Origin of the sequence: Micromonospora sp. ATCC 39149, from assembly GCF_000158815.1 — a bacterium.
Classification (GTDB): domain Bacteria; phylum Actinomycetota; class Actinomycetes; order Mycobacteriales; family Micromonosporaceae; genus Micromonospora.
Map to the genome: position 1 here is coordinate 3406972 of NZ_GG657738.1, position 56504 is coordinate 3463475.

Below are 56504 nucleotides of genomic sequence, written 5' to 3' on the forward strand. Positions count from 1 at the left end.
GACCGATAAAGGCGACATATCGCCATCCACCGGCGCGGCAGAGCCACCTCCCGCCCCCACCCTTGCGCGCCATCCCGAGCCCGCCACGAGCTCTTCGTACAAGACGGCGGCGTCATCGCCGGCCCCCGTGAGGGACCATTCGTACCAAGATCTGAAGGCGTCACGGGGGCCGGCTGGAGATGCCCGGCCCGTCGTGCTCGGCGCGGTGGCCGTTGCCGCCACCGTCGCGGCCTCGATCGTCCCGTTCGACCGCCCCGGCCTCGGTTGGCTGCTCGCCACACTCGTCGCCACTGCCGCCCTGGTGACGGCGGCCCGCTCCACTGCCGCCCTGGCGACGGCGTCCCCCTCCCCTGCCGTCCCGGCCACCCCGGTCCCTGCCCCTGCCACGCCCCCGGCCGTCGAGGCCACAGCGGGGCCAGCTCGTCCCGACGCCACAGGGCCGGCCCGTCCCGACGCCACGGGGGCGCCGGGGCGGGCCGCCCGGGTGCTCTGGGCCGCCGCGACCATCGCCCTCGTCTCGGTCGGGTACGTCCGGGCCGCCGGCTGGCTCTTCACTCTCTGCCTGCTGGCCGCCGTGGTCACCGGAGCGCTCGCGATGGTGGGTGCCCGGACGCCGCTCGGCATGCTGGCCGCCGTCCTGCTCACCCCGATCGCCCCGTTCCGGGCGCTGCCCTGGGCGGTGCGGGGAGCCCGCCGCCTCGGCCCGGCCCCTTCGACGCTGCGGCGCGCGCTCGCCACCGTCGCCGCCTCGGTGGGGCTGCTGCTCGTCTTCGGCCTGCTCCTCTCCTCCGCCGACGCGGTCTTCGCCGACCTGCTCGCCGGCCTGCTGCCGACGGTGTCCCCCGGCGGCGGGGTCGGCTGGCTGTTCCGCCTCGCCCTGATCGGTGGCGGGCTGCTCGGCGCGGCGTACCTGGTGGTCGCACCGGCCGACCCGGACAGGCTGCGGACCGCCCCGGCCAGGCCCGTCCGCCGGCTGGAGTGGGCCGTGCCGCTGGCCCTGCTCGACGTGCTCTTCGCCGCCTTCGTGCTGGTGCAACTCACCGTGCTGTTCGGCGGCTCCGCCCACGTGCTGCGTACCGCCGGCCTCAGCTATGCCCAGTACGCCCGTGGTGGGTTCTGGCAGTTGCTCGCGGTCTCCGCGCTGACCCTGCTGGTGATCGCCGGTGCGATCCGCTGGGCACCCCGCGCCACCCGTGCCGACCGGGTCCTGATCCGCGTCCTGCTCGGCACGCTCACCGCGCTCAGCCTGGTCGTCGTCGCCTCGGCGCTTTACCGTATGCAGGTCTACGCCGACGCGTACGGGGCGACCCGGCTGCGCCTGGTGGTGGCCACCGTCGAACTGTGGCTCGGGGCCCTGTTCGTGCTGGTCGGGGTGGCCGTGGTGCTGCTACGGGCGGGCCGGTTGCCCGCGTTGGTGGTGGGTACGGCGGTGCTCGCCCTGCTCGGGTTGGCCGCCGTGAACCCGGACCGGCTGGTCGCCGAACACAACGTCGACCGGTACCGGCAGACCGGCAGGATCGACGTGTCGTACCTGTCTGGGCTGTCGGCCGACGCGGCGCCTGCGCTGGCCCGACTGCCCGAGCAGCTTCGCTCCTGCGCGCTGCGGGACATCGCCGCCAGTCTGCCGGCCGACGACGTCCGGACCGCCAACCTGGGCCGGGCGACCGCCCGCGACCTGCTCGTGCCGGCGCTGCTCGACGCACCGCCCCCCGTGGGCTGCTGGAACAGGTGACCCGCAGCGGCGCAGGGGTCGCGCCGCCTACCGGTCTTGACAATCCCGCTGATCGGGCGAGACTGCCGGGGTGGCCGCACCCGACGATTCCGTACCGGCACCCCGGCCACCGGTCCGGAACGAGACGCCGGACTGGACGGCCGGCGAAACCGCGGCTGCGGGAACGGGCGGCGCACCGACCGCGCACGGCCGGACCCGGATCGTGCTGGCCGAGGTGTCCCGCCGGGAGCCCGACGCCGACCGGGCCCGCGCCGAACTGGCCCAGCAGACCCGCGTCGGCGAGGCGCTGGTCCGGGGCCTGGTCCGGGCCCAGCTCGCGCTGGCGCTGCGCCTGAGCCTCGTGGTGCTGATCGGGCTGGGCGGCCTGCCCTGGCTGTTCGCCATCGCGCCCTCGGTCGGCCGGGTCACCGTGTTCGGGGTGAACCTGCCCTGGCTGCTGCTGGGGCTGGTCTCCTTCCCGTTCCTGATCGCGGTCGGGTGGGCGTACGTGCGGCTGGCCGAGCGCAACGAGCAGGACTTCACCGACCTGGTCCAGCGGCCGGAGCGCTGAGATGGGCAACGAATACGTCGTCCCCGCGCTCGTCGCGGTCACCCTGGTCACCGTCGGGATCGGCTTCTACGGGCTGCGGCTGGCGAGGACCACCTCCGACTTCCTGGTCGCCTCCCGCTCGGTCAGCCCGACCTGGAACGCCGCCGCGATCGGCGGGGAGTACCTGTCGGCCGCGAGCTTCCTGGGCGTCGCCGGGATGATCCTCAAGTACGGCGTGGACGTGCTCTGGTACCCGGTGGGCTTCGCCGCCGGCTACCTGGCCCTGCTGCTGTTCGTGGCCGCGCCGCTGCGCCGCTCCGGGGCGTTCACCCTGCCGGACTTCTGCGAGCTGCGGCTCGGCTCGCGCCGGCTGCGTACCCTCGCCACCGGGTTCGTGATCTTCATCGGCTGGCTGTACCTGGTGCCGCAGCTCCAGGGGGCGGGGCTGACCCTGGCCACGCTGACCGGGGCGGCGTACCCGGTCGGCGCGATCGTGGTAGCGGTGGTGGTCACCGCCAACGTGGCGCTGGGCGGAATGCGGGCGATCACCTTCGTCCAGGCGTTCCAGTACTGGCTGAAGCTGACCGCGCTCGCCGTACCCGCGATCTTCCTGGTGTTGCAGTGGCAGGCCGACGCCCGCCCGGCGGTGACCCCGCCCGACGGGCCGGCGTTCCGGACCGCGACCACCGTCGTGGTCGAGCACCGCGCGACCCTCACCATGCCCGACGGCGACATCCGGGAGGTACGCCCCGGCGACCGGCTCGACTTCGCCGCCGGCGACCCGGTGCCGCAGGTCTCCGGCACGGCCACCGACGCGGCCGACTGGCTGCTGCCCAGCGCGGCCGGGGACGACGACCGGGGACTGTTCGCCACGTACTCGCTGATCCTGGCCACCTTCCTGGGCACCATGGGTCTGCCGCACGTGCTGGTGCGGTTCTACACCAATCCCGACGGCGCGGCGGCCCGGCGCACCACGCTGGTGGTGCTGGCCCTGGTCGGCGCGTTCTACCTGCTGCCCACCCTGTACGGGGTGCTGGGCCGGATCTACACCCCGCAGCTACTGATCACCGGGCAGACCGACGCGGTGGTGGTGCTGCTGCCCGGGGCGGCGCTGGGCGACTCCACGACCGGCCGGCTGCTCGCCGCGCTGGTCGCCGCAGGGGCGTTCGCCGCGTTCCTGTCGACCTCGTCCGGGCTGCTCACCAGCGTGGCCGGGGTGATCTCCACGGACGTGCTGGGGCGCGGCTCGGTGCGCGGCTTCCGGCTGGCCACGATCATCGCCGGCGGGGTGCCGGCGGTGCTCGCGCTGAACGTCTCGGGGATGGACGTCTCCCAGGTGGTCGGGCTGGCCTTCGCGGTCGCCGCGTCCAGCTTCTGCCCGCTGCTGGTCCTCGGCATCTGGTGGCGGAGGCTGACCGACGTGGGCGCTGCCGCCGGGGTGCTGGCCGGCGGCGGGGCGGCGATCGGCGCGGTGCTGGTCACGGTGCTCGGTCCGCCGCTGTCCGGCTGGCCGGCCACGCTCACCGCGCAGCCGGCCGCATGGACGGTCCCGCTCGCGTTCACGGTGATGATCGCGGTATCGGTGGCGTCCCGGCGGCGGCTGCCGCCCGACGTGGCCGGCACCATGCTGCGCCTGCACTTCCCCGAAGCGCTCCTTGCTGAAGGAAGGGCCCCTTCTTAACGCCTACGGTAGAGAAGGGTGCCCTTCTCACCCCCCGGACCGCCCCAGCGGGCCGACTGGGGGAGGCGGGCGGGGAGCGAGGCGGCCGGGGAGGCGGGCGAGCCGTCCCCTCCTCGGGGAGGAGACGGAGGTCTGCCCTGGCGGAAGCGGGCGATGACCACGTTGGATACGGTCGATACATGACTGATGAGCACCCCGCACTCGTGCTGCGTGGCCTCGCCAAGCAGTTCGACGGCAAGGTGGCGGTGGCCGGCGTAGACCTCGACGTGCCAGCCGGCTCGTTCTACGGGCTACTCGGCCCCAACGGGGCCGGCAAGACCACCACCCTGTCCATGGCGGTCGGGCTGCTGCGCCCCGACGCGGGCGGTGCCCGGGTGCTCGGGCACGACGTGTGGGCCGACCCCGTCCGCGCGAAGCAGCTTCTCGGCGTGATGCCGGACGGCGTACGGCTGTTCGACCGGCTCAGCGGGGCGGAGCTGCTGGCGTACCACGGTCTGTTGCGCGGCATGGACCCGGCGGTGGTCGACCAGCGGGCGGCGGAACTGCTCGACGTGCTCGCCCTCGGTGACGCCGGCCGGACCCTGGTGGTGGACTACTCCGCCGGCATGAAGAAGAAGATCGGCCTGGCCTGCGCGCTGCTGCACGGGCCCCGGCTGCTGGTGCTCGACGAGCCCTTCGAGGCGGTCGATCCGGTGTCGGCGGCCCTCATCCGGGACATCCTGCACCGTTACGTCGTCGGCGGCGGGACGGTCATCTTCTCCAGCCACGTCATGGAGGTCGTCCAGCGGCTCTGCTCGCACGTCGCGATCCTCGCCCAGGGGACGATCAAGCGGGTCGGCACCCTAGACGAGGTGCGCGGGGACCGCTCGTTGGAGGACGTGTTCGTCGAGGTGGTTGGCGGGCGCACCGCGACCGGCGAGGAGCTGGCGTGGCTCTCCCGGTGACCAGCTCGGGCGGGCGGGAAGGCGGCGGCACGGCCGGCCAGGTGACCAGCCCCGACGGGCCGGCGGTCGAGCGGGTCCGCCCGGTTTCGGCCCGACACTTCGTCCGGCTCAAGCTGCGGGTGATGGGCAACAGCTTCCGGGGCCAGGGCTGGCGGGTCGCCATGTTCGCGGGCAGCGTGATCGCCGGGCTCTGGTTCGCCGGCACCGGATTCTTCCTGCTGGCCGCACCCGGGCTGGCCGACGAGCCGACGTACGCGCTGATGACCGCCGCGTTCGGCGGCGGTCTGCTGGTGCTCGGCTGGCTACTGCTGCCGCTGGTCTTCTTCGGCGTGGACGAGACACTCGACCCGGCCCGGTTCGCCCTGCTGCCGCTGTCCCGCCGCACCCTGGTCACCGGCCTGTTCGCCGCCGCGCTGGTCAGCGTCCCGGCGGTGGCCGCGCTGATCGCGGCCGGCGGGCTGGTGCTCGCCTCGGGCCTGCTCGGCGGCGCGGCGGCGGCGCTCGTCGCGGCCGTCGGGGTGGTCGCCGGGCTGCTGCTCTGCGTCGCGGCCAGCCGGGCGATGACCAGCGCCTTCGCCACCATGTTGCGGTCCCGTCGGGTACGCGACCTGGCGGCCGTGCTGCTGGCGGTGCTGGCCGCGCTGCTCGGCCCGTTGCAGATCGTGGCGCTGGCTGCCGTTCGGCAGGCCGACTGGGACCGACTGACCGGGGTGGCGCGGATTGTCGGCTGGACCCCGTTCGGCGCGCCGTGGACCGTCGGTGTCGACGTGGCCGAGGGGCGGGCCTGGGCCGTGCCGGTGAAGCTGCTGGTCACCGCGCTGACGATCGGCGCGCTGCTGTGGTGGTGGTCCCGATCGCTGGAGTCGGCCATGGTCGGCGCGGCCGGCGGCGGCCCGGCCAAGGCCCGCAGTGGCCCGACGAGGGCCGGCACCGGCCCGGCCGGGGCCCGCAGTGGGGCGGTCGGGCAGCTCTTCCCCTGGGCGGTCGGCTGGGCGCGGCGGGACCGGTTCGGCGCGCTGGTGGCCCGGGAGTGTCGCTACTGGTGGCGGGACGCCCGACGGCGGGCCAACCTGATCACCATCGCGGTGGTCGGCATCTTCGTGCCGGTGATGGTCAACTTCGGCGGGGCGAGCTTCTCGACCGGAGACGGGACGGAACTCGCCGCCCCCAACTCCTCCCCGATGCTGGTCAGCCTCTCGATGGTCGTCGTCGGGGCACTCGCCTCGGTGACCCTGGCCAACCAGTTCGGCTTCGACGGCAGCGCGTACGCGGCCAACGTGGTCGCCGGGGTGTCCGGCCGGCTGGAGCTGCTGGCCCGGATGGCCGCGTTCTCGGTGTACGTGCTGCCGATGCTCGGCGTCGTCGCGGTCCTGCTGGGGATGGTGCTGGGCCGGCCGACGTGGCTGGGCGTGATGGCGGGCAGCCTGGTCGCCTCGTACGGGGCGGGGCTGGCGATCAGCGCTTTCGTCTCGGTGCTGGGGGCGTACTCGCTGCCGGAGACGAGCAACCCGTTCGCGATGAACAGCGGGGCGGGGGTCGCGAAGAGCTTCCTCGCCCTGCTGTCGATGCTCGGCGCGGCGGCGGCGAGCGTGCCGATGGTGGTCGCGGCGGCGCTGCTCGGCGACGCCTGGCTCTGGCTGGCCCCGCCGCTGGGCCTCGCGTACGGGCTGGGCGCGGCGCTGCTCGGCGCGTACCTCGCCGGGGACGTGCTGGACCGGCGGACCCCCGAGCTGTTGACGGCCATTACCCCGCGCCGCTGAGCCACGGCACTGCGCGGGGCGTGCCTGCGCGGAGCGTGCCTGACCGGCGCTGCTCAGCGGCGACGCAGGAAGGCGTAGAACAGGCTGCTGTTGCCGACGGAGCTGGCGTTGACCAGGTCCCACCCGTAGTGGGAAAGGTACTCGACGGCCTCCATGAGCTGGGTGACGCCGCTGCTCGTGAGACGCGGGCGGGCGGCGACCGCGAGGTGCCGGTGCGGGTAGCCCCGAAAGTCCACCTCGTTGCGGAGTACGGCGTCGGCGGCCACGACACGGGCCTGAGCGAGCTGCTGCGGCGTCACGGGACTCATACCCGAAACGATAGGAGCGCCCCGCACGCCCCGCCGCCACGCCCGCCTCAGGGGTGCAGTGGACGGCGCCGGGGGACCACCCTCCGCCGGTCGATCCGCCAGCCGGTCGCCGCACGCCGCACCACGTCCTCGTAGACCACGGTGCCCAGGGAGCCGTCGGCCTGCACGCCGAGCCCCTTCGAGCGGGCCCGGACGGTGCCGTCCGGGTCCTCGACGACCACGACATTCGTGACGTGGTGGCCGAGCGGGTTTCCGTCGCCCAGGGCGCGCGCCGCCTCGGTGATCGCCTCGTGCCCCCGCAGGACACCGAACCCGTACGCGGTGACGTCGTAGGCGACGTCGTCGGTGAACAGCTCTGACAGTCGGTCGAAGGCACCGTCGTCCATCAGGTGCCCGTGCAGGGCGACGAGTTCGTGGATCGCGACACGGTCGTCGGCGGAAAGCGGCATCTCGTTCCGTCCTGTTCGAAGCGGCTTGTCATCGGCCGTTGGTGGCTCGCGTTCGGCCTGGTCAGCGGTACGCGTTCGGCTGGTCAGCGGCCCGCGCTCGGCCTGGTCAGCGGCCCGCGCTCGGCACAGCGGGCTTGAAGGACCACCTGCGGGACGCGCTCCACGCGTTCAACGAGCGGGGGGTTCGACGCGTTGTCCCCCGCGTCATGGCGACGCACTAGCTGCTCGTGCTCGGGCTGGCGGGTGGCGGGTGGCGGCACAATGGGCGGATGCCTGTCGTCGAGTCGGTGATCATCGTGCCGGTGCCGCCCGAGTTGGCCTTCGCGGTGTCGCAGACCGTCGCGCCGGTGCGGTATCGCTGGGACCCGTTCGTCCGCGAGCAACACTTCGCCGACGGGGCCACGCGCCCCGGCAAGGGTGTACGCACGGTCACCCGTTCCCGACACGGCCTGACCATGGTCAGCGAGTACGTCTCCTTCGCGCCACCGAGCCACGTCGGGATGAAGATGGTTCGGGGCCCGTGGTTCTTCGAGATGTTCGCGGGCGGGTGGCGGTTCGCGCCCGGCCCGCAGCCGGGCACGTCGGTCGCCACCTGGCGGTACCACTTCCGGTGCCGGCCGGCCTTTCTGCGCCCCGTCGCGCACCGGATCGGAGGCTGGCTGCTCGGGCGGGACATCAGCCGCCGGATCGCCGGGTACGCCGCCGGCTGCACCGACCCAGAGGTGCTGGCCGCCGCCCGCCGCTCCCTGCGCTCCGACGAGTGATCCCGCCCCCGGGTCGAACGCGGAGCCTGTTCCCGGTCGGGCGATGATCGACCCGCCCGGCCAGGCGTGGAGCGACACGTCCTGCCGGTCGGCCCGACCCGTACCCGTCGACCGGATCCGGGCCGGTGTCGAGGGCCGACCGACAGCCCGTGGACGGCGGGACGGGCAGAATGTTTCACGTGAATCAAGAGCCGGGTGCCAAGATCCACCACGTCGACCCGTTCGCCGTACCGGCCGGGCAGAAGTCCCCGGCGCGGCGGCTGCGCGGCCGCCTCGCCGCACCGGTCACCCTGTGGACCGCGCCGGGCCCCGCCGGCCTGACCGTCTCCTCCACGCTGGTCGCCGAGGGTGAACCGGACCGGCTACTGGGCCTGATCGACGCGGAGTCGGATCTGTGGGCGGCGGTCGGGGCGGCGGGGCGGTTCGCCGTCACGCCGCTGGGCCCACCGCACCGGCAGCTCGCCGACCGGTTCGCCGGCCTGTTCCCGTCGCCGGGCGGGCTCTTCGCCACCGACGCCTGGACCGAAACCGAGTACGGGCCGGTTCCCGCCGACGCCGCCGGCTGGGCCGGGTGCCGGCTCGACACCGCCCGCGAGTACGGCTGGGCGCTGCTCGTCGAGGCCACCATCGAGTGCATCAGCCTGAGGGAGGAGAGCGTCCCGCTGCTGCACTACCGAGGCCGGTACCACGAACTGAGCTGACAGCCGGCGACCGGTGGCGGCGACCGGTGCGGCTACCGCCCTGCCGGCTCGCCCCAACGGGGCGACCGGGCGGGCAAGCGGCGACCGGGCGGGGCGGCGACCGGGCGGGGCGGGCCAGCGGCGACGAGTCACTACCGGTGAACGGAGTGACCTAGGTCACTCAGCGCAGACAGGCGACCGCTCGGCGCAGGTGGGGACCGTGGTCGACCCACGTTCTTCCCGGGCAGGGGGCGCGGTTTCTACCGTGCGCGAAACTCCTACGCCTGTGAAGGTGGTGATCCACAGATGTCCACGGACACACCCCCGTCGGACGCACCGACCGAACCGGAGACGCCGGCTCCGGCCGCGTCCACGGCAGACCGGTACCTCGCCGTGCAGCGGTCGGACGAGTTCGCCGGGTTGCGTCGCGCACTGCGCGGCTTCATCTTCCCGATGACCGTCGCGTTCTTCCTCTGGTACGCGCTCTACGTGATCCTCTCCGCGTACGCGCGGGACTTCATGGGCACGAGGCTGTTCGGCAGCAACATCAACGTCGCCCTGATCTTCGGCCTGCTCCAGTTCGTCTCGACGTTCCTGATCGCCTGGCTCTACTCCCGGTTCGCCGACCGCAGGATCGACCCGATCGCCGACCGGATCCGCGCCGAGATGGGGGAGGTGACCCATGTACACGGTCCTCGCGGCTGAGGCAGGCGGCGGCACCGCCCGCAACCTCACCATCACGCTGTTCCTGGCGTTCGTGGCGGTGACCCTGGCCATCACCATCTGGGCGAGCCGGCAGACCAAGACCGCCACCGACTACTACGCGGGCGGGCGGTCCTTCTCCGGCTTCCAGAACGGCATGGCGATCGGCGGCGACTACATGTCGGCCGCGTCGTTCCTCGGCATCGCCGGCATCATCGCCCTCTACGGCTACGACGGCTTCCTCTACTCGATCGGATTCCTGGTCGCCTGGCTGGTGGCGCTGCTGCTCGTCGCCGAACTGCTGCGCAACTCGGGCCGGTACACGATGGCGGACGTGCTGGCCTTCCGGATGCGCCAGCGGCCGGTCCGCACGGCGGCGGCGGTCTCCACCATCACCGTGTCGATCTTCTACCTGCTGGCCCAGATGGTCGGCGCGGGCGCGCTGGTGGCGCTGCTACTGGGCATCAAGCCGGGCACCACGTTCCTCGGCATGGACGCCGACACCGCGAAGGTCGCCACGATCATCATGGTCGGCGCCCTGATGATCGTCTACGTCACCGTGGGCGGCATGAAGGGCACCACGTACGTCCAGATCGTCAAGGCGTTCCTGCTGATGTCCGGCGCGTTGGTGATGACCCTGCTGGTGCTGGCGAAGTACAAGTTCAACCTGTCGTCGCTGCTCGGCGACGCCGCCGCCAGCTCGGGCAAGGGCAGCGCCTTCCTCGAACCCGGCCTGCGCTACGGCGTCGAGGTGGCCGGGAACGCGACGCAGACGTTCTACAACAAGGTCGACCTGCTCTCGCTCGGCATCGCGCTGGTGCTCGGCACGGCGGGCCTGCCGCACATCCTGATCCGCTTCTACACCGTGCCGACCGCCAAGGCGGCCCGTAAGAGCGTGCTCTGGGCGATCGGCATCATCGGCTCGTTCTATCTGCTCACCCTGGCCCTCGGCTTCGGCGCGGCGGCCCTGGTGGGCGGCCCGGCGATCACCGCGCAGGACAAGGCCGGCAACACCGCCGCGCCGCAGCTCGCCGAGGCCCTGGGCATCGAATTCCTCGGCGGCGACCTCGGCGGCGCGACCATGCTGGCGATCATCGCGGCGGTGGCCTTCGCCACCATCCTGGCGGTGGTCGCCGGGCTCACCCTGGCCTCGTCGTCCAGCCTGGCACACGACTTCTACGCCAACGTCATCAAGAACGGGCAGGCGTCGGAGCGCCAGGAGGTCCGGGTGGCCCGCATCTCGGCGCTGGTCATCGGCGCGGTCTCGATCGCCCTGTCGATCTACGCGCAGAGCCTGAACGTGGCATTCCTGGTCGCGCTCGCATTCGCGGTGGCCGCCTCGGGCAACCTGCCGGCGATCCTGTACAGCCTGTTCTGGAAGCGGTTCAACACCTCCGGCGCGGTCTGGTCGATCTACGGCGGCCTGCTCTCCGCAGTGCTGCTGGTGTTCTTCTCGCCGGTCGTCTCCGGGGCACCGACGTCGATGTTCCCGGACCACGACTGGCAATGGTTCCCGCTCTCCAACCCGGGCATCCTCTCCATCCCGTTCGGGTTCCTGTGCGGGTGGATCGGCACGATGATCTCCAAGGAGAGCGACGAGGAGAAGTACGCCGAACTGGAGGTGCGCTCCCTCACGGGCGCCGGCGCGCACTGACCTGGTCCCGCTCGGCCCCGCACCGGCCGAGCTGTTAAGAAGGGCCCCCTGTACAACGTTTCGCGTTAACAGGGGGCCCTTCCTTACCTCTCGTGCCTGTATAGGCTGGTCGGCATGAAGGTCGCCCCGCGCTTCGGTCCCGGTCACCGTGTCCTCGTCACCGGCGGCGCCGGCTTCGTGCCGTCGCACCTGGTCGACTCCCTCGTCGCCCGTGGCTGCGCGGTGGTGGCGCTGGACAATTTCGTCACCGGGTCCAAGGACAACATCGCCCACCTGCACGACAAGCGCAACTTCACGCTGGTCGAGGCGGACATCTCCGACGGCCTGCCGACCCACCACCCGGCGCTGGCCGAGCGGTTCGACGCGATCCTGCACATGGCCTCCCCGGCCAGCCCCACCGACTTCGCCACCCTGCCGGTGGAGATCCTCCGGGTCGGGTCGGTGGCCACCCTGCACCTGCTCGACCGCGCGGTCGCCGACGGCGCCCGGTTCCTGATGGCCTCCACGTCCGAGGCGTACGGGGACCCGAAGGAGCACCCACAGCGCGAGACGTACTGGGGCAACGTCAACCCGATCGGCGTACGCAGCGTCTACGACGAGGCGAAGCGGTTCTCCGAGGCGGCCACGATGGCGTACCACCGGTACCGGGGGCTGGACGCCGCGATCGTGCGGATCTTCAACACGTACGGCCCGCGGATGCGGCCGGACGACGGCCGGGCCATCCCGACGTTCATCTCCCAGGCGTTGCGCGGCGAGCCCATCACCGTGCACGGCACCGGCAACCAGACCCGGTCGATCTGCTACGTCGAGGACCTGGTTCGCGGCATCCTGCTGCTGCTCGACTCGACGGAGACCGGCCCGGTGAACTGCGGCACGGAGCACGAGTTGACGATGCGGCAACTGGCCGAGTTGATCGTGTCACTCTCCGGTAGCGACTCCGAGGTGACGTACGTCACCCGGGCAGCCGATGACCCCGAGATGCGCCGGCCCGACCTCACCCTCGCCCGTGAACTGCTCGGATACGAGCCTTCGGTGGCGCCCGAAGACGGCCTCCGACGCACGATCGAGCACTTCCGCGAGCGGCTAGGGTAACCGCTCGGCGCGGCGCGGCCCGCCGGCCGACCTGCGGTTGAGGGCGACTCTCGACGGGGCTACGTACCCTCGGGTACATGTCAGCGACCGCTTCCGCCGGCGTCCCGCTCCCCTACCTGCGTCGCAGCGCCGGGCGTGCCCCCGTGCCCGGCCCCGGCCAGAGCGGCTCGGGGCGCGCCCGCGTACCCGGGGCCCAGTGGTACCCCGCACACGACGACCGCCCCCCGGGCCGCGGTTTCGGCGGATCGGACGGCCCCAGCGGCCCGGGTGGGCCCGGCGGGCCGGGCGCTCCCCGGCGGGCCGGCGGGCGCGGGCCGCGCCCGAGGTGGGGCCGGATCGGCCTGGTGGCCGGCGTGGCGGTGCTCGTCCTCGCGCTGCTCGGTGGGGCCGGGGCGTGGTTCTACACCCGCAACCTCAACCAGGACCTGGCCCGCACCGACCCGTTCTCGGAGCTGACCGGTGGCCGGCCGGCGAAGGCGGTGGAGGGGGCGCTGAACATCCTGCTGGTCGGCAGCGACTCGCGGGACCCGGACGCCCCGGTGGACCAGCAGAGCCAGTGGCGGGCCGACACGATCATCGTCATGCACATCCCGGCCGACCACAAGTCCGCCTACCTCGTCTCCATCCCCCGCGACCTGTACGTGCCGATCCCGCAGAACGCCCAGGCCGACTGCGGATCGGGCCAGCGGGCGAAGATCAACGCCGCGTTCGCGTTCGGCGGCCTGCCGCTCGCGGTGAAGACGGTGGAGTGCTTCACCGACGTACGCATCGACAACGTGATGGCGATCGACTTCGCCGGGTTCAAGCAGGTCACCGACGCGCTCGGCGGGGTGGACCTGAAGGTGGAGCGGTCGATCACCTCGATCCACAAGCCGTTCCGCAAGTTCACCAAGGGCACCATGCACATGAACGGCACCGAGGCGCTGGACTGGATCCGGCAGCGCAAGCAGTTCCCGGACGGCGACTTCGCGCGCATGCGCCACCAGCAGGAGTTCCTCAAGGCACTGATGGACAAGGCGGCCAGCACGGGCACGCTGACCAACCCGAAGAAGCTCAACGCGTTCCTCCAGTCGGTGACGGACGCGGTCACCGTGGACCAGAGCTTCTCGCTGGTCGACATGGCGCTACAGTTCCGCAGCCTGCGCGGGGAGAACCTGATCTTCGTCACCAGCCCGAACTCGGGCAGCGACACGATCAACGGCGAGTCGGTGGTGGTTTCGGACCGGGAGAAGGCCCTGGCCATGTACCAGGCCATGTCGGCGGACACGATGGCCGCGTGGGTGAAGGCCAACCCGCCGGCGGGAACCTCCGGGTAGTAACGGAGGGCCATTCGAGCGGTCGTTACTTCGACATACGTCAGCGTCGGTCGACGGTCGGACCCCGTTCCACCGGGTGCCCTTCCGCCGACTGGCTGCTTTCGGCTGGCCGTTCGGGCCAATTCCGCAGGCAACCATCAGGATAACTGCGAATAGCCGTACGACGAACTCGCCTTAACGGGAAGCGGTACGTACAGTGGTCCCGCCCCCCGATCACGCGAGCTGGAGCACGCATGCCGGTTCATACCAGCCGTCGCCCTCCGTCGCAGGAGCCCGTCGGCGCGGTCGCACGGGTTCCGTCGGCCATCCCGGCGCAGCCCCGCAGCGGCGGTCGACCCCCCGTCGATCCCCCCGCCCGCAAGCGGAAGCGCCGCAAGGACCCGCTGTGGGCCCGCCTCACCATCGTTTTCGGCGCGATGCTGATGATGACCAGCGGGGTCGCCATCGTGGGCAGCAAGGCACTCATCAGCCAGGCCACCGGCAGCATCGCCCAGCGCAACCTGCTCGGCGACGCCGGCAAGTCCGACGCCGAGGGCGGCGCGAGCCTGGACGGCCCCATCGACATGCTGCTGCTGGGCGTGGACGCCCGCGAGCGCTGGGCCGCCGACGACGTCCGGGCGGACACCATCATCGTGCTGCACATCCCCGCCTCGCACGACCAGGCGTACCTGATCTCCATCCCGCGCGACACCGAGGCGCAGATCCCGGCGTTCAAGAAGAGCGGCTACGGCGGCGGGTCCGACAAGATCAACGCGGCGTTCCAGGCGGGTGCCCGCAACGGCGGCGGCTGGGAGGGCGGCGCGCAGTTGATGGCGCAGACGATCAAGAGGATGACGGGGATCAGCTTCGACGGCGCGGCCATCATCAACTTCGGCGGGTTCAAGGGCGTCATCGACGCCCTCGGCACCGTACGGATCTGCGTGAGCCACCAGGTCAAGTCGCACCACATGTCGTACGTCGACGGCAAACCGATGTGGAACGCCGACGCGAAGAAGACCGGCAAGCCGATGACCCCGGTGGTGCACAAGAAGGGCTGCCGGGAGATGAAGGGCTGGGCCGCCCTCGACTACGCCCGGCAGCGCTACGGCCTGCCGAACAGCGACTACGATCGGCAGCAAAACCAGCAGCAGCTCATCAAGGCGATGGCGAAGAAGGCGACCGAGAACGGCACGCTGACCAACCCGGTGAAGCTCAACGGGCTGATCAAGGCGGCCGGCAAGGCGTTCGTGCTGGACACCGGCGGGGTGCCGATCGTCGACTTCATCTACACGATGCGCGGGGTCACCGGGAACGACCTGACCATGCTGCGGACCAACGGCGGCACGTTCCACGCGAACGCCGAGGGAACCAAGGAGTCGCTGAGCCCCCAGACCATGGAGATGTTCCAGGCGATCAAGAACGACAAGCTCGCCGAGTTCGTGTACGCCAACCCGAGCGTCCTGTCGACCCGCAAGTAGCCGGCCGACCTGGCCCCTGACCTGGGCAAAGCCGCCCCGCGACCCCACCGCCCCCCGTAGCCTGTTGTGAGTAGATCTCACTACGGCAGCGGGGGGCGTCACGGCCAGGTCAGGGGGAACCGGACAGGGGCGGCGCCAGCCGGCCCGTCGGCGCGTACCCCGATGGAGCCGGATCCTGCTCGGGGTCGGCCTGGCCCTGGCGCTGCTGGCCGCTGGCGCGGTGGTCGGGCTCAAGGCGCTCGGCCACCGCTACGAGCGCACGGTGGCCCGGGAGCAACTGCTCGACGCGGACGCCCGGCGCGACCGGACGAATCTCGACGGCGAGCTCAACTACCTCCTCGTCGGCTCGGACCGGCGACCCGGCGCGGCCGGCGACGACCAGCGCTCGGACGCCATCCTGGTGGTGCACGTGCCGGCCGACACGAAACGGGCATACGTGGTTTCGTTCCCCCGCGACCTGCTGGTCAACATCCCGCCCGGGCCGAACGGCTACGGCGGCGGCAGCGACAAGATCAACGCGGCGTACGAGCACGGTGGCGGCGGCGAGTCCGGCGTCCAGCTCCTCTCGGCCACCCTCACCCGGCTCACCGACCTGCGCTTCGACGGGGCCGCCCTGATCGACTTCGCCGGGCTGCGGCAGGTGATCGACCTGCTCGGCGGGGTCCGCATGTGCGTCGACACCAAGGTGCGCTCGATCCACACCGGGACGCTGTTCAGCCCCGGCTGCCAGGAGATGGACGGCGCGCGGGTGCTGGACTACGTTCGCCAGCGCTACGACCTGCCCGGCGGCGACTACGACCGGCAGCGCCACCAGCAGCAGCTCCTGCGAGCGATGCTGGACCGGGCCGGCGAGACGAACCTGCGCCGCGACCCGGTGCGGCTCGACCGGCTCATCCGGGCGGTCGGCGCGTCGCTGACCGTCGACACCAACGGGGTGCCCCTGGAGGAGCTGCTGCTCACCCTCCGGGACCTCCCCCCGGACGCGCTGACGGGCGTACAGGTCCCCTCCCGCCCGCAGACCATCGACGGCATCTCGTACGTCGTGCTGGACGGCGGGGGGACCGCTCTCTTCGCGGCGGTCCGGAGCGCCCGGATGCCCGCCTGGGCCCAGGCCAACCCGCGCTGGGTCACTCGTCTGTGACCTGCCGATTCCACCCGATCAGCCCTGATCCGCACGCCCCCGACCGGCCGGGCGGGCGAGGCTCTAGGCTTGGTGACCGTGTTCGGACCCCAGGTTCCCACCGTGCCCGTGACCAAGATCACCGACGACATCTACCTGCTCGACGTCCGCGAGGACGACGAGTGGGCCGCCGGGCACGCCCCCGGCGCCCACCACCTGCCGATGATGGAGCTGCCCGCCCGGATGGCCGAGGTGCCCACCGACCGGGACGTCGCGGTCATCTGCCGCTCCGGCGGACGCTCCGCGCAGGTGGTGGCGTACCTGCTGAACAACGGGTGGGACCAGGTGCGCAACGCCGACGGCGGGATGCGCCAGTGGGCGGCCGTCGGGCGCCCCGTCGTGGACGGGGACGGCAGGCCGGGCCAGGTCATCTGAGAGCGACGGGCATGGGTGATCCCCTGGTCTTCGCGCACCGCGGCTCCTCGGCCGACCTGCCGGAGCACACCCTCGCCGCGTACCTGCGGGCCCTCGACGAGGGTGCCGACGGGCTGGAGTGCGACGTCCGGCTGACCCGGGACGGGCACCTGGTCTGCGTCCACGACCGGCGGCTGGACCGGACCAGCAACGGCACCGGCCTGGTCAGCGTCCGCACGCTTGCGGAGCTGGAGGCGCTGGACTTCGGTTCCTGGCACCCGGGCTGCGTGCCGCCCGGCGCCGACGAGCCGCCCGACGAGTCGCACACCCGGCTGCTCACCCTGGAGCGGCTACTCGACGCCGTACTGGCCGCCGGCCGCCCGGTGCGGCTGCTGATCGAGACGAAGCACCCCTCGCGGTACGGCGGGCACGTGGAGCGCCGCCTGGTGGCCCTGCTGCGCCGCTACGGCCTGGCCGAGCCGCGCGCGGACACCCCGGTCCGGGTCACCGTGATGTCCTTCTCGCCGCTGGCCGTGCGCCGCGTCCGCGACCTCGCCCCCGGCCTGCCCACGGTGCTCCTTCTGGAGGTGCTGCCGCGCTGGCTGCGGCTCGGCCGGCTACCGTTCGGCACCCGCATCGCCGGGCCGGGAGTCGAGCTGGTCCGGGCCCGCCCGCGCCTGGTGCCCGCGCTGCGGGCCGCCGGCCACCAGGTGTACGTCTGGACCGTCAACGAGCCCGCCGAGCTGGACCTGGTGCTCGACGCCGGGGTGGACGGAATCATCACCGACCGGCCGGCGCGCGCGCTGGCCCGGCTGGGCCGATGAACGCGCCGAGCGGAACTGTCCGTCGGCGCGGCGATGTGCTCCTGCTGTGGGGCCCGTGAGCCGGCGGGGCGGCGTCGTCCGCTGGCTGGTCCGGCCGGGGCGACTGTCGATCCGGCCGCCCGGCCGGGCGGGTTCACCGGGTGACGCGCCCGGCCCGGGCCGGGAGGCCGACCGTGCGGGGCCGCCGGGCGGCGTGGGTGCCGCGGCCGACCGCGCGGGGGTGTCGGGGAGCGGGTCGGCGCGGCAGACTCGGGGCATGCCGGAGCGCACCGACCTCGCCGCCCTGATAACCGGCCATGGCAGGGTTATCGAGATGATCAACTCTGGTGAAGCCGGTCTGCCCGTACTCGCCCGGCTGCTCCAGGTGGTCGAGTCCGCCATCGGGGCGACCAGCACCGCGTTCGTGGAGTTCGCGCCCACCGGCGGCCGGGTGATCGCCGCGACCGGGGACGCCGATTGGACCATCGGCCGGCCCGTGTCGCCCACCGACCCGGCCACCGTCTGCCTGCTCTCCGGCCCGAAGATCCGCGACATCCGGGTGGACCGCATCCCGGGCCCGATCGGCGCCGAGCTGGTCGACCGGGGGCTGGGCCGGATGGTGGCCGCCCGGGCCGAGATCGGCGGGCTGACCGTCGGCAGCCTGCACGCGTTCTACCCGGACGACGACTCGAGGGCCGGCGGGCAGCACGAGGTGGTGGCGTACATCGCCTCCTGCATCGCCCACATGTACAGCGACCAGCGCGGCCTGCCGGTGCACGGCGACGGCCCGGTGGTCGCGGCGCTGGCCGACGGGCTCGCCGTGGTCGACCGGGACGGGCACGTCCGGCTCTGGAACCCGGCCGCCGCCGAGGTGACCGGCCGGTCGGTCACGGAGGCGCTGAACCGTCCACTGCCGTTCCCGCTCCCCCCGTCCGGGCAGGTTCTCGACCACCGGCTGCCCGACGGCCGCTGGCTGAAGATCACCTCGGGGGAGCTGCCCGGCCCGGGGGCGCTGCGCGTCGTCACCTTCCGGGACATCACCGTGCATCAGCTGCGCGACCAGGACCGCGACCTCTTCGTCGCGGTGACCAGCCACGAGCTGCGTACCCCGGTCACCGTCATCAAGGGGTACGTGGACACCCTCACCGAGCACTGGGACTCCCTGACCGACGCCGACCGGCGGCAGGCCGCCCGCGTCATCGGGCAGCGGGCCAACGAACTGGCCCGGCTGGTCGACCGGCTGCTCACCTCGGCCACCGAGGGCCGGCCCGGTGAGCCGCCCGTCCCGTTCGACCTCGGCGACGCACTCCGGTCGGCCGTCGCCGACCTGCCCACCGACCTGCGCCGCCGGGTCGTCCTCAACGTGCCAGCCGGCCTGCCCAGGGCGATCGGCAGCCGGCAGTCGCTGACGACGGTGCTCACCGAGCTGGGGACCAACGCCGACAAGTACTCCCCGCCCGACGCGCCGATCGAGATCACCGCCGACGGCGACAAGCGGACCGTGTCGTTCCGGGTCAGCGACCGGGGCATCGGCATCCGGCCGGAGCATGTCGAGCGGGCGTTCGACCGGTTCTGGCAGGGCGAGACCGGCGACCGACGGGGGTACCCGGGCGCGGGGCTCGGCCTCTATCTCGTCCGCCGGATCGTTGAACAGCAGAATGGATGGGTATCCCTCCGGCCGAGGGAAGGTGGCGGTACCGTCGCAGAGGTCCGGCTGCCACGCGGGTGAGCAGGGCCGCCGGGGCGGCGGGGGACCAGCAGGGCCGGGCGCAGCGAGGCGAGAGGGAGCGGCGGTGGCGAAAGGGCCGGTCGAGCGATCGTGGTGCGTGGTGGTGCCGCACGACCCCACCGGCGCGCGCCTGGCCCGGCATCGGCTGGCCGACGAGCTCGCCGGCGTCGTGCCGCCGACGTTCCTGACCGACCTGGTGGCCGTCCTGGCCGAGTTGGTCGGCAACGCCGTCCCGGCACGCCGACGCGCTCCCCGGCGGGGTCGTCCGGGTGGCCTGGCGGCTGCGCCAGACCCCCGACGGGCAGTTCGTCCGTCTCCGGGTCACCGACGGCGGGGCCGCCGTGGGGCCGATGGTCCGGGCCGCCAGCCCCGACGCGGTCGACGGCCGTGGCCTGCACATCGTCTCCGGCCTGGCCAGCCGATGGGGCGTCGACCGGGACGGCCTCGGGCAGAGCGTGTGGGCCGAGTTCGACCCCGCCGCCACGCCCCACACCGATTTCGTCGTCGCCGGCTGAACCGCGCCGGGTTCCGAGGTCGCCCCCGTCGCGCTGGGCCGAGCCGGGTTCCGAGGCTGCCACCGTCGCCGGCTGGGCCGCGCCGGGCTCCGAGGCGGCCGTCGGGCCGGTCTGGGCCGTCCGTGCGGGGCGGGTCCTCCCCACCCGGTCCGGCTGCGGGCTCTAGGCTGTCTCGCCGTGAGCAAGCGTAGAAAGATCCAGCGGGCCGCCGACGTCACCCCCAAGCGGGAGAAGGTGCGGGACGTCTTCGTGCCCCGACCGTTCGAGGGGCTGACCGACGAGCCGGAATGGATCGCCCTGCGCGAGCTGGTCCCGGCCGCGTCCGCGCCGCTGCGGCTCGTCCCCGAACTCGTCGAGGAGCACGGCGACCGCCCGGTCACCCTGGCCACCGTGCTGCCGATGGCGGCCCCGGTGATGACCAAGGCGGACGGTCGGGTCCTCGTCGGGCTCCAGCGCCACCAGCAGTCCGGTGACGTCTCCCGGGACCTGGCCGAGGCGCTGCTGTGCGCGCTGCGTACCGAGCCGGGCAAGACGGTCACGGTGCCGCCGCTGCCCGGCCCCGGCCCCCGGCTCCAGGACATCCTGGTCGACGGGCCGCTGGAGATCAGCATGCACGAGGGCTTCGAGTTCTGGCTCGACCCGGGGGCGGCCGACGACCCGACCGTCCAGGCGTCGCTGGAGCGGGCCAACGCGGCGATCTACCCGACCGTGCGGCTGGCTGCGGCGCAGGCCGCGTACTGGTGCCAGGTGCCGGAGAAGGCACACGTCCGCTGGGTGCTCCCGGAGGACGAGGACGCCGCGCTGGACGCGCTGGCCCGGCTGAGCGCCGCCGGCACGCTGCCCCTCGATGGGAGCACGAAGTTCGCCGGCATGTTCCGCGCGCACGGCCGCCTCGTGCCGGTCTGGGACCTGCCCGAGGACGTCCCGGCGGCCGAGTGGGAGGAGCCGGTGCGGGAGTTCGCCGAGCGCTACGCCGAGGCCCTGGCCCTGGCGGAGAAGGAGCCGCTGGACGCGGCGGGCCGCCGCGCCCGGCACGGCCTGCTCGGCCGGCAGCTCACCCTGCGCTGAGCCGCGCCGCTGCCGGCAGCTGTGCTGTCTCGGTAGCTGGCTGTTAGGAAGGGCCCCCTGTACAACGTCATGCGTTAACAAGGGGCCCTTCCTTACCCCCGGACCAGGGGGCAGGACATGCACCTCGGGCCGCCCCGGCCGGAGCCCAGCTCGGACCCGGCGATCGGGATCACCTCGATGCCGGCCCGTTCGAGCTGGGCGTTGGTCCCGGTGTTGCGTTCGTAGCCGACGCAGAGCCGGGGGGCAATCGCGAGGGTGTTGTTGCCGTCGTCCCACTGCTCCCGCTCGGCGGTGACCGGGTCGAGGCCGGTGTCGATCACCCGGAGCTGGTCGATGTCCATCGCGTCGGCGGCGGCCCGCAGGAACGGCGCGGGGCCGTCCACCTGCGGCTCGCCGTCCGGACCGGCGACCACGGTGTACGCGACGAGGGTGCTCGCCACGTTCGCGTACATCAGCACGGCGTCGACGTCGACCATCGTGCAGATGGTGTCCAGGTGCATCGTGGCGCGTTCCTGGGCGATCGGGACCACCAGGATGGTGTGCGCCAGCCCGGCGGCGAAGACCTGCCGGGCAAGCCGTTCCGCGCCGGCCGGGGTGGTCCGCTCGCCCACCCCGACCGCGAGCACGCCCGGGGCCAGCAGCAACACGTCGCCGCCCTCCAGGTGCTCCAAGCCGGGGTGGTAGACGAACTCCGTGCCGACGAAGCGCGGGTGGTGCCGGTAGATCGCGTCGGTGATGCTCGTCTCTCTTCGGCGGGCGGGCATGGCCAGGCTGGTCACCCCGACCCGGTCACGGACCCACAGTGACGAGTCGCGGGTGAACAGCAGGTTGGGCAGGGGATCGATGACGAAGTCGTGCCGGTCCATCAGGGCGTAGACGAGCCCGCCCGGCCGTTCCCTGCTGAGCCGCAGTTCCTCGTGGGCGAGCCCGGCGATGAGCACGTCGGCGAGGGCGGCGGGGTCGAGGTAGGCGAGGTGGTCAGCCACCCGGCGGCGCAGGGTGTCGCCGAGCCGGGGCGAGCCGAGCACCTGTTCGGTCATCTCGGTGCGTGCCTCGGCGACGGCGAGGGTCTCGGCGAGGAGGGTGGCGAGGTAGAGCACTTCCACCCCTCGGGCGCGCAGCTCGGCGGCGAACGCGTCGTGCTCCTCCTGTGCCCGTCCGACCCATGGGATAGCGTCGAACAGCAACGAGTCGTTGTTCCGGGGAGTCAGTCGGGCCAGTTCTGGGCCCGGCCGGTGCAGCAGCACGGTGCCGAGGCGGCCGACTTCACTGTCCACGTAGTGGGTCACTCGGCCAAGGGTAGGGCAGGGTTTGGCGGCATCCGGTAAAACGTCTGTGGATGAATATGGCATTCATCCACACTCACTCCGGCGCTCCGACTTGCCGGGTACCCGGTATGGCAACGTAGGGTAGTGAGGACATAACTTCGAGGGACCTTTTGCCGGAGGTCGCGATGACTGTCTTTCCCGCACGTCGAGCCGCACCCACCGCACGGGCACTGCCGCCCGTTGCGGTGCCACACCCCAGGGCGGAAGCCTCCGGGGTGCTCGACCCGGTCCGCCCGAGCCCCCTGGAGTGGGCTCGGCGCCGACGCGCCGAGCGGGGGGCCCGCCGGTTGGAGGCGGCCGGGGCTCGCGCCCTGGGCCGGCTCGACCATCTGGGGCCGGCGTGGCACGTCATCGAGTGGCCCCGCACGGACACCACGGACCTCCTGCTCGACCCGTCCCAGGACGACCGGGCCGGGTTCCTCGCGATCGGGCCGGGCGGCCTGTTCGCGGTGACCATCGCCGACCACGGACGCGCCCGGGTGCTGGTGGCGGGGGACGTGGTGCAGATCAACGGCAAGCGGCCGCCGTACGTGGCCGAGGCACGCCGGGACGCCAAGCGGGCAAGCAAGGTGCTCTCCCAGGCGGTGGGGCTGCCCATCCCGGTAACGCCGGTGCTGACCTTCGTCGGGTCCGGCGTCATCAGCGTGTACGGCCTGCCGAAGGACTGCCTCATGGCCACCCACCGCGAGCTGGACCGCCTGCTCGTGGCCGGGGGCAACCGGATCACCCCGGCCACCGCCGAGAAGCTCGCCCGCGTGGCGCAGCACCCGGGGACCTGGATGAACGGCACGTACCGTCCAGCAGGCGACTACCGGTGGTACGACGACGGCCGAACGGCGGCTGACAAGCCGGCCAACCGCCGGTAACGTCTCCGGCGACGCCACGCGGTCCGGTCCACACCCGGAGCAACCACCGGCTGGCCATCACCGGCCGCCCGGGTCAGGGCAACTGATCACCGGCGGCCCGAGCGCGGTCGGCGGGACCACAACGACCGGTTAGCGTGGACAGACCGTCGATGTACATTGGAGGCGCGGTGGCCCACGTCGAACTCTCGCTCACAGAAGTGTTCGCGCCCACCGCCCGCACACGACCGGAGCAGGAGTCCGACAACTTCGGGCAGTGGTCCGCGACCGTGGCCCGGGCCGACGAGCCCTGCCTCCTGATCGACGTCGACACCCGGGTCGTCGCGGTGTCGGCGGCCGGCTGCGAGCTGCTCTGCCTGGGCTGCCCGGAGGACGTGATCGGCCTGCCGCTGCTGGACGGCTGCCTGCGGCTGCTCGACTTCACCGCGCACCGGGGCGAGCTGACCGAGCAGGAGACCGACAAGATTCCGCCGCTGCTCGCCCTGCACTCCGGGCGCCTCGCCCGGGGGCTGCTGCGGGTGCAGGCCGCAGCGGGCCGGACGGACCCGACCGTCGACGCCATCTCGACGCCGGTGCTGACCGACGGCGAAGTCGCCGGCTCCCTCACCTTCTTCTCCGAGGTCTGAATCCCGGCTTCCCCGAGGTCTGCGTCCGGCACTCCGCGCCTACCTGGGCGGATGGGCTGCCCGCCGCACCACCGGAGAGCTGTGACAGGCACCCGCCAGGGCTTAGGGTGCCCTCATGGTCGATGTCGCTCTGTTGCCGGGGGAGTACGCGGTGTGCCGGCTGGCCGCCGGCTCCTCCCTCGGGCCCGCTTTGTGGGGCGAACTGGGCGACGCCGAGGTCGTCAGCGTGAGCTGGGCCGCCGACGGGGTCTCCGTGATCTGCCCGGCCCCCCGCGCCCCCGCCGAGGTGGAGACCGACTGGCGGTGCCTGCGGATCGTCGGCCCGCTCGGCCAAGCGGTGACCGGCACCCTCGCCGCGCTGGTCGGCCCGTTGACCGAGGCGCGGGTCGACCCGGTCGCGTTCTCCACGTACGACGCCGACCACGTGCTGGTGCCAACGGTGCGGCTGTGCGAGGCGACCGCCGCGCTGCGCCGGGCGGGTCACCGCATACTCGACTGACGGCCCGCCCGGTCGGCCTTCACGCTCGCGCCGCCGGCTCCTACGATGGGCTCAGCCATCCCGGCCGCAACGACGTTCTCCGATGCAAGGATCGGTTCGTGCCGCCATCCGCACCGCACCGACCGGTGTCCCGCGCGACCGCGCGGCTCGCCGTGGCATGCCTCGCCGTCACGCTCGCCGGCTGCGGCGCGCCGCCGGAGCTCCGTCGGCCCGCCTCCCCGCCGAGCGCCACCGCGGGCGGCACCCCCGGCCCGACCCCGCCCGCGTCCGCCCCGCCGGCCCCGACCACCCCGCCGGTGGTCACCCCGCCGACCACCTCGGGCTCCGACCTGGTCGCCACCCCCTGCCGCAATGGTCCCTCCGCAAACCGGGTCGTCGCGCTGCTGCGCGGCCCGTCCGGGGTGCTGTCCCGCTCGGTCGCGGTACGGGTGGGCGACGGCCCGCTCTGCGCCGGGGGCTGGCAGTACACGGTGCTGCGGGTGACCGGGCACGAGGAGTTGCAGGTGGTCACCCGGGGCCGGCCGAACGACCTGGAGCTGGTCACCGCCGGCACCGACGTCTGCACCATCGAGGTACGGGTGGCCGGGCCGCCCGGCATCCGGGCCCTCGCCTGCGACGCCGTCCAGGGTGGCGTACCGATTGCGTAGGCTGGGCGGCATGCCGGGAACACCGCCGACCCGTTTCGTCTACCTCGGCCCCGAGGGCACCTTCGCCGAGCAGGCGCTGCGCACCGTGCCGGCCGCCGAGCGCGGCACCCGCACGCCCGCCCGCAGCGTCGGCGAGGCGCTGGAGAGCGTCCGCGCCGGGGAGGCCGACGCGGCCCTGGTGCCGCTGGAGAACTCGATCGGCGGCGCGGTTGGCGTGACCCTGGACGAGCTGGCCGAGGGCGAGCCCCTGGTGATCACCCGGGAGGTGATCCTGCCGGTGGAGTTCGTGCTCGGCGCCCGCCCGGGAACGTCGCCGGAGGCGATCCGCTCGGTGGCCGCGCACCCCCAGGCGTCCACCCAGTGCCGGGGCTGGCTGCGCGCGCACCTGCCGGACGCGGTCGTGGTCGACGTGCTGTCCAACGGGGCCGCCGCGGCGGGCGCGGCCACGGGCGAGTACGACGCGGCGATCTGCGCCCCGATCGGGGCCGCCCGGCACCGGCTGGCGGTGCTCGCCGACAAGATCGCCGACCATCCCGACGCGGTGACCCGGTTCGTGATGCTTTCCCGCCCGGGCCCGCCCTCGCCCCCTACCGGGGACGACGTGACGTCGCTGGCCGTGTACATCGCCCACGACCGGGTGGGCGCACTGCTGTCGGTGCTGATGGAGCTTGGCCGTACGCGGGTGAACCTTGACCTCGGGATTCGAGTCCCGCTCGTACGGCGAAGGCGCTGGGCCCGGTACGTTCTTCTTTCCTCGACTGCCACGGACAACGATGGTCAGAATCAGCGCTCGGGAGGCGTTTGCAGGGCTGCTCGAGTTCTGCGCGGAAGTTCCCTTCCTCGGCTCGTACCCCCGGCAAAAAAGGGCGCAGCCGGCAGGCGACCGACCGGTGCCCGCGCCGGCCGGCCTGTCGGACGCCGACTACGCCGACGCGGCGGCCTGGCTAAAACAGAAAAGCGCTCCGGCGAGCTGCGCTGGGCCGGGCGCCCTCGCGTCGGGGCGCCCAGCCCGGGTCAGCCTGCCGGCCGATGGCGACGGGTCAGCTCAGCAGGTTGCCGAGCAGGCCGCCCTGCTGCTCCTGGGCGCCGCTGCCCATGACCGGCGGCTCCTCGGAGGGCTGCACCACCACGAAGCCCTGCCCGGCGAAGCTCATCGTGAACGCCTCGCCGGTGCTGCGTCCCAGCAGCGTGCCCAGGCCGAACTGCTCGGCCCGGTGGTAACCGGTCTGGAGGTTGGCCGACCAGCAGACGGCGGCCTGCGGGTCGACGTAGGTCGGGGCGTCGACGTTGAGCACCACCGGGGTGCCCTTCGTGGTGATCGCGATCCGGCCATGGCCGGTGAAGACGCAGTTGAACAGGCCGGACGAGGACGCCATTCCGGCACCGCCGACCATGCGGATGTCGTACTGGAGGGTGGAGTCGAAGGCCAGCACGCTCGATCCGTTGATCGACAGCGCGTCGCCCGGCTCCAGGTCGATGATGTGCACGTCCTTGGCCAGCTCGGCCAGGAAGACGTCGCCCCGGCCGCTGAGCTTCATCAGCGGGACGCCCTCACCGGTGAGCTTCTGCTTGAGGAACTTGCCCAGGCCCCCGGAGCCGAGCGCCTGGAACTGCACCTGCCCCTGGTAGGCGACCATTGACCCGACACGGGCCATCGCCTCGCCGTTCAGCTCGATCTTCAGCATCTTGGAGTTCTGCAGCCGCATGCCGGGCTGGGCGGACTCCTTCTCCAGGTTCTCGGCGGAGAACAGCGCGCTGCGCATGGAAGTGCCTCCTGACTCGGGGTGTTTGCCCGGAGGGTAGGTGACCAGCGCAACCAGTGGCATCGCACCGGGCAGGGCCGAACCGGGCGGACGGTAACCAGGCCGCGCGCCCGGTCAGCCCCAGCCGAGGTCGTGCAGCCGCTCGTCGTCGATGCCGAAGTGGTGGGCGATCTCGTGCACCACGGTCACCGCCACCTCGTCGACGACGTCCTCCTCGGTGTCGCAGATCCGCAGGATGGGGTGGCGGTAGATCAAGATGCGGTCCGGCAGGACGCCGGCGTAGTCCCAGCCCCGCTCGGTGAGTGCGTGCCCCTCGTAGAGGCCGAGCAGATCCTCGCCGGGGGGCGGATGGTCCTCGACGAGGATCACCACGTTGCTCATCAGCCGCAGCAGCTCCTCGGGAACCTCGTCGAGGGCCTCCCCGACCAGTTCCTCGAAGCGCTCCCGGCTCATCTCCACCGCCACGCCCTCATTGTCCCGCAGGACGCGTCAGGCGCGGGGGCGCGGAATGCTCAGGAGGCGAGCCTGGCGGTGAGACTGATCTGCGCGCCCGGGGAGAGCAGGCGCGAGATCGGGCAGTTCTCCTTCGCAGTCTCGGCCAGCTTGGCGAACTGGGCCTCGTCGAGACCCGGGGCCTGACCGACCGTCTCCAGGTCGATCCGGGTCACGGTCATCCCCGCGTCGGTCTTGTCGAAGTGCACCTTCGCCGTGGTCTCCACGGAGGTGCCGGTCGCGCCGGCGTCGGCGAGCTGCTTGGAGAACGCCATCGAGAAGCAGGCCGCGTGGGCCGCCCCGATGAGCTCCTCGGGGTTGGTGCCCTCCCCCTCCTCGAATCGCGACTTGAAGGAGTAGTTCCCCTGGAGGCCGCCCTTGCCGGTGCGGACCGTGCCGGAACCCTCGGCGAGATCGCCCTGCCAACGTGCGGAAGCGGTACGGATAGGCATGAGTCGACGCTAGCACTTCAGCAGGAGATCCGTTTTAGGGTTCCGTGAGGGCTTGCCGGGCGTAGCGCGGAGCCTGTTCCGTCCACGCGGGTCGCGTTCCCGAACGAGCGGTGCCGGCTGTGTCATGATTCGGCTCAGGCCCGCGAAACGGCGGAGAGGTGGCCGATGTCCGAGGATCTCCCCATCCCCCGGCAGGACAGCCGGTCCGACGACGCCGCCGTCCTGGAGTGGGGTGGGCCCGAGCCCACGCCGCCGGGGCGGGTCGGCCGCCCGCTGTCCCGGCGCGGGTGGGACCGTGGGCTCCCGCTGGTGGCAGCCGGTCTCGGGGCGGCGGCCGCGTTCGCCTCGCTGATCGGGGAGTGGCTGGTGATGATCGTGCCGACCGGGGGGCCCGGGGGCGGCACGCTGCGGGTGCCCGGCGGGGTGTCCGACGTCGGCGGCTTCGGGCTGGGCTATCTGGTCGGCCTGTTCGCCCTGGTCGCGGCCGTAGCCCTGGCCCTGCGGGGCAGCGCCGCCGTGCGGCACGACGCCCGGGTGGCCGGCCTCGCCCTGTCGACGGCCCTGGTCGGCGTCCTGGTCGCCACGTCGTTCTCGCTGGACGACTCGGGCCAGCGGACGCTCCTGTACTCCTCGGAGGACGGCTTCCAGATCGAGTACGGCCGGGGGCTCTGGGCAGCCTTCGTGGCCTGCGCGCTGCTGGCGGCGGCGCTGCACCTCGCGGGCCGGGCCGACGCCGGGCAGCCGGGCGTGGCCGTGCCCCGGCGGGAGGACCCGCCCAGCCGGGAGACCGGTCTGCCGCCCGCGCCGGCCGACCTCACGGTGCAGCCGACCGCGCCCTTCGCCCGCCCGGAGTAAGTGAAGGGCCCCCTGTTAACGCCTGCGGTAGAGAAGGGCCCCCCTTCTCACCCCTGGCCGCGGGCCACGCAAACCTGGGCCGCCGGTTCACGCAACCGGGGCGTGGTGTGGAGTTGCCGCCCGATTCGTCGGGAAGTCATGGTCGCGCCCTGTTCCCCGAGGTACGGTTGCTGCCCGCCGTCACTGCTGGTCGAGGCATCGATGACCCAACGACAGGGCTGGCGCGACGGCGGCGGCCGAAGGAGGAGCGATGACCCGCCCGGGGCTGCCCAAGCTGATCGCCACCGACCTCGACGGGACACTGGTCCGCAGCGACGAGACGGTTTCCGCGTTCACCCACGAGGTGCTCGACCGGGTGCGGGCCGCCGGCATCCCGGTGGTCGGCGCGACGGGCCGGGGCCCGCGGCTCACCGAGCTGACCCGCAACGACATTCGCGCCGCCGACTTCCTGGTGCTCGCCGGCGGGGGCTGGGTGGTCGACCAGAGCGACCCGGCCGGCCCGGTGGTGCTGCGCGAGGAGCGGCTTCCCCGCCAGGTGCTGGCCCGGCTGCTCGCCGACCTGGAGGCCGAGGTCGGGCCGCTCACCGTGATGGTCGAGGCGTCCGACGAGCCCGGCGCCCCGCTCTGGGGCGACTACCACCCGAGCTGGCCCTACCCGGACCTGTTCGAGCCGCGCTCCCGCGACGAATGCCTCGCCGGCGACGTGATCAAGGCGTTCGCCCGGACCGGCGGCCACCACATCGACACGCTGTTGGAGACCGCCCGCCGGATCGTCGGCCCGGAGGTCGCCACGCTCACCCAGTCCGGGCTGGGCTTCATCGAGATCTGCCCGCCCGGGGTCGACAAGGCGTCCGGGCTGGCCGTGGTGGCGCAGCGGCTCGGGGTGGATCCGGCCGAGGTGCTGGTCTTCGGCGACATGCCCAACGACCTGCCGATGTTCGAGTGGGCCGGGTGGGCCCGGGTGGCCGTGTCCAACGCCCACCCGGCCGTCCGGGCCGCCGCCGACGAGGTGACGCTGCGCAACGACGACGACGGGGTGGCGATCTACCTGGACCGACTACTCTCCCGGTGATGGGAGAGACACCTCGGCTGGTCGCCACGGACATCGACGGAACCCTGCTCACCGACGAGCGGACGCTCAGCCCCCGCACCCGGGACGCCCTCGCCCGGATGTCCGCGCGGGGCACGCCGGTCGTGCTGGTCACCGGCCGCCCGATCCGCTGGCTCCAACTGGTGTACCAGCAGCTCGCCGAGCCGCTGCCGGCGATCTGCGCCAACGGTGCGGTGGTGTACGACCCGGTGACCGACGAGGTGCTCCGAGCCGATCCGCTCGCGCCGAAGCTGCTCGCCGAGGTGGCCCGCCGGCTGCGCGCCGAGGTGCCCGGGGTCAGCTTCGCGGTGGAGATCGTGGACAGCCGTGAGATGCGGCACGAAACCGACTACCCGCTGCGCTGGGACGCCGACGCCGAGGCGATCCGGGCGATCACCTCGCCCGAGGAGCTGCACTCGGTGCCGGCGGTGAAGCTGCTGGCCCGCGCCGGGGAGCAGGATCCGGACGTGTTCCTGGAGGTGGTCGCCGGGGCGCTGCGCGGGCTGGCCGAGGCGACCCACTCGTCGTACACGGGGCTGGTGGAGATCTCGGCGGCCGGGGTGACCAAGGCGGCGGGCCTGGCCTGGTACTGCGCCCGGCTCGGGATCGACGAGCGGGACGTGCTGGCCTTCGGGGACATGCCCAACGACGTGCCGATGCTGACCTGGGCCGGCCGGGGGGTGGCGGTGGCCAACGCGCACCCCGCCGTCCTGGCGATCGCCGACGAGGTGACGGCGGCGAACTCCGAGGACGGCGTGGCCGCGTACCTGGAGAAGGTCTTCGGGGTGGGGTGAGCGCGCGCCGGGCCGTTCCACGGCCCGGCGCGCGACGGTCAGAGGTACTGCCCGGTGCTGTGCCCCTCGCCGCCCTGCGGTTGGCCGATGCCCGGTATCCCCTGCATCATGCCGGCGGGGCCGCTGGGCAGCGCCTGCCGGCCGGAACGCATCTGCTCCAGCTGCACCCGGGCGGCCATCTGCTGGGCCACCAGGGCCGCCTGGATGCCGTGGAACAGCCCCTCCAGCCAGCCGACGAGCTGGGCGTGGGCGATCCGCAGCTCGCCCTCACTGGGCGCCTTGTCCTCGGTGAAGGGCAGCGAGATCCGCTCCAGCTCCTCGCGGAGCTCGGGGGCCAGCCCCTCCTTCAGCTCGACGATCGACCGTTCGTGGATCTCCCGCATCCGGTGTCGGCTCGCGTCGTCGAGCGGGGCGGCCTTGACCTCCTCCAGCAGCTGCTTGATCATGCTGCCGATCCGCATCACCTTGGCGGGTTGCTCGACCAGGCGGGTCGGGTCCTCGCCCGCGGCCTCGTCGGTCTGCACGGTGCCGACCGGGCGGCCGTCCGGGCCGACCACCACCACGGTGCCGGATCGCCCGGTGCCGTCCTGGCCGGGATCGTCGTTCTGTCCAGCGGAGTGCGCTTCGGTCATGCGTTCCATCTTCACCCAGGCGGTGGGCCGCACGCTCGCCGGGACCCGCACCGGCCGGCCCGTTTTCCGCGCTACCGTCGCCGGCATGCCCGCCGATCCCCGTACCGTGCTGGACCGCCCCGCTCCCGCCCCGGACGCCACCGTCGCGTACGGCGGGCACCCGGACCAGGTCGCCGACCTCCGCCGCCCGGCGGGGGACGGCCCGGCGCGCCCGCTGGTCGTGGTGGTGCACGGCGGCTTCTGGCGGGCCGAGTACGACCGCACCCACACCGGGCCGCTCGCGGCGGCGCTGGCCGCGCTCGGTCACCCGGTGGCCCAGCTTGAGTACCGGCGCACGGGGCAGCCGGGCGGCGGCTGGCCGGGCACCCTCACGGACGTGCTGGCGGGGGTGGCGGCGCTGCCCGGGCTGGCCGGGCCGGTGCTGGGCGACCGGCTGCGCCCCGGGCCGCCGCTGCTGGTCGGCCACTCGGCCGGCGGCCACCTCGCCCTGTACGCCGCCGCGACCGCGCCGGAGACGGTGGCCGGGGTGCTGGCGCTGGCCCCCGTCGCGGACCTGGCCGAGGCGTACCGGCTCAACCTGGACGGCGGGGCGGTGGCCGCGCTGCTCGACGGCGGGCCGGCGGAGCACCCACAGCGGTACGCCGCCGCCGATCCTCGCCTGCTGGTGCCCATCTCGACACGGACGGTGATCCTGCACGGCCTGCTGGACCGGCAGGTGCCGGTGGGGTTGAGCCGGTCCTACACCGCCGCCGCGCGGGCGGCGGGCAGCCCCGTCCGGCTGGTGGAACTTGCCGAATGCGAACATTTCGGGCTCATCGACCCGGAGTCCGCCGCCTGGCCGGAGGTGGCCCGTGGGCTGCGAACCTTGCACTTTGATCACTGATCATTGACGCAGCGTCGCCGAGCGGGTAGAACGCCCAGGGGACGGTATCGGCCCAGCTCAGCTCCCGGAAGGAACTCGGTGTCCCAGATGAACCGCAGGCGGGCACTTCAACTCTTGGCCGCCCTCGGTACCACGGGCCTGACCGCCGCCTGCGCCTCGGACGGCGACGAAGGGCCGGCGACCCCCACCGGCGACCCGATCAAGATCGGTCTCATCGCGCCGCAGACCGGTGGCTTCAAGTCCATCGGCGACGAGATCGTCAACGGCTTCCAGCTCTACCTCACCCTCCACGGTCAGCAGTTCAGCGGGCATCCGGTCACGGTGCTGACCGCCGACGAGGGCGAGACCGCCAACACCGGCAAGGCGGCCGTCGACAGCCTGCTCAAGCAGGGGGCGCTGGCGCTCACCGGCGTGGTCAACTCGGCCGTCATGGTGGGCATCCGGGACAACGTGGAGAAGGCCCGGGTGCCGCTGATCGGCTCCAACGCCTCACCGAAGAGCCTGCAGAGCGTCGTCTACATCTGGCGCACCTCGTACGTGCTGGACGAGCCGGGCCGGGCGATCGGTCCGTACATGGCGCAGCGGCTGCCCATCGGCAGCCGGGTCGCCATCATCGCCCCGGACAACCTCGGCTCACGGGACGTGATCCAGGGCCTCCAGGCCCAGTTCAGCACGGCCGGGTCGAACGACCCCCGGATCGCCGACCCGGTGATCTGGACCGACACCACCAGCACGCCGGGCAGCACCGCGTACGTCGCCGACATCCGCACCGCACTGGCCCGCCAGCCGGACGCGATCTTTTGCCACTTCGCCGGGACGGCGGCGGTGCAGTTCATCAAACAGCTGCACCGCGAGGGGTGGACGGGCCCGATCTACGCCCCCGGCTTCCTCACCGAGGGCACGGTGCTCGACGAGTTGCGGGAGGTGGAGGCACGCAACATCGTGACCGCGCTGAACTACTCCGCCGACCTGAACAACACCGCCAACCGCACCTTCGCCTCGGCGTACCGCAAGACGCACGGCGCGTCCCCGACCACCTACGCGATGGCCTCGTACGACGCGGCGCAGGTGCTGGACAAGGCGATCCGGCTGGCCGGGACGAACCCGAACTCGCAGCAGATCAACCTGGCGCTGGGCAAGATCGGCCAGATCGACAGCCCACGCGGGGCCTGGCAGTTCAACCAGCCGCGCACTCCGCAGCAGAAGTGGTACCTGCGCAAGGTCCAGCGCGACGGCCGGGTGCTCTCCAACGTCCTGAGCAACGAGCTCGCCACGCTCGGCTGAACGGGTGCCCGACAGGCACGGGCCGGTCTCCCCCCGGGCGGGACCGGCCCGTGGGGTGTCGGGTGGGCCACCCGGTCAGCCGCGCAGCTCCGCGATGCAGCACTTCACGCTGCCGCCGCCCTTGCGCACCTCGGTCAGCTCGACCGGCACCGGGGTGTAGCCGGCCGCCTTCAGCTTGCCGGCGAGCCGGGACGCCTCGCTGTTGAGGACCACGTTCGCGCCGTCGCTGACCAGGTTCAGGCCGAAGGCCAGGGCGTCGGAGTCGTCCGCGACGACCGCGTCGGGGAAGAGCTGGGCGAGGACCCGCTGGCTGGCCGCCGAGAAGGCACCCGGGTAGTAGGCGATGTTCCCGTCGTCGATCGAGGCGAGCGCCACGTCGAGGTGGTAGAAGCGAGGATCGACCAGTCGCAGCGACACCACCGGGCGGCCGAGCGCCTCCTGCGCCTCGGCGTGCGCCGGCAGCTCGGTGCGGAAGCCGTGGCCGGCGAGGACCAGCCCACCGTACGCGTCCGGCAGGTACGCGAAGTCGCCCTCGCCCTCGTTGGTCTCGTTCGGGGCGATGAAGTGCCAGCCCCGCTCCTCGTAGAAGGCGCGGTGCGCGGCGGCCTCGGCGGCCCGCTGCTCGTGCTTGAACCGGGCGCCGTAGACCGTCCCGTCGACCACGAAGGCGCCGTTGGCCGCGAACACCATGTCGGGCAGGCCGGCCTCGGGGGCGAGCAGGTGCACGTCGTGGCCGAGGCCGAGCAGCGTCTCGCGCAGCCTGTCCCACTGCTTGACCGCCAGCTCCGCGTCGACGGGCGTGGTGACGTCCATCCACGGGTTGATCGCGTACTCGACGGCGAAGTGCTCGGGCGAGCACATGAGATATGTCCGCTTTCGGGGGACCCGCTGCTGGTTCACGGGGACCAAGAGTAGGTAGCCTGGAACTTTAGGAACAGCCACAACCATTGCTTCCTGAGGGCGGAACGTTGCAGATCGACGCTGTGGATCAGCGAATCATTGCGCTGCTGGTGGCGGACGCCCGCGCCTCGTACGCCGACATCGGCACCCGGGTCTCGCTCTCCGCCCCGGCGGTCAAACGCCGGGTGGACCGGCTGCGCGCCGCCGGGGTGATCCGGGGATTCACGGCCGTCGTCGACCCGGCCGCCGTCGGCTGGACCACGGAGGCGTTCGTCGAGCTGTTCTGCGCCGGGCGGACCACCCCGGCCCAGATCGGGGTGGCCGTCCGCCGGCACCCCGAGGTCGTCGGGGCGTACACGGTCTCCGGGGAGGCGGACGCGCTGGTGCACCTGCGCGCGGCGGACATCTCGCACCTGGAGGAGGCCCTCGAACGGCTGCGCGCCGAGTCGTTCGTCACCTCCACCCGCAGCACGATCGTGCTCTCCCGCTTGGCCGAGTCCCCCGGTGTCGGCCCCTCCGCGTAGAACCGCCACGCGGTCGGCGACCATCGGCAGCCGGAGGCCTCGTCGTTCCGTGACACGCTCTGGCCCGGGACAGGGTCCCGGGCCAGAGCAGTGCGGCTGTCGGTCGCGCCGATCAGGTGAAGTTCACGTCGCTGCACCACATGTAGGCCTGGTCGAGGTGGGATGCCTGCCAGATGACGAAGAGAATGTGGTGTCCGGTGTAACCGGAGGTCGAGACGTTGAACGTGATGTTCTGTGCCGGCGCGTAGCGTCCGGTCTGCGTGATGAAGTCGAGGTTCCCCCAACCGAGGGTCTGGGTGGCGGGATTGAACCCCTGCTTGCTGACGTAGACCCGGAAGAAGTCAGCGCCGTGGCTGGCCTGGTCGTACAACTGGACCGAGAAGCTGCGACCGACGTTGGTCGTCTTCCACGCTCCGGGCCGGTTCAGACTGTTGTTCCTGCTGAGGGCGTTGCTGCACAACTGCCCGTCGGGCGTGCGGGCCTGGAACTGTCCGCCGAGGCCGTCCCGCAATGCGCTCATCCAGTTCCACATGGTGTCGGGGTTGGCCTGAAACGCCTGGTAGCACATGGGGTCCTGCTGCTGCATGGCCGGATCCATGTGCTTACTGCCCCAGGTCTGCCAACACTGGTAGGCGCGGGTCGCCGGGCTGACGATGGTGCCGTGGGCCTGGGCTGCGCCGGTCCAGGTCAGCACACCGGCCAGCATGGTGAGCACCATGACGGACGCTCGGACGGCCTGGCGGACCGCTGACCGGGATCGGCGGCCGGACTGATCGGGTTTCGGGGAACGCACTGAACATCCTCCTTCTCCGGTGACTCAAGATCGGCGCATATGCGCGCTCCCGACCAGCATCGCATTCACAACCGTATATATCAATGACCGCCTATCAATATCGCTGTATTCGACACTGCCGACGCATTGTTGATCAGCAAACGCGCGGAACGGACATCATTTTCTGCAGTGCCCACGACGCGGGTTCGCGTACCGGCATGCCCGGGGTGTGCGCCTTAACCGGTTTGACCGACGCCCGAGATCAGGAGGCCGGCAGATCCGAGGATGTCAACATCGGGGAGAGCACGGGCTGACAACAGCCCCGACCTCGCCAGAACCGCCCGGGTGCCCGCACCCGGGCGCACGACGACCAGGCCGGGTGCCCGCTCCCCGGTTCACGACGACGACCCGACTCCCGGCCGGCTGCCCATCACCTTCGACCGTAAGGCACGGCGAGTCGCCGCGCGAGCTGGGCGGCCGAGCCCGAGAGAAACCATTGGCACGGGTGCCCACCGAGCCGGCGGGTGGGCCCGGCATCCGGGCCTCACCCGCCTCCAGACTCAGAGATACATGCCGGTGCGGTGCTCGCCCTGGTCCCGCCGCCCGGGCTTGTCGCCCTCGCCGAAGAAGCGCTTGCCGCCGAACTCGCCGTGCAGCCGGTCGTCCAGCTCGTCGGCGAGGCCGGTCATCACCTGCACGGCGAGCATCAGGTGGGTGGCCTGGAAATCGCGGCCGAAGACCGGGATGGACGCCCATACGGTGTCGTCGGCGCAGTAGAGCCGGCCGATCGGCATCCGGTTGGTCAGCTCGGACAGCTTCACGTAGAGCCGCTCGGTGGGCTCGACCTCCGTGAGCACCGGCGAGAAGACGTCGACCAGCGGCGGATTGTCGCGGACCCGAACGAAGACCATCGCCGACCCGGCCCGGATGTTGAGATCACCGTCGGAGTCGACCTGCAACTTGTCGGGTTCGGACCTGAGCATGGCGGACACCACGGTCCGCACCTGCTCGGCCAGGACCAGCACGTCGGTGCTCGCCCCCCGCGCGGCGGCGGCCAGCGCCTCGTCCAGGTCCGCCTCGACGTCCTGGTCCTGGCCGAACTCGCTGCGCGCGGTGCCCAGGGGCTCCACCGGCACGGGCTCACCCTCGGCGTCGTGCACCAGGTACACCAGGAAAGCCGGGTGCGGCACGCCGTAGACGTCCCGAAGGGTGCGGGAGAGCAGCGCGGCCAGCCGGGTCGCCTCGGCGGTGTCGCCGGTCAGGCCGAAGTGCTCGCCGGAGCCCTCGACCACCCCGGGCGGGGACCAACCCAGCGCCACCATGTCCGCGACGGCCGCCCGGTCCAGCCGGTAGCCCTGCGGGAGGGTCGCGTTGCCGACCGCCCGCGCGGAGAGCCGGCCGCCGTCGCCCAGGTCGACGCTGATGGAGTAGACCGCGTCGCCGGTGCCGGAGGCGGTGGGATCGAGGGTCAGCTCGACATGCGAACCGGCGGGCAGCTCACGCAGCCGCTCGGCGAGGGCCCGGGCGAACTCGCGCCAGGCCTCCGTCACCTTGGCCCGCAGGTCGGTCGTGGTCGGCTCGTCCAGCAGGATCGACTCGTGCTGATGCTCCGACGGGCCGCCGTGGGCCGCCGGGCTGCCATGCTCCGGCGGGCCGCCATGCTCACGGGGGCCGCCGGGCGGGTCTGAGGCCGGCGTCGAGGGGTGGCCTACCGTCATGATCGCCTCCGTCCGTTCGGGTCACCCTACCCAGGGTCGCCCGAAGCCCGAATCAGGCCGGACCGGGATCGGACACCGGCCCGCCGAAGCGGCCATCAGCCGGGGGCCGCTCACCCAGCTCGATCGGCCAACCGCCGGCCAGCTCGCTGAGCCGGCCGGCCGCCGCCACCGGGTCGGCCCCGCGCCCGACGGCCAGTCCGAGCAGGTACGCGGAGACCGGGGCACCCGGCCGCAGCACCTGGTGCGCGACGTCCCGGGCCAGGTCGAGCACAACCGGCACCGGCACCTCGGCGGGGTCCAGGCTCAACTCCGCGCAGGCCGCCGTGACCCAGTCCTCCAGCACCGTCATCGCGTCCACTCCTCCGCCCGGCGTACGTCCTCGTCAGTGTCGCAGTCGAACCAGGGCGGTGGGCCCGCCCCGGGCCAGGGCACGTCGCGCACGGTCAACCCGGCGAGCAGCGCCCGCACCGACGCGCCGTCGAGCGAGCCGCCCCGGGCGGCGGCGAGCCGGTCGAGCGCGACCCGCAGCGGAGCGACCCGCCACACCCCGCACAGATGCTGCCGCCGGCCGTCGAGGTCGACGAGACACGCCCCGTCCACCGCCGGGTCGGCGAGCTGGTCGCGCAGCAGGCGCACCGCGTCCCGGGTCAGCAGGGGCAGGTCGGCGGCGAGTAGCGCCACGGTCGGCGTACCGGCGGGCAGCAGGGACAGACCCGCCGCGACCGCAGCGACCGGCCCGCCTCCCGGAGGGCTCTCCCGGGTCGACCGGACCCCCGTTGGCACCGGGCCGGCTGGGCCCACCACGACCCGGACGTCGGCGTCGACGACGGCGTCAAGCACCCGGTCGCGCATCGACCGGCCGCCGATTGGCACCCCGGCCTTGTCCACGCCGCCCATCCGGCGCGCGGCCCCGCCCGCCAGCACGACCGCCGCCCAGTCCGCCACGCGGTCACCGTACCCGCCCGGCCCGGCCGGGGGGCCGGCGCGTGCGGCGGAACGGTCACGTCGGCCCGGCCGGCGTCGGCGGGACGCTCCGGGAGGTGCCGAAGGGGCGGGCCCGGAGCGGGGTCGTGGGAGCATGTCACGGAGCGGAAGCGCGACGGCTGTACACCTCCTCGGGCGCCTACCTGGGCGACTGGGCCTGCGCGTCGTCGGGGGTCGGGGCGAACTCGTGGTCGGTGCGCTTCGGGCGGACCCTCATTCAGAGCAGTCCGGTGAACTCGGTAGGAGTGGCCAACGGTGCGAGCCTCGGCCAATCACCGAACGTCTGAGCCCGAAGGATCCGGCGGCGAGCCGGCGGGCCGCTCCCAGCCCGCCGGCTGCCGAGACCTCACCGAGGCGCGGCAGGCTGGTGGATCAGCCGCCCACGGTCTGCGCCTCGTCGGTGACGGTGACGCCCTCCGCGAAGCGCACGATCTGGTCGTCGCCGAGGCCCAGCGCCCCCGGGACCTGCACCAGGACCCGCCGCCCCGAGGCGTCCGGGAAAACCAGCCACCGGACGTCCGACAGCTTGCCCTCCGCCTCCCACGGGAAGCCGAGCTGACCCGCCCTGCCGTTGACGTCGACCTGCGTCACGGGCGTCCCCTCGGGAAGCCGGGACAGGCTTTGCAGGGACACCGAGATCTGGCCCTGGAGGCTGACGGCGTGCCCGGGAGCCGGCGGGGCCGGCTCCTTGCCGGGCGGCGCCACCACGAACATGCTCCTGTCCGACGAGACCACCCGCCAGCCCTGCGGCACGGTGCTCACCTCGAAGCCGACCGGCTGGGCGCCGGTGTAGGCGACGAGCTGTAGCCGCGTCGCCTGCGTCGCCGTCGGGGCGGGCCCGCCCGCGGCAGTGGTCGTGGGCATGGCACCGCTGAACTGCCCGGCGCCCACCACCGCGACGGCGGCGGCGACGACGGCGGCGCTGGACCACGCGAAGCGTTGCCGCCGGCGGCGGGTCAGCGCGCGGTTTCCCCGGGCCACGTCGCCGGCGACGACATCCGGGCTGGTCCGGTCGGGCGTGACGGCACTGGGCAGGGCCCGCAGGACGTCCATGACGTCTGGCATGTCGGTACTCCTTCGATCGGTCGAACGGGGTTCGGATGAGGGTCGAGGTCGAGGTCGGGGTCAGGCGAAGTCGTACGCATGTCCGGGGAGGAGCGCCCGCAGCCGCTCCAGCCCTCGGGCGCTCTGGCTCTTGACGTTGCCCTCGCTGCACCGCATGGCGTCGGCGGTCTCGGTGACGCTCAGCCCCTCGACGTACCGCAGCACCACCGCCGCCCGCATGCTGTTCGGCAGGGTCGCCAGCAACGCCAGCACCCTCGTCTCGTCGCCGCCCGCGTCCTCGCCGGCCACGACGTCGGGCAACTGCGCGTGCACCCGCTCACGCCGGTGGAACAGGCTCCGGCGCTCGTCCGTCGCCGCGTTCACGACACACCGCCGCGCGTACGCATACGCGGTGTCCGGCCGCACCCTCGGCCAGGCCAGGTACAGGCGAGTCAGCGCCGTCTGCACCACGTCCTCGGCCCTGGCCAGGTCACCGGAGACCAACAACGTCGCCACGCGCACCAGCGCGGCGCGCCGGGCCGACACGAACTCGGTGAACTCGCGATCCCGTTCGGAAGGCCGTTTCACAGGCCACCCACCTCTCCTCGTCCCCGCTTGCCACTCGGACACCTCTCCTACGGGATCGCCGCCGGATCCGTTGCATGCCGGGCGAGTAGCTTCGCCGCCACCGCCGGCCCAAGCCCGCGCCGGCCGCCCCGGAAAAACCAGGCCACGACCGAGCACCCGATGCCCTCCAGGCGGCCCTTCCGGGAGGAGTTCGACGGCCGACGAGGCCGCCACCTGCGGCGGCCGGGGTCCGAACCTCGACGAGGTGACCGGTCGGGCAGGATGGCGGGATGGGACGGGCGACTGACCGGCGGAGCGTGCTGCGGATCGACGTCGACGCGGCGGACCCGGCCCGCCGAGCCGTGCGCCGGCCGGACAGCCTCTCGGTCGAGGAGCCGCTGGAGATCCGGGTCGGGCCGGGTGGCCCGGGTCGCCGACGGCCGTTGGCGGTGACCATGCGTACCCCCGGCGACGACCTCGACCTGGCGATCGGTTTCCTGCTCACCGAGGGGCTGATCCGCGACGACGCGGACGTGCGCACGGCCCAGCTCTGCGCAGGCCCGGACACCCCGAACACGTACAACGTGGTCGACGTGGTGCTCGCCCCCGGCGTGCCCGAGCCAGCCGCCGACCCGACCCGGAACTTCTACACCACCAGCTCCTGCGGGGTCTGCGGCAAGGCGAGCATCGACGCGGTGCGGACCCGCTCCAGGTACGCCGTCGCGGACGACCCACTCACCGTGCCGGCCACGCTGCTGGCCGAGCTGCCGGACCGGCTGCGCGCCGCGCAGCGTCACTTCGACCGCACCGGCGGGCTGCACGCCGCCGCGCTCTTCACCGGCGACGGGGAGTTGGTGGTGCTGCGCGAGGACGTCGGCCGGCACAACGCCGTCGACAAGGTCGTCGGTTGGGCCGTCCGGCAGGGCCGCCTGCCACTGGCCGGGCACCTGCTGCTGGTCTCCGGGCGAGCGAGCTTCGAGCTGACCCAGAAGGCGTGGATGGCGGGCGTGCCGCTGCTCGCGGCGGTCTCCGCCCCCAGCACTTTGGCCGGGGACCTCGCCGAGGAGGCGGGCATGACTTTGGTCGGCTTCCTGCGCGACCGGGCCATGAACGTCTACGCGGGAGCCCACCGGATCGGCCACTGACCAGGCATTCACGGATTACTCACCGGTTGTTATGGCGATGCTCACGCCAGTGCGGACACCGCCGGACCGATGCGCCATGCAACGATCGACACACGCTACGTGAGCGTTGACGTGTAGCGGCTGGCGGAAGGACATGCGCGTCGGCATGCAGCAGCGGGCTGGTTTCGGGCAGTGGCTCCGGGCGTTGCGGGGCAACCGCGGCCTGACCCAGGAGGAGCTGGCCGAGGCGTCCGGGTCCAGCGTCCGCACCATCCGGGAGATGGAACGCGGCCGGGTCCGCACACCCCAGCGGCGTACGGTCGGGCTCCTCGCCGACGCGCTCGGCCTGGCCGGCGCGGACCGCGACCGCTTCCTCGGCCTGGCCCGCGCCGGCCACCGCCCGTCCGCGCCCGTGGCCGCCACCCCGGGTGGTCCCTTCGGAGCTGCCCGCCGCCGTGCCGAACCTCATCGGCCGGGAGGCGGAGCTCGCCGTGCTGGCCCGCCTGACCACCGGGGTCACCGACGGCAGCGCCACGACCGCCTCCGTCGTCGTGCTGCACGGTCCACCCGGCACCGGCAAGAGCAGCCTCACGGTCGCCGCCGGGCACCGTCTCGGCACCGGGTTCGCCGACGGCCAGCTTTTCCTCGACCTGCACGGCACCGCCCCCGCCGGCCCCGTCGATCCGGCCGAGGCACTGGCCGGCCTGCTGCGCTCCCTCGGGCTGCCCGAGGACGCGATCCCGGGCCCGCCCGAGCAGCGGGGCCGGCTGTTCCGCACCCTCACCCGGAACCGGCGCCTGCTGATCGTGGCGGACGACGCCGCCGACGAGGCCCAGGTACGCCCGCTACTGCCGGCCGGCCGGCACTGCCTGACCCTGGTCACCAGCCGGCGCCCGCTGACCGGGCTCACCGGTGCCGTCCGGGTCCCCGTCGGGCTGCTCGCCCCGGAGGCCGCCCGACGGCTGCTCGCCTCGATCGTCGGCGAGGACCGGCTGGCCGCCGACCCGGCGGCCACGGCCGAGCTGGTGGAGCTCTGCGGCCGGCTGCCGCTGGCGATCCGGGTCGCCGGCAACCGGCTGGCCAGCCGGCCAGGGTGGCCGGTCGCCCAACTCGCCGCCCAACTCGCCGACCCGCACCGCCGGTTGACCGCGCTGACCGCCGGGGACCTCGACGTCCGGGCCGCGTTCGACGTGTCGTACCGCCGGCTCGGCCCGGCCGCCGCCGGGGTCTTCCGGCGGGCGTCCCTCGTGCCCGGGGCGGAGTTCGACGCCGCGCTGCTCGCCGCCGTCACGGGCATCGACGTCGAGAGGGCGGCGGCGGCCGCCGAGGAACTGGTGGACGCCGGTCTGCTGCTTCCCCGAGATGATGGGTACGAGTTCCACGGCCTGGCCCGGATCTACGCCCGCGAACGCCTCTCCGAGGAGTAAGGAAGGGCCCCCTGTTAACGCCTGAGGTATAGAAGGGTCCCCCTCTCACGCAGCGCGAACCAGCGCAGCGCGAACCAGCGCAGCGTGAACGGCAGAGCGGTGGGCCCCACCGGGTGCCCGCCCGGTGGAGCCCACCTGTGGTGGAAAGCTGTGATCAGGAGCAGGAGCTGCCGTTCAGGGTGAACGGGGCCGGAATGGTGGCCGGCCCGTCGGCCGTGAAGCCGAAGCTCACCGAGCCACCGGACGGGATCGTGGCGTTGTAGTTCTCGTTGGCAACCGTCACGGTCGCGCCAATCTGCTGGAAGACGCCGTTCCAGCGCCCCTGCACGACCTGGTTGCCGCCGAACGTCCACCCGACGCTCCAGCCGTTGAGCTGCGGGCCGTCGTTGTAGACGGTGACGGCCGCCTCGTAGCCGGTGCCCCAGGAGTTGGTGACGGCGAAGGAGACCCGGCAGGTGGCGGCCGCCCCGGTCACCGGCACGATGTCGCCGAAGTCGTCCCGGGCGGTGGCGAAGTCCTGGAACCCGAACCCGGGCCCGGCCGAACGGGTCGTGGTGCCGGCGGCCAGGACGGTGCCGTTGGCGTTGACCGCGTACACCGGGCCGCCGCTGTCACCGCTGCGGGCCGACTCGTCGCCGTCGAGCTGGGTGGCCTCGACCAGGTCCTCCCGGTCGGTGTAGTGGAACTGCACCTCCAGGTTGCAGACCGGAGCGCCGATCTCCCAGGCCGAGGTCGCCCCGGACTGGCAGAGGAGCTGACCGGGGAACACCTCGGTCCAGCCGACCACCCGGGCCCTCACCTCGTCGTTCGAGCCGCCGACGTAGAGCCAACCGCCGGCCGACTGGGTACCGATCAGCATCGTGTCGTGGTCGGCGTTCTTTTGGGTCTGGAGGCCGATCGGCTCGCCCTGACCGTCGCTCCACTGCGATCCCACCGAGCCGCAGTGCCCGGCGCTGAGCAGATGGTTGGTGCCGGTGGCCACCTCGCGTACGCCGAAGCCGACGGTGCAGCCGGCGCCGGAGTCGTTCCAGATCCGGGCCCCGCCGTTCCACGGCGCCGAGTCGTCCTCCCGGGAGCGGGGGACCAGCCGGTCCCGCTCCACGACGGTGGTGCGCACCCCGGTCGCCGGTAGCTTCGGCAGCGCCGCGTCGGCGTCGTCGACGGCGATCTCGATGCCCGAGCCGTCGGTACGCAGCCGCACGTCGTGGGCGGCGTCACGCGCGTCGCCGTCCACCACGGGCGCGATCCGCGCGGCGGCGGCGACCAGCTCGGTCTTCGCGTACGCCGCCTTGGCGACCTCGACCGGCACGATCCGGCGGGCGGTGGCGACGGCCGAGGCGATGTCGGCCGGAAGGGTCCCCTTCCACCAGAGCGTGACGTGGTCGCCGACCAGCCCAATGCCGGCGTAGCCGCGCGAGGGGCCGCGCTCGACGGCGGCCCGCAGCCCGGTCGCCGCGTCGACCAACGGCACCTGCGCGAGCATGCGGTCCCCGGTGCCGCCCGGGATCAGGTCGAGGATCGAGGCGTCGCCCGCCCCGGGGGTGGGGGCGGCCTCGACGTGGGCGGAAACCGCCACCGGGCCGACCAGGGCCGTGGCACCGACAAACACCCCTGCGGAGAGGATGCGGGAAGTCACCTTCCAGGCTTGTTTCATAACCCAGAGTCAACCGACGGCGGTACGCGCGAACCAGGCAGGACGGCCGGCAGGAGGCTCCTGCCGGCCGTCCTGCCGGCCGCCCGGATTCCCCCGATCGTCTGTCGCGTAGGAATCAAGCCCTGACCGCCCGGAGCGGGCGGGCCCCGGCTAACCCCCACCCATATACCGAGCAGGCCGACCCACCGAGCCTCATCCGCCTCAGGGATCGCGGCGACGTCGCCGTCGGCGGAGCACCCCCGGCGGGCGGTTCGCCGGCCAGCCGTCGAGCCGGGACGGCGGCACCCCACGACGCAGCAGGTTGTCAAGGAGCAGGGCGAGCGAGTAGTCCGGGTGTGCCTCCAGCACCCGTTCCAGCGTCACGGCCGCCAGGGCACCCTGCCCCGCCCGCCAGGCGGCGAAGGTGAGCAGCGAGCCCGGGGCAGCGATCAGGTCCCGGTCGGCGCGGCGCAGCACGTCCGTCCAGAGGGCGATGTCCCCGTCCCGCCCGTCGGTGCGCTCCCAGGCGTGATCGCGGACGGGAAGGTGGGTCAGCAGCAGCGTCAGCCAGGCCACCTCGTCGTCGGTGAGCCGTTCGCCCCGGCGGCTGTGGCGCTGGGCGGCGTGGACGGCCTCCACGCCGGCCCGGCGCAGCGCGCGCCCGCCGAGCAGGTCGGCCTCGGTTGCTCCGGTGACCAGGGCGTCCAGCTTGCGCTCGGCGCGGTCGACCGCATGGCGCATCGCCACCCGCGCCGGGCCGCCGAACGGGGCCACCTGCGCGGTCAGGGCCGCCCGGTCGGGCAGCGCCACCTGGCCGGCGAAGACGGCCGCCGCGCTGACCTCGCTGGTCCCGATGTCGTACGGGGTGCCCTCGGGCGGGCAGCAGGCCGGCTCGTCGCACAGGTACGACCAGTATCGGCCGCCGGTGACCCGCAGCGCGTCGAGCACGGCGAGCCCGGCGGTGGCCAGCGAGGCGCGTACCGCGTCGACGGCGGGGGTGACCCCCGGCGCGTCGCCGTAGCCGAGCACGGTGGCGGACTCGGCCTCCTGCCGGGCGATCACGCCGGCCAGATGGGTGGCCGGGGCCAGCGGGTCGTCGCCGGGGCCGGGCAGGTCCGCGCGGGCGGCGAAGACGATCCGCCGGCCCCGCAGGGCGACCACCACCACGCTGTCGGCGGGGTGGAAACCGAGCAGGTAGGGCACGGCGGCGATGAGGTCGGCAGGCGAGCGGACGGTGAGCCGGGCGGGGTCGGTACGGGTCATGCAGGCAGGGTGGGCCGCGCACGGGCACCCCCGGGGGCCCTGTGGACGACACGCCGGGTCGTCCACACTACGGTGCGTATTCCCGCAGTTCAGCGCGGTGCGTGAACGAGGCGGAGACAACGGGCCGGGTGGCTCGCACAGCGGGGCGGCGCAGCGGCTACCTTGCGCACATGGACCTTGGCGTACCTTGGCGGGCGCACCCGGGAGCACTTCCTCACTTCCTCATCACCATCGGATTCAGGAAGACGTCGGTTGCCGGTCGTGGTACTGTCTTCCGGCGTCCGACTGATCCTTGGACGACGGCAACTCGGTTCTTTCGCATGACCTTGTCGCAAGGATCGAGCCGGTCGGACGGTGCCCGGAGGGCTTCTTCGCGGCCGAGGCGGCCGGGTTGCTTTGTGCTGCGGGAGGCCGGCGCGTTGGCCGTACCGGAGGTGGTGGTGGCGCTGCCGGAGCTGCTGGCGCTCGACTGGGTCGAGCCCGGCGAGCGGACGCCGGAGGCCGCCGAGCGGTTCGGCCGCGACCTGGCCGCGCTGCATCGCGCCGGGGCCCCCGCGTTCGGCGCGGAGTGGGCCGGCTTCGTCGGCGCGCTCCCGCAGGACAACACGCCGGACGACGGCCCGTGGCCAGCGTGGTTCGCCCGGCGGCGGCTGCTGCCGTACCTGCGGATGTCGGTCGACGGCGGCGCGCTCACCGCCGTCGAGACCGCCCTGGTCGAACAGGTCGTCGATCGGGTCGGCGAGTTCGGCGGCGACGAACCGCCGGCCCGGGTGCACGGCGACCTGTGGCCGGGCAACGTGCTCTGGGGGGCCGACGAGCAGGCGTGGCTGGTCGACCCGGCCGCGCACGGCGGCCACCGGGAGACGGACCTGGCCCAGCTGGCGCTCTTCGGCGGACCGCCGCACCACGACCGGATCATGGCGGCCTACCGGGAGGCGTGGCCGCTGGCCGACGGGTGGCGCGAGCGGGTGCCGCTGCACCAGCTCCACCTGCTGCTCGTGCACGCCGCCCTGTTCGGCGCGGCGTACCGCGATGCGGTCGGTGCCGCCGCCCGGGACACCCTGCGCGGGGCCGGGCGCGCTACCGTCGAACGGTGACCGCCGCACGAGGAACAGACGGCGTCCTCGTCGACCGGTACGGCCGCGTCGCCCGGGACCTGCGCGTCTCGCTGACCGACAAGTGCAATCTGCGCTGCACCTACTGCATGCCGGCCGAGGGGCTGCCCTGGCTGGCCGGGTCGCAGTTGCTGAGCGACGACGAGATCGTCCGGCTGGTCCGGGTGGCGGTGCGACGGCTCGGGATCACCGAGGTGCGGTTCACCGGCGGGGAGCCGCTGATCCGCCCCGGCGTGGTCGGCATCGTGGCCGCGGTGGCCGGGCTGGAACCCCGGCCCCGGATCTCGCTGACCACGAACGGGCTCGGGCTGGACCGGCTGGCCCCGGCCCTGCGGGCCGCCGGCCTGGACCGGGTGAACGTGTCCCTGGACACCCTCGACGCCGGGCGGTTCGCCCGGTTGACCCGCCGCGACCGGCTCGCCGACGTGCTCGCCGGGCTGGCCGGGGCCGCCGCAGCCGGGCTCACCCCAGTGAAGATCAACAGCGTGCTGATGCGGGGCGTCAACGACGACGAGGCTCCGGCGCTGCTCCGCTTCGCCCTGGCCCACGGCTACGAGCTGCGGTTCATCGAGCAGATGCCGTTGGACGCGCAGCACGGCTGGGACCGCGCCGCGATGGTCACCGCAGACGAGATCCTCGTCACACTGCGTACCGGATTCGACCTGACCCCGGACCCGGCCGTGCGGGGTGCGGCCCCGGCCGAGACCTGGCTGGTCGACGGCGGTCCCGCGCGGGTCGGCGTGATCGGCAGCGTGACCAGGCCGTTCTGCGGCGACTGCGACCGGACCCGGCTCACCGCCGACGGGCAGGTCCGGGCCTGCCTCTTCGCCAGCGAGGAGTCCGACCTGCGCGGCGCGCTGCGGGCCGGGGCGGACGACGACGAGCTGGCCCGGCGGTGGCGGGCGGCGATGTGGGGCAAACGGGCCGGGCACGGCATCGACGACCCGACGTTCCTCCAGCCGGCCCGGCCGATGTCCGCGATCGGCGGGTGACCGGTGCGCCACGACGCCTCCGACCTCCCGACCGGACGGCTCACCATCCGGTACTTCGCCGGGGCGCGGGCCGCCGCCGGAACAGCCGAGGAGACTGCAACCGCCGGCCGCTGCCTGGACGAGGTCACGGACGAACTGACACGACGGCACGGCGAGCGGCTCGCCGCCGTGTTGAGGGTGGCGAGTTTCCTGGTCGACGGCGTGGCCTGTCACGACCGCCGGACAACGCTGCCGGCAGGGGCGACGATCGATGTGCTGCCGCCGTTCGCGGGCGGCTGAGGAGGCTCGGTGTTGGCGGTTGTGGCTCTGGTGGGCTTCGTGCTGGTCGTGATCGGCCTGCTCCACCTCTACCTGTGGAAGCGCCTGGTCCGGGACACCACCGCGTCCCGGCGGCTGCGCCGGGCCGGCGCGGTCGCGGCGGTGCTGCTCACGCTGCTCGTGCCGGCCACGATGGCCGGCACCCAGAACGGCCTGTACTGGCTGGCCTGGCCGGGGTACATCTGGCTCGCCCTGATGTTCTACCTGCTGGTCGCGCTGCTGGTGCTGGAGGTGCCGATGCTGGTCGCCCGGCTGGTGCTGCGCCGCCGGGCGGTCGCCGCCGAGCCGGCCGCCGTAGTGCCCGCGCCGGTGCTGGTGGGGGCGCCCGGGGCCGCCGACCCGCCGGCCGTCGCGGCCGTCGCGGCCGTCGATGAGCCCGACCACGACCCGTCCCGCCGGCTGCTGCTGGCCCGCGGGGCGGCGATCTTCGCGGGTCTCACGGCCACGGGCATCGTCGGGTACGGGGTACGCAACGCCCTCGGCCCGCCCCGGCTGGACCGGGTGCAGATCCCGCTGGCGAAACTCCCGCGCCGCATGGACGGCCTGCGCATCGCCACCGTCGCCGACATCCACCTCGGTCCGCTGCGCGGCCGGGCGCACACCGAGCGGATCGTCGCAATGATCAACCGGTTGGACGCCGACCTGGTCGCAGTCGTGGGCGATCTGGTCGACGGGTCGGTCGCCGAGCTGGGCGAGGCGGCGTCCCCGCTGGGCGACCTGCGGTCCCGGTACGGCAGCTTCTTCGTCACCGGCAACCACGAGTACTACTCCGGCGTGGAGGAGTGGGTGCGGGAGGTGGACCGGATCGGCCTGCGGGTGCTCCAGAACGTCCGGCAGGAGATCCGGACCCCGGGCGGTGTGCTGGACCTCGCCGGGGTGAACGACGTCACCGCCGCCGGGACCGGGCTGGCCGCTCCCGCCGACTACGCCGCCGCGCTCGGCGGCCGGGACCCGAGCCGCCCGGTGGTGCTGCTGGCTCATCAGCCGGTGGCAGCCGTCGAGGCCGCGAGGTTCGGGGTGGACCTGCAACTGTCGGGGCACACCCACGGCGGCCAGATGGTCCCGTTCAACCTGGCCGTACGGCTCGAGCAGCCGGTCGTCTCCGGCCTCGGCGAGGTCGACGGCACGAAGGTGTACGTCACCAACGGCGCCGGCTTCTGGGGCCCGCCGGTGCGCGTCGGCGCCAACCCTCAGGTCACCCTCGTGGAGCTACGCGCCCCCTGACCGCCGGCACGGACGCGTGGCACTCGATCGCCACGGTGTCCAAGGATTGCTCAGGTCACGCGTACGCGTGGCGGCGGGCGGGCCTCGGGGCTGGCGTGACAGGATGCGGCGTGCTCCCGTTCAGCGCCGCACCCCCGGATGGCCCCTCGCCGTTCGTCGCGGACCTGCACATCCACTCGAAATACTCACGCGCGTGCAGCCGCGACCTGACCATGCCGAACCTCGCCTGGTGGGCCCGGCGCAAGGGCATCGGCGTGCTCGGCACCGGCGACTTCACCCACCCCGCCTGGTACGACCACCTGCGCGAGACGCTGCACCCGGCCGAGCCGGGCCTGTACCGGCTCTCCCCGGAGGCGGAGCGGGACGTCGCCCGCCGGCTGCCGCCCCGGCTGGCCAGCGAGGCGGAGGCGGACCCGGTCCGGTTCATGCTCAGCGTGGAGATCTCCACGATCTACAAGCGGGACGACCGCACCCGCAAGGTGCACCACCTGGTCTACCTGCCCGACCTGGACGCGGTGGAGCGGTTCAACACCACCCTCGGGCGGATCGGCAACATCGCCTCCGACGGCCGGCCCATCCTCGGCCTCGACTCCCGCGATTTGCTGGAGATCACCCTGGAGGCCAGCCCGGACGGCTACCTCGTGCCGGCGCACATCTGGACGCCGTGGTTCTCGGCGCTGGGCTCGAAGTCCGGCTTCGACGCGATCGCCGACTGCTACGCCGACCTGGCCGAGCACATCTTCGCGGTGGAGACCGGGCTGTCGTCGGACCCGGAGATGAACTGGCGGGTAGGCAGCCTGGACCGCTACCAGCTCGTGTCCAACTCGGACGCCCACTCGCCGCCCGCGCTGGCCCGCGAGGCGACGGTGCTGGCCACCGGGCGCGACTACTTTGCGATCCGGGAGGCGCTGCGCACCGGCGACGGGCTCGCCGGCACCATCGAGTTCTTCCCCGAGGAGGGCAAGTACCACGCCGACGGGCACCGGCTCTGCGGCGTCAACTGGTCACCGGAACGGACCCGGGCGGCCGGCGGGCGCTGCCCCGAGTGCGGCAAGCCGCTCACCGTCGGGGTGCTCAGCCGCGTCGAGGAGCTGGCCGACCGGCCCGAGGGGCACCGGCCGGCCCACGCCCGGGACGTCACCCACCTGGTGCCGCTGGCCGAGATCCTCGGCGAGCTGAACCGGGTGGGCCCGAAGTCGAAGAAGGTCGAGGGAAAGCTCAACGACCTGGTCGCCGCGCTCGGCCCGGAGCTGGAGATCCTGACCCGCGCCCCGCTCGACGAGATCGGCCGGGTCGGCGGGGAGCTGCTCGCCGAGGGAATCGGCCGGCTGCGCCGGGGCGACGTGCGCCGGGTGCCCGGCTACGACGGCGAGTACGGGGTGATCACCCTCTTCGACCCGGACGAGCTGGGCGCGAAGGGGACGGGGGCGCAGGCGGAGACGCTGTTCGACGTACCCGTGCCGGCACAGCGACCGACCGCGGAGCCGGCGGCGAAGGCGAAACGCCCGGCTGCGGCGAAGGTCGAACCGAAGCGGAAGCCCGCCCCGCCGCCCCCGCCGCCGATCCCGCCGCAGCCATCCCCGCACGAGCCGTTCGAGCCGATGCTCGCCGGCATGGAGGAGGTCGGCACCGGGCTGCTGGACCGGCTGGACGCCATGCAGCGGGTGGCCGCGTCCGCGCCGGGCGGGCCGCTGCTGATCGTGGCCGGCCCCGGTACCGGCAAGACCCGGACGCTGACGCACCGGATCGCGTACCTGTGCGCCGAGCTGAACGTGTTCCCGGAGCGCTGCCTCGCGATCACCTTCACCCGGCGGGCCGCCGAGGAACTGCGGCACCGCCTCGACGGCCTGCTCGGGCCCGTCGCCGAGGACATCACCGTCGGCACGTTCCACTCGCTGGGCCTGACCATCCTGCGGGAGAACGCGGGCGCCGCCGGGCTGCCGGCCGACTTCCGCATCGCCGACGACGCCGACCGGGCGGCGGCGAAGGCCGAGGCGGGCGAGGACCAGGCGGCCTACGCCGCGCTGCTGCGCAAGCGGGACCTGGTCGACCTGGACGACCTGCTCACCCTGCCCGTCGAGCTGCTGTGCGCGGATCGGAAGCTGGCCCAGCGGTACCGGGACCGCTGGCAGTGGATCTTCGTAGACGAGTACCAGGACGTCGACGCCGTCCAGTACGAGCTGCTGCGGCTGCTCAGCCCCGCCGACGGCAACCTGTGCGCGATCGGCGACCCGGACCAGGCCATCTACTCGTTCCGGGGCGCGGACGTCGGCTACTTCCTGCGCTTCTCGCAGGACTTCACGGACGCCCGACTCGTGCGGCTGAACCGCAACTACCGGTCGGCGGCGCCGATCCTCGCCGCCGCCGTACAGGCCATCGCGCCGTCGTCGCTGGTCCGGGGCCGCCGGCTCGACCCGGCCCGACTCGACCCGGAGGCCCCGCTGGTCGGCCGGTACGCCGCCGCGTCCGTCGCCGACGAGGCCGACTTCGTCGTACGCACCGTCGACGACCTGGTGGGCGGCCTGTCCCACCGGTCCCTGGACTCGGGCCGCATCGACGGCCGGTCCACCTCGCTCTCCTTCTCCGACATCGCCGTGCTGTACCGGACCGACGCGCAGGCCGCCCCCATCGTGGACGCCCTCGCCCGCGCCAACGTGCCGGTGCAGAAGCGCTCGCACGACCGGCTGCGCGACCGGCCCGGGGTGGCCGCGATCGCCCGCGAGCTGCGGCACGCAGACGGCCTCGGCGGCGGCCTGCCGGCCCGGGTCCGCCTCGCCGCGCAGGTGGTCGCCGACCGGTTCGCCGCCCCCACCCTCGACGGCTCCGGCGCGGTACGCCCCGAGGAGGTCCGCGCCGCCGTGGACCTGCTCACTCCGCTGGCCCGGCGCTGCGGCGACGACGTGGAGCTGTTCCTGTCCCAGCTCGCCACCGGGGCCGAGGTGGACGCCCTGGATCCGCGCGCCGAGGCGGTCACCCTGCTCACCCTGCACGCCGCGAAGGGGCTGGAGTTCCCGGTCGTGTTCCTGGTCGGCTGCGAGGACGGCCTGCTCCCGCTGCGCTGGCCCGGATCGACGCCCGACGAGGACGCGATCGCCGAGGAGCGGCGGCTGTTCTTCGTCGGCCTCACCCGGGCCCAGGACCGGCTCTACGTCAGCCACGCGGCCCGGCGTACCCGGCACGGGTCGGAGCGGGACTGCCGGCCGACGCCGTTCCTCGACGTGATCGACCCGGGTCTGTTCGAGCGCCTGGGCGAGGCGGAACCCCGCCGCCCCAAGGACCGCCAACTCCGCCTGCTGTGAAAGGAAAGGCCCCCCTATTAACGCCTGAGGTAGAGAAAGGTTCCCTTCTCACCGCAGCCGGCGGGCGGCGCGACGGCTGGCGGGGTCGTGGGGGACGGTCAGGCGGTGAGGGTCGCCAGCCAGGCGCCGGCGAGCAGGGCCGGCCCGAGCGGCAGCGGGGTGTCCCGGCGTACCCGGCGGGCGGCCAGCAGGCCGAGCACGGCCAGCCCGTGCAGCACGTGCGGCAGGACCAACCCGGTCAACAGCCCCGGCCAGCCCAGCCAGCCGAGGGGCAGCCCCAACACGGCGGCCAGCTTCACGTCACCGAAGCCGAGCCGCGAGCCGGGCAGGAGGGCGAGCAGCGCGTACCCGGTGAACGACAGCCCTGCCCCGGCCAGTGAGGCGAGCAGCCGGCCTAGGCGGCCGTCGAACGTCGCCGCCGCGACCAGCCCGGCCACCGCGCCGAACGCCGCCAGGCCGACCAGCGGATCGGGCAGCCGCAGGCAGGCCAGGTCGACTGCCGCGAGCACCAGGCCGACCGCCGCCACCGCGAGGAACGCCGGCAGCGCCGCGCCGACACCGGGCGCGACGCCGAGCCCGCCGAAGACCGCAGCCGCCACCGCCGCCCAGGCCACCACCCGCCCCCGGGCCGCCACGTCCGGTCCGGCCGACGCCGCGTCCCTCGCCCCCAGTGCCCCGCGGCTGGGAACGAGCCGGGGTCCGGCGGTGAAGCGCCCGGCCAGCCACGGCACGAACGCCCCGATCACCGATCCGATCAGGGCGAGAACGAGAACGGCGGCGGTGGGCCGACTGGTCAGGACCAGGACGGCGACGGTCGGCGGGCCGGCGGGCACCGGCCGGACGTTACCGCCGCGCCGGTCGGGCCGCCGCCCCGGTCGGCCGTCCGAGGCGTTCCGTGCTGACCACCAGCGCGACCCCGGCGATGATCACCGCACCGCCGATCAGCACCTGGGCGGTGATCGGCTCTGCGGCCAGCAGCGCACCGAGCGCGACCGCGACGACCGGGTTCACGTACGCGTAGGTGGACACCAGCGAGATCGGCGCGTGGTGGAGCAGCCAGACGTACGCGGTGAACGCGACCAACGAGCCGGCGACCATCAGGTACGCGAGGGCGAGCCAGGATCGACCGGTGACCTGCCCGGGGTCGAAGTCCCGCAGCTCGCCCCGGGCGGCGGCGAGCACGGCCAGCGCGACCGCGCCGGCGACCATCTCGTAGACCGTGGCGACGAACGGATCCGTGGGCATCCGCAGTCGCCCGGCCAGGAACGAGCCGGCCGACCAGCAGGTGGCCCCCGCGACCACGGTCAGCGCGCCGGCCAGCGGCACCGCGCCCGACCCGCCGGTCGGCAGCACCAGCAGGATCAGGCCAAGGAAGCCCAGCGTCACCCCGGCGAAGGTCCACAGCCGTGGGCGGTCGCCGCTGACCGTCCGGAGCAGGACGACCAGCAGCGGGACGGTGGCGACCAGCAGCGCCGCGATGCCGGAGGGCACCGCCGTCCCGGGCGGGCCGGACTCGGCGAGCACCACCAGGCCGTTGCCGCCGGCCAGCAGGAGCACGCCGACGAGAGCGGCGGAGCCGAGCTGCCGCCGGTCGACGCGCAGGGCGCCGGCACCCCGACGTACCCGGAGAACGAGGGCGAGCACGACGGCCGCCGCGCCGAACCGGAGGCCGGCCGAGGCGAGGGCCGGCAGCGACTCCACCGCGACCCGGATACCCAGGTAGGTGGAGCCCCAGAGGACGTAGACGATGGCCAACGCCGTCCAGACCAGCGCCGCTCTGGTGGCCGGCGTGGCGGCGCCGCGGGTCGATTCCGGCACGGTCGGTACGGGGGGCGTAACCCGCCGGGGTGGTGATGTCATCGATTGGCCACGCTACGGTGACCACGGCGTCGGCGTCGCTGGTTGGTGGCCGGCCTCACCGCTCGGGGTAGGAGGGTGTGCATGTCGAACTACGGACCACCGGGTGAGGGTCCCGCGGGGCCGTGGCCCGGGCGACGACCCGACGACGGGTACGGCACGCCGGCCGAGTCGTGGGCGGGCGACGCCTGGGGGTACCCGGATGCGGGGTACCCGGATGCGGGGTACCCGGATGCGGGGTACTCGCCGCGCCGGTCGGGCGCGCCGGAGCCGGGCCCGTACCCGACGCAGGGCGGCTACCCACCCGGGCCGGGCCCGTACCCGACGCAGGGCGGCCATCACCCCGAGCCGGGTCCGTACCCGACCCAGGGCGGCCATCACCCCGAGGCAGGCCCGTACCCGACGCAGGGCGGCCATCACCCCGAGCCGGGCCCGTATCCGACCCAGGGCGGCCATCGACCCGAGCCTGGCCCCACGCGGCGTTACGGCCCCCCGCAGCCCGGCCCGCACCCGGCGGACCGGGCCCCGTGGCCGGGCGATCCCGGCGGGTTCGCGGCCGGCGCCCGGGAACCCGAGCCCGGCCCGTGGGAGCGGCCCGAGCCCCACGGCCCGGGGCACACCGAGGTGTACCGGCCGGTGCGGGCCGGCGCTAGGCACCCCGAGGACCGGTACGCCGACGACCGGTACGCCGCCGCGCCGTACCCGAGGTTCGGGGGCGCCCCTCCGCACCCGGATGAGCCCGCACCGCCGCCGTACCCGGGGAAGCCCGCGCCGCCGCCGGACCGCAGGCGCGGGCGTGCTCCGCTGATCACCGTGCTGGCCACCCTGCTCGTATTCGTGCTCGCCGGCGGCGCGGCCGTGTGGTACCTGCTCCGGCAGGACGATCCACCGCCCGCGGCCGGGCCGGCCTTGCCCAGCGCCGCTCCGACGGCGGAGGACACCCCGGCCGCGCCGACGGCCGCGCCCACCGCCCCGGCGCCCGAGTCGTCGGCCGATCCCCGGTTCGTCAAGGTGGGACAGTGCGTCCGCAACGAGGGGCCGGCCGGCGGCAAGCCCAAGCTGCTGATCAGCCCGTGCGGCCCGAAGACGTACGAGGTGCTGCGCCGGTTCGACGGGCAGACCAGCGGGGAGAAGGACGCCGAGGCGAAGTGCGCCAAAGTGACCGGATACACCAACTGGTACTTCTTCGACAGCCAGCTGGACACCCTCGACTTCGTGCTCTGCCTGAAGCTCCGCTGACTCGCGCTTGCTCCGCTGTCGCCGGTATCCGGCGTCACGCCCTCCGTCCGCCACACCCCTGGGGAGGAAGAGATGTCATCCTTCGGACCACCCGGTTCCGGCGCACCCGACGACCCCTACGCCCGCCCGCCCGCCGGCCCGCCGGTCGACCCGACCCTGCCGCAGTGGGGCCAGCCCCCGGCCGGCGGCGGCGAGCCGCCGACCGCGCCGCTGTGGGGCCAGCCGGGCCATCCGCCGGCCGCGCCCGGCCCCGGCCAGGCGGGATCCCCACCAGGCCAGTCGGGCTATCCGCCGCCCGGATCCGCTGCCGGCCAGCCCGGCGGGTATCCGCCGCCCGGTCCCTTCCCGCCCGCCGGCCAACCCGGCGGGTATCCACCCCCTGGTCCGTTCCCGCCCGCCAACCAGCCGGGCCAGGCCGGGCCGTGGGCCCCGCAGCCGCCTCCGGGGTACGGGCCCGCGCCCCTCGCCCCGCCCCCGTCCCGCACGGGCCGCCGGATCGGCCTGATCATCGCTTTGGTGGTCGTGCTGCTGCTCTGCCCCTGCCTCGGCCTGGCCGGATGGGGAATCTGGCGGGCGACCGACGACGGCGGCTCGGCCGCGCCGGCGGTGACCACGCCGGCGGTGCCGACGGACGAGCCGAGCGACGAGCCGACGGCCGCTCCGACCACGGCCGAGCCGAGCCCGACCGAGGACGACGACCAGGACTTCGCCAGGGGCGACTGCGTGGTGAACGACGGCACGGACGCCGACGCCGACCTGCGGAAGGTCCCGTGCGGGCCGGACACGTACGAGGTCCTGCTGCGCATCCCCGGCACCACGAACGGCGACCGGTGCAAGACCGCGTCGCCGAGCGCGACCGCGAACTTCGTCAGCGACAACCCGATCAACGCCCTGGACTACGTGCTCTGCCTGAAGAAGCGCATTAGCTGAAGGAGCGCCGAGCCGAGCCGGCCGGTCGCCGGGGAGATCCGGGGCCGCTACCCGAAACTAGGGGTGTCTAGCGTGGACGCTAGACAGCCCTAGTTTTGCCTCGACGGCCGGCGACACGCCGGTAGCGTCCTCTACGGACGTCTAGCCCCGCAGCTAGACGGCCCGATACTGTGCGATTCGTGGATCCGGTCCGCAACCCGTACGCCCCGGGCGCCGGCCAGCGCCCGCCCGAGCTCGCGGGGCGGGGGCGGGAACTCGACGTCTTCGACGTCGTCCTGGAGCGAATCGCGCGGGGCCGTCCCGAGCGCAGTCTGATGCTCACCGGCCTGCGCGGCGTGGGGAAGACCGTGCTGCTCAACACCCTCCGCTCGCAGGCGATCAACCACCTCTGGGGCACCGGCAAGATCGAGGCGCGGCCGGAGCAGTCGCTGCGCCGCCCGATCGCCGCCGCGCTGCACATGGCGGTGCGGGAGCTGGCGCCCCGGCACCGCGCCCCGGACCGGATCGACGCGGTCCTCGGGGTGCTGAAGGCGTTCGCCCAGCGGACCGCGCCGACCGGGCGGGCGGGTACGGCCCCGAAGCTGCGCGACCGCTGGCAGCCCGGCATCGACGTGCCGGCCGCGACCGGCCGGGCCGATTCCGGCGACAT

At 73.4% G+C, this 56504-nt stretch carries 54 protein-coding genes and 4 pseudogenes (1 of these 58 running past the window's edge); 40 read left to right on the plus strand and 18 right to left on the minus strand.

The window, feature by feature from the left end:
* The first annotated feature begins 205 nt into the window (after nt 1–205).
* From MCAG_RS14420 to MCAG_RS14440, 5 genes are all read left to right on the plus strand, one after another.
* Nucleotides 206–1732: a DUF4153 domain-containing protein gene (locus MCAG_RS14420; RefSeq protein WP_232290175.1), complete on the plus strand. Its 1527-nt coding sequence runs from the start codon at nt 206–208 to the stop codon at nt 1730–1732.
* 199 nt (nt 1733–1931) lie between these two features.
* Nucleotides 1932–2282 (plus strand): hypothetical protein, encoded by a 351-nt coding sequence (locus MCAG_RS14425; protein WP_050778184.1) that lies wholly within the window; start codon nt 1932–1934, stop codon nt 2280–2282.
* Nucleotide 2283: 1 nt separating this feature from the next.
* A complete protein-coding gene (locus MCAG_RS14430) occupies nt 2284–3942 on the plus strand; it encodes a cation acetate symporter (protein WP_007073717.1) in 1659 nt (552 codons plus the stop codon).
* Between the two features lie 179 nt (nt 3943–4121).
* On the plus strand, nt 4122–4886 hold the full coding sequence (locus MCAG_RS14435) for an ABC transporter ATP-binding protein (protein WP_007073718.1): 765 nt from the start codon (nt 4122–4124) through the stop codon (nt 4884–4886).
* A gap of 41 nt (nt 4887–4927) precedes the next feature.
* Nucleotides 4928–6646, plus strand: coding sequence for a hypothetical protein (locus MCAG_RS14440; RefSeq protein WP_007073719.1), 1719 nt, complete (start codon nt 4928–4930; stop codon nt 6644–6646).
* A 53-nt stretch (nt 6647–6699) separates the two neighbouring features.
* On the opposite strand, the gene MCAG_RS14445 is transcribed toward MCAG_RS14440, so the two are convergent.
* Entirely contained in the window at nt 6700–6954 is a 255-nt protein-coding gene (locus MCAG_RS14445) for a hypothetical protein (protein WP_036373450.1), read from the minus strand.
* Between the two features lie 47 nt (nt 6955–7001).
* On the minus strand, nt 7002–7403 hold the full coding sequence (locus tag MCAG_RS14450; protein ID WP_007073722.1) for a nuclear transport factor 2 family protein: 402 nt from the start codon (nt 7401–7403) through the stop codon (nt 7002–7004).
* Nucleotides 7404–7672: 269 nt separating this feature from the next.
* On the opposite strand from MCAG_RS14450, the gene MCAG_RS14455 reads away from it, so the two are divergent.
* From MCAG_RS14455 to MCAG_RS14515, 13 genes and pseudogenes are all read left to right on the plus strand, one after another.
* Nucleotides 7673–8167: an SRPBCC family protein gene (locus tag MCAG_RS14455; RefSeq protein ID WP_036373453.1), complete on the plus strand. Its 495-nt coding sequence runs from the start codon at nt 7673–7675 to the stop codon at nt 8165–8167.
* A 170-nt stretch (nt 8168–8337) separates the two neighbouring features.
* Nucleotides 8338–8868: a flavin reductase family protein gene (locus MCAG_RS14460; protein WP_036373456.1), complete on the plus strand. Its 531-nt coding sequence runs from the start codon at nt 8338–8340 to the stop codon at nt 8866–8868.
* Nucleotides 8869–9153: 285 nt separating this feature from the next.
* Nucleotides 9154–9552 carry a DUF485 domain-containing protein gene (locus MCAG_RS14465; RefSeq protein ID WP_007073725.1) on the plus strand — a complete coding sequence of 133 codons (399 nt, stop codon included), beginning with the start codon at nt 9154–9156 and terminating at the stop codon, nt 9550–9552.
* On the plus strand, nt 9530–11203 hold the full coding sequence (locus MCAG_RS14470) for a cation acetate symporter (protein ID WP_007073726.1): 1674 nt from the start codon (nt 9530–9532) through the stop codon (nt 11201–11203). Before MCAG_RS14465 ends, MCAG_RS14470 begins: the two co-directional genes overlap by 23 nt.
* Before the next feature lie 114 nt (nt 11204–11317).
* Nucleotides 11318–12295, plus strand: coding sequence for an NAD-dependent epimerase/dehydratase family protein (locus MCAG_RS14475; protein WP_007073727.1), 978 nt, complete (start codon nt 11318–11320; stop codon nt 12293–12295).
* Between the two features lie 77 nt (nt 12296–12372).
* Nucleotides 12373–13611: an LCP family protein gene (locus tag MCAG_RS14480; RefSeq protein WP_007073728.1), complete on the plus strand. Its 1239-nt coding sequence runs from the start codon at nt 12373–12375 to the stop codon at nt 13609–13611.
* 233 nt (nt 13612–13844) lie between these two features.
* Complete coding sequence (locus tag MCAG_RS14485; protein WP_007073729.1) at nt 13845–15068, plus strand: LCP family protein; 1224 nt, start codon at nt 13845–13847, stop codon at nt 15066–15068.
* A 220-nt stretch (nt 15069–15288) separates the two neighbouring features.
* Nucleotides 15289–16209, plus strand: coding sequence for an LCP family protein (locus MCAG_RS14490; protein ID WP_198141568.1), 921 nt, complete (start codon nt 15289–15291; stop codon nt 16207–16209).
* 78 nt (nt 16210–16287) lie between these two features.
* Nucleotides 16288–16623 carry a rhodanese-like domain-containing protein gene (locus MCAG_RS14495; protein ID WP_007073731.1) on the plus strand — a complete coding sequence of 112 codons (336 nt, stop codon included), beginning with the start codon at nt 16288–16290 and terminating at the stop codon, nt 16621–16623.
* 11 nt (nt 16624–16634) lie between these two features.
* A complete protein-coding gene (locus MCAG_RS14500; protein ID WP_036373458.1) occupies nt 16635–17426 on the plus strand; it encodes a glycerophosphodiester phosphodiesterase family protein in 792 nt (263 codons plus the stop codon).
* 256 nt (nt 17427–17682) lie between these two features.
* Nucleotides 17683–19134, plus strand: coding sequence for an ATP-binding protein (locus tag MCAG_RS14505; protein ID WP_007073733.1), 1452 nt, complete (start codon nt 17683–17685; stop codon nt 19132–19134).
* A 97-nt stretch (nt 19135–19231) separates the two neighbouring features.
* Nucleotides 19232–19649 (plus strand): annotated as a pseudogene (locus tag MCAG_RS14510) (ATP-binding protein).
* Between the two features lie 177 nt (nt 19650–19826).
* Nucleotides 19827–20717, plus strand: a complete 891-nt coding sequence (locus MCAG_RS14515; protein ID WP_036373461.1) for a DUF5926 family protein — start codon at nt 19827–19829, stop codon at nt 20715–20717.
* Between the two features lie 92 nt (nt 20718–20809).
* On the opposite strand, the gene MCAG_RS14520 is transcribed toward MCAG_RS14515, so the two are convergent.
* A complete protein-coding gene (locus MCAG_RS14520) occupies nt 20810–22006 on the minus strand; it encodes an arginine deiminase (RefSeq protein WP_036373463.1) in 1197 nt (398 codons plus the stop codon).
* A 164-nt stretch (nt 22007–22170) separates the two neighbouring features.
* Here MCAG_RS14520 and MCAG_RS14525 point away from each other — a divergent pair, with 164 nt between their 5' ends.
* The 5 genes and pseudogenes from MCAG_RS14525 to MCAG_RS30825 all read left to right on the plus strand — a co-directional run.
* Nucleotides 22171–22911, plus strand: coding sequence for a hypothetical protein (locus MCAG_RS14525; RefSeq protein ID WP_007073737.1), 741 nt, complete (start codon nt 22171–22173; stop codon nt 22909–22911).
* A 167-nt stretch (nt 22912–23078) separates the two neighbouring features.
* Nucleotides 23079–23534, plus strand: a complete 456-nt coding sequence (locus tag MCAG_RS14530) for a hypothetical protein (RefSeq protein ID WP_007073738.1) — start codon at nt 23079–23081, stop codon at nt 23532–23534.
* Between the two features lie 115 nt (nt 23535–23649).
* Nucleotides 23650–24033, plus strand: a complete 384-nt coding sequence (locus tag MCAG_RS14535; protein WP_007073739.1) for an ACT domain-containing protein — start codon at nt 23650–23652, stop codon at nt 24031–24033.
* 98 nt (nt 24034–24131) lie between these two features.
* Complete coding sequence (locus tag MCAG_RS14540) at nt 24132–24680, plus strand: hypothetical protein (protein WP_232290177.1); 549 nt, start codon at nt 24132–24134, stop codon at nt 24678–24680.
* Nucleotides 24681–24690: 10 nt separating this feature from the next.
* Nucleotides 24691–25627, plus strand: a pseudogene (locus MCAG_RS30825) (prephenate dehydratase); the annotation flags it as partial.
* Between the two features lie 93 nt (nt 25628–25720).
* On the opposite strand, the gene MCAG_RS14550 reads toward MCAG_RS30825, so the two are convergent.
* From MCAG_RS14550 to MCAG_RS14560, 3 genes are all read right to left on the minus strand, one after another.
* Nucleotides 25721–26443, minus strand: a complete 723-nt coding sequence (locus tag MCAG_RS14550; protein ID WP_007073742.1) for an AIM24 family protein — start codon at nt 26441–26443, stop codon at nt 25721–25723.
* Between the two features lie 114 nt (nt 26444–26557).
* On the minus strand, nt 26558–26902 hold the full coding sequence (locus tag MCAG_RS14555) for a metallopeptidase family protein (protein ID WP_198141743.1): 345 nt from the start codon (nt 26900–26902) through the stop codon (nt 26558–26560).
* Nucleotides 26903–26955: 53 nt separating this feature from the next.
* Nucleotides 26956–27387, minus strand: coding sequence for an OsmC family protein (locus tag MCAG_RS14560; RefSeq protein ID WP_007073744.1), 432 nt, complete (start codon nt 27385–27387; stop codon nt 26956–26958).
* 165 nt (nt 27388–27552) lie between these two features.
* Here MCAG_RS14560 and MCAG_RS14565 point away from each other — a divergent pair, with 165 nt between their 5' ends.
* The 3 genes from MCAG_RS14565 to MCAG_RS14575 all read left to right on the plus strand — a co-directional run bounded on the left by MCAG_RS14565 (nt 27553) and on the right by MCAG_RS14575 (nt 30126).
* Nucleotides 27553–28242: a hypothetical protein gene (locus MCAG_RS14565; protein ID WP_007073745.1), complete on the plus strand. Its 690-nt coding sequence runs from the start codon at nt 27553–27555 to the stop codon at nt 28240–28242.
* A 250-nt stretch (nt 28243–28492) separates the two neighbouring features.
* Nucleotides 28493–29314, plus strand: coding sequence for an HAD family hydrolase (locus MCAG_RS14570; RefSeq protein WP_007073746.1), 822 nt, complete (start codon nt 28493–28495; stop codon nt 29312–29314).
* Nucleotides 29314–30126, plus strand: coding sequence for a Cof-type HAD-IIB family hydrolase (locus MCAG_RS14575; protein ID WP_036373472.1), 813 nt, complete (start codon nt 29314–29316; stop codon nt 30124–30126). Before MCAG_RS14570 ends, MCAG_RS14575 begins: the two co-directional genes overlap by 1 nt.
* Nucleotides 30127–30164: 38 nt before the next feature.
* On the opposite strand, the gene MCAG_RS14580 is transcribed toward MCAG_RS14575, so the two are convergent.
* Nucleotides 30165–30767, minus strand: coding sequence for a bacterial proteasome activator family protein (locus tag MCAG_RS14580; RefSeq protein ID WP_036373474.1), 603 nt, complete (start codon nt 30765–30767; stop codon nt 30165–30167).
* 76 nt (nt 30768–30843) lie between these two features.
* On the opposite strand from MCAG_RS14580, the gene MCAG_RS14585 reads away from it, so the two are divergent.
* Both MCAG_RS14585 and MCAG_RS14590 read left to right on the plus strand, forming a co-directional pair.
* The gene (locus tag MCAG_RS14585; protein ID WP_007073749.1) at nt 30844–31641 is read left to right on the plus strand and encodes a S9 family peptidase; all 798 of its coding nucleotides are present in this window, start codon (nt 30844–30846) and stop codon (nt 31639–31641) included.
* Nucleotides 31642–31719: 78 nt separating this feature from the next.
* Complete coding sequence (locus tag MCAG_RS14590) at nt 31720–32925, plus strand: ABC transporter substrate-binding protein (protein ID WP_007073750.1); 1206 nt, start codon at nt 31720–31722, stop codon at nt 32923–32925.
* Between the two features lie 75 nt (nt 32926–33000).
* Here the strand turns inward: MCAG_RS14590 and ddaH are convergent, their stop codons facing one another.
* Complete coding sequence (gene ddaH, locus MCAG_RS14595; RefSeq protein ID WP_007073751.1) at nt 33001–33834, minus strand: dimethylargininase; 834 nt, start codon at nt 33832–33834, stop codon at nt 33001–33003.
* 59 nt (nt 33835–33893) lie between these two features.
* Between ddaH and MCAG_RS14600 the strand changes: the two genes are divergently transcribed.
* Nucleotides 33894–34349 carry an Lrp/AsnC family transcriptional regulator gene (locus tag MCAG_RS14600; RefSeq protein WP_007073752.1) on the plus strand — a complete coding sequence of 152 codons (456 nt, stop codon included), beginning with the start codon at nt 33894–33896 and terminating at the stop codon, nt 34347–34349.
* 112 nt (nt 34350–34461) lie between these two features.
* Here the strand turns inward: MCAG_RS14600 and MCAG_RS14605 are convergent, their stop codons facing one another.
* From MCAG_RS14605 to MCAG_RS14630, 6 genes are all read right to left on the minus strand, one after another.
* A complete protein-coding gene (locus MCAG_RS14605) occupies nt 34462–35067 on the minus strand; it encodes a lytic polysaccharide monooxygenase (protein WP_036373480.1) in 606 nt (201 codons plus the stop codon).
* Between the two features lie 614 nt (nt 35068–35681).
* Nucleotides 35682–36839, minus strand: a complete 1158-nt coding sequence (locus MCAG_RS14610; RefSeq protein ID WP_007073755.1) for a hypothetical protein — start codon at nt 36837–36839, stop codon at nt 35682–35684.
* Nucleotides 36840–36891: 52 nt separating this feature from the next.
* Nucleotides 36892–37188: a DUF6457 domain-containing protein gene (locus MCAG_RS14615; RefSeq protein ID WP_007073756.1), complete on the minus strand. Its 297-nt coding sequence runs from the start codon at nt 37186–37188 to the stop codon at nt 36892–36894.
* Nucleotides 37185–37919, minus strand: a complete 735-nt coding sequence (locus tag MCAG_RS14620; protein WP_007073758.1) for a molybdenum cofactor guanylyltransferase — start codon at nt 37917–37919, stop codon at nt 37185–37187. The genes MCAG_RS14615 and MCAG_RS14620 overlap by 4 nt, the downstream gene beginning before the upstream one ends.
* 276 nt (nt 37920–38195) lie before the next feature.
* Nucleotides 38196–38888: a hypothetical protein gene (locus MCAG_RS14625; RefSeq protein ID WP_007073759.1), complete on the minus strand. Its 693-nt coding sequence runs from the start codon at nt 38886–38888 to the stop codon at nt 38196–38198.
* Between the two features lie 60 nt (nt 38889–38948).
* Nucleotides 38949–39455 carry a sigma-70 family RNA polymerase sigma factor gene (locus tag MCAG_RS14630; RefSeq protein WP_036373490.1) on the minus strand — a complete coding sequence of 169 codons (507 nt, stop codon included), beginning with the start codon at nt 39453–39455 and terminating at the stop codon, nt 38949–38951.
* 269 nt (nt 39456–39724) lie between these two features.
* Between MCAG_RS14630 and fdhD the strand changes: the two genes are divergently transcribed.
* The 3 genes and pseudogenes from fdhD (at nt 39725) to MCAG_RS14640 (ending at nt 41985) form a co-directional block, all read left to right on the plus strand.
* Nucleotides 39725–40579, plus strand: a complete 855-nt coding sequence (fdhD, locus tag MCAG_RS14635) for a formate dehydrogenase accessory sulfurtransferase FdhD (protein ID WP_007073761.1) — start codon at nt 39725–39727, stop codon at nt 40577–40579.
* A 145-nt stretch (nt 40580–40724) separates the two neighbouring features.
* Nucleotides 40725–40919, plus strand: a pseudogene (locus MCAG_RS34825) (helix-turn-helix domain-containing protein); the annotation flags it as partial.
* A gap of 67 nt (nt 40920–40986) precedes the next feature.
* Nucleotides 40987–41985 (plus strand): NB-ARC domain-containing protein, encoded by a 999-nt coding sequence (locus MCAG_RS14640; protein ID WP_083802283.1) that lies wholly within the window; start codon nt 40987–40989, stop codon nt 41983–41985.
* A gap of 154 nt (nt 41986–42139) precedes the next feature.
* Here the strand turns inward: MCAG_RS14640 and MCAG_RS14645 are convergent, their stop codons facing one another.
* Complete coding sequence (locus MCAG_RS14645) at nt 42140–43621, minus strand: cellulose binding domain-containing protein (RefSeq protein ID WP_036373493.1); 1482 nt, start codon at nt 43619–43621, stop codon at nt 42140–42142.
* 219 nt (nt 43622–43840) lie between these two features.
* Complete coding sequence (locus MCAG_RS14650; RefSeq protein WP_036373496.1) at nt 43841–44881, minus strand: DUF4192 domain-containing protein; 1041 nt, start codon at nt 44879–44881, stop codon at nt 43841–43843.
* A gap of 170 nt (nt 44882–45051) precedes the next feature.
* Here MCAG_RS14650 and MCAG_RS14655 point away from each other — a divergent pair.
* The 5 genes and pseudogenes from MCAG_RS14655 to MCAG_RS14675 all read left to right on the plus strand — a co-directional run bounded on the left by MCAG_RS14655 (nt 45052) and on the right by MCAG_RS14675 (nt 51829).
* Nucleotides 45052–45978: pseudogene (locus MCAG_RS14655) on the plus strand (fructosamine kinase family protein).
* Nucleotides 45975–46988 (plus strand): GTP 3',8-cyclase MoaA, encoded by a 1014-nt coding sequence (gene moaA / locus MCAG_RS14660; protein WP_007073766.1) that lies wholly within the window; start codon nt 45975–45977, stop codon nt 46986–46988. The pseudogene MCAG_RS14655 and the gene moaA overlap by 4 nt, the downstream one beginning before the upstream one ends.
* A 3-nt stretch (nt 46989–46991) precedes the next feature.
* Nucleotides 46992–47267 carry a MoaD/ThiS family protein gene (locus MCAG_RS14665; protein WP_007073767.1) on the plus strand — a complete coding sequence of 92 codons (276 nt, stop codon included), beginning with the start codon at nt 46992–46994 and terminating at the stop codon, nt 47265–47267.
* Nucleotides 47268–47276: 9 nt separating this feature from the next.
* Nucleotides 47277–48530, plus strand: coding sequence for a metallophosphoesterase (locus MCAG_RS14670; RefSeq protein ID WP_007073768.1), 1254 nt, complete (start codon nt 47277–47279; stop codon nt 48528–48530).
* Nucleotides 48531–48640: 110 nt separating this feature from the next.
* Nucleotides 48641–51829, plus strand: coding sequence for a UvrD-helicase domain-containing protein (locus MCAG_RS14675; protein WP_007073769.1), 3189 nt, complete (start codon nt 48641–48643; stop codon nt 51827–51829).
* A 98-nt stretch (nt 51830–51927) separates the two neighbouring features.
* Here MCAG_RS14675 and MCAG_RS14680 read toward each other — a convergent pair whose 3' ends face one another.
* Together MCAG_RS14680 and MCAG_RS14685 are read right to left on the minus strand one after the other, a co-directional pair.
* Nucleotides 51928–52662, minus strand: a complete 735-nt coding sequence (locus tag MCAG_RS14680) for an A24 family peptidase (RefSeq protein ID WP_007073770.1) — start codon at nt 52660–52662, stop codon at nt 51928–51930.
* Nucleotides 52663–52672: 10 nt separating this feature from the next.
* Nucleotides 52673–53647 carry an EamA family transporter gene (locus MCAG_RS14685; protein WP_232290178.1) on the minus strand — a complete coding sequence of 325 codons (975 nt, stop codon included), beginning with the start codon at nt 53645–53647 and terminating at the stop codon, nt 52673–52675.
* A gap of 675 nt (nt 53648–54322) precedes the next feature.
* On the opposite strand from MCAG_RS14685, the gene MCAG_RS14690 reads away from it, so the two are divergent.
* From MCAG_RS14690 to MCAG_RS14700, 3 genes are all read left to right on the plus strand, one after another.
* Nucleotides 54323–54925 (plus strand): hypothetical protein, encoded by a 603-nt coding sequence (locus MCAG_RS14690; protein ID WP_369751364.1) that lies wholly within the window; start codon nt 54323–54325, stop codon nt 54923–54925.
* Between the two features lie 495 nt (nt 54926–55420).
* Entirely contained in the window at nt 55421–55855 is a 435-nt protein-coding gene (locus MCAG_RS36255) for a hypothetical protein (RefSeq protein WP_369751365.1), read from the plus strand.
* A gap of 179 nt (nt 55856–56034) precedes the next feature.
* Nucleotides 56035–56504, plus strand: the start of a protein-coding gene (locus tag MCAG_RS14700) for an ATP-binding protein (protein WP_007073774.1). 766 nt of this gene lie beyond the right edge of the window; the window shows 470 of its 1236 coding nt (coding positions 1–470); it begins with the start codon at nt 56035–56037; its stop codon lies off the right edge, out of view.

Bases quoted from the DNA above. Each gene is read 5' to 3' on its own strand.
- MCAG_RS14430 (WP_007073717.1), top strand. From the start codon at position 2,284: ATGGGCAACGAATACGTCGTCCCCGCGCTCGTCGCGGTCACCCTGGTC.
- MCAG_RS14435 (WP_007073718.1), top strand. From the start codon at position 4,122: ATGACTGATGAGCACCCCGCACTCGTGCTGCGTGGCCTCGCCAAGCAG.
- MCAG_RS14445 (WP_036373450.1), bottom strand. From the start codon at position 6,954: ATGAGTCCCGTGACGCCGCAGCAGCTCGCTCAGGCCCGTGTCGTGGCC.
- MCAG_RS14450 (WP_007073722.1), bottom strand. From the start codon at position 7,403: ATGCCGCTTTCCGCCGACGACCGTGTCGCGATCCACGAACTCGTCGCC.
- MCAG_RS14455 (WP_036373453.1), top strand. From the start codon at position 7,673: ATGCCTGTCGTCGAGTCGGTGATCATCGTGCCGGTGCCGCCCGAGTTG.
- MCAG_RS14460 (WP_036373456.1), top strand. From the start codon at position 8,338: ATGTTTCACGTGAATCAAGAGCCGGGTGCCAAGATCCACCACGTCGAC.
- MCAG_RS14465 (WP_007073725.1), top strand. From the start codon at position 9,154: ATGTCCACGGACACACCCCCGTCGGACGCACCGACCGAACCGGAGACG.
- MCAG_RS14470 (WP_007073726.1), top strand. From the start codon at position 9,530: ATGTACACGGTCCTCGCGGCTGAGGCAGGCGGCGGCACCGCCCGCAAC.
- MCAG_RS14475 (WP_007073727.1), top strand. From the start codon at position 11,318: ATGAAGGTCGCCCCGCGCTTCGGTCCCGGTCACCGTGTCCTCGTCACC.
- MCAG_RS14480 (WP_007073728.1), top strand. From the start codon at position 12,373: ATGTCAGCGACCGCTTCCGCCGGCGTCCCGCTCCCCTACCTGCGTCGC.
- MCAG_RS14485 (WP_007073729.1), top strand. From the start codon at position 13,845: ATGCCGGTTCATACCAGCCGTCGCCCTCCGTCGCAGGAGCCCGTCGGC.
- MCAG_RS14500 (WP_036373458.1), top strand. From the start codon at position 16,635: ATGGGTGATCCCCTGGTCTTCGCGCACCGCGGCTCCTCGGCCGACCTG.
- MCAG_RS14505 (WP_007073733.1), top strand. From the start codon at position 17,683: ATGCCGGAGCGCACCGACCTCGCCGCCCTGATAACCGGCCATGGCAGG.
- MCAG_RS14525 (WP_007073737.1), top strand. From the start codon at position 22,171: ATGACTGTCTTTCCCGCACGTCGAGCCGCACCCACCGCACGGGCACTG.
- MCAG_RS14535 (WP_007073739.1), top strand. From the start codon at position 23,650: ATGGTCGATGTCGCTCTGTTGCCGGGGGAGTACGCGGTGTGCCGGCTG.
- MCAG_RS14550 (WP_007073742.1), bottom strand. From the start codon at position 26,443: ATGCGCAGCGCGCTGTTCTCCGCCGAGAACCTGGAGAAGGAGTCCGCC.
- MCAG_RS14560 (WP_007073744.1), bottom strand. From the start codon at position 27,387: ATGCCTATCCGTACCGCTTCCGCACGTTGGCAGGGCGATCTCGCCGAG.
- MCAG_RS14565 (WP_007073745.1), top strand. From the start codon at position 27,553: ATGTCCGAGGATCTCCCCATCCCCCGGCAGGACAGCCGGTCCGACGAC.
- MCAG_RS14570 (WP_007073746.1), top strand. From the start codon at position 28,493: ATGACCCGCCCGGGGCTGCCCAAGCTGATCGCCACCGACCTCGACGGG.
- MCAG_RS14575 (WP_036373472.1), top strand. From the start codon at position 29,314: ATGGGAGAGACACCTCGGCTGGTCGCCACGGACATCGACGGAACCCTG.
- MCAG_RS14580 (WP_036373474.1), bottom strand. From the start codon at position 30,767: ATGGAACGCATGACCGAAGCGCACTCCGCTGGACAGAACGACGATCCC.
- MCAG_RS14585 (WP_007073749.1), top strand. From the start codon at position 30,844: ATGCCCGCCGATCCCCGTACCGTGCTGGACCGCCCCGCTCCCGCCCCG.
- MCAG_RS14605 (WP_036373480.1), bottom strand. From the start codon at position 35,067: ATGGTGCTCACCATGCTGGCCGGTGTGCTGACCTGGACCGGCGCAGCC.
- MCAG_RS14610 (WP_007073755.1), bottom strand. From the start codon at position 36,839: ATGACGGTAGGCCACCCCTCGACGCCGGCCTCAGACCCGCCCGGCGGC.
- MCAG_RS14615 (WP_007073756.1), bottom strand. From the start codon at position 37,188: ATGACGGTGCTGGAGGACTGGGTCACGGCGGCCTGCGCGGAGTTGAGC.
- MCAG_RS14620 (WP_007073758.1), bottom strand. From the start codon at position 37,919: ATGCTCCCACGACCCCGCTCCGGGCCCGCCCCTTCGGCACCTCCCGGA.
- MCAG_RS14625 (WP_007073759.1), bottom strand. From the start codon at position 38,888: ATGCCAGACGTCATGGACGTCCTGCGGGCCCTGCCCAGTGCCGTCACG.
- fdhD (WP_007073761.1), top strand. From the start codon at position 39,725: ATGGGACGGGCGACTGACCGGCGGAGCGTGCTGCGGATCGACGTCGAC.
- MCAG_RS14650 (WP_036373496.1), bottom strand. From the start codon at position 44,881: ATGACCCGTACCGACCCCGCCCGGCTCACCGTCCGCTCGCCTGCCGAC.